Source organism: Streptomyces caeruleatus (genome assembly GCF_001514235.1).
Lineage (GTDB): Bacteria > Actinomycetota > Actinomycetes > Streptomycetales > Streptomycetaceae > Streptomyces > Streptomyces caeruleatus.
Genome location: NZ_KQ948936.1, coordinates 170002 through 227005, shown reverse-complemented (window position 1 = coordinate 227005; position 57004 = coordinate 170002). Strand labels below are relative to the sequence as shown.

Annotated in this window: 54 protein-coding genes and 1 pseudogene (2 of these 55 running past the window's edge); 42 read left to right on the top strand and 13 right to left on the bottom strand. The window is 70.7% G+C overall.

The window, feature by feature from the left end:
* Window positions 1-604, top strand: the 3' portion of a protein-coding gene (locus AQJ67_RS34060) for an HU family DNA-binding protein (protein ID WP_062723210.1). It extends 41 nt beyond the left edge of the window; 604 of the gene's 645 nt are visible here — the last part of the coding sequence; the start codon falls outside the window, past its left edge; its stop codon occupies window positions 602-604.
* Between the two features lie 72 nt (window positions 605-676).
* Here the strand turns inward: AQJ67_RS34060 and AQJ67_RS34055 are convergent, their stop codons facing one another.
* Window positions 677-880 carry a hypothetical protein gene (locus tag AQJ67_RS34055; protein ID WP_062723209.1) on the bottom strand — a complete coding sequence of 68 codons (204 nt, stop codon included), beginning with the start codon at window positions 878-880 and terminating at the stop codon, window positions 677-679.
* A gap of 112 nt (window positions 881-992) precedes the next feature.
* Window positions 993-1631: a 2-phospho-L-lactate guanylyltransferase gene (gene cofC, locus AQJ67_RS34050; protein ID WP_062723208.1), complete on the bottom strand. Its 639-nt coding sequence runs from the start codon at window positions 1629-1631 to the stop codon at window positions 993-995.
* A gap of 170 nt (window positions 1632-1801) precedes the next feature.
* On the opposite strand from cofC, the gene AQJ67_RS34045 reads away from it, so the two are divergent.
* The 3 genes from AQJ67_RS34045 (at window position 1802) to AQJ67_RS34035 (ending at window position 4849) form a co-directional block, all read left to right on the top strand.
* Window positions 1802-2602 (top strand): lysophospholipid acyltransferase family protein, encoded by an 801-nt coding sequence (locus AQJ67_RS34045; RefSeq protein ID WP_062723207.1) that lies wholly within the window; start codon window positions 1802-1804, stop codon window positions 2600-2602.
* Window positions 2599-3609 (top strand): NAD(P)H-dependent glycerol-3-phosphate dehydrogenase, encoded by a 1011-nt coding sequence (locus tag AQJ67_RS34040; RefSeq protein ID WP_062723206.1) that lies wholly within the window; start codon window positions 2599-2601, stop codon window positions 3607-3609. Before AQJ67_RS34045 ends, AQJ67_RS34040 begins: the two co-directional genes overlap by 4 nt.
* 82 nt (window positions 3610-3691) lie before the next feature.
* Entirely contained in the window at window positions 3692-4849 is a 1158-nt protein-coding gene (locus AQJ67_RS34035; protein WP_062723205.1) for a D-alanine--D-alanine ligase family protein, read from the top strand.
* A 24-nt stretch (window positions 4850-4873) separates the two neighbouring features.
* Here AQJ67_RS34035 and AQJ67_RS34030 read toward each other — a convergent pair whose 3' ends face one another.
* Together AQJ67_RS34030 and AQJ67_RS34025 are read right to left on the bottom strand one after the other, a co-directional pair.
* Window positions 4874-5407, bottom strand: coding sequence for a DUF3515 domain-containing protein (locus tag AQJ67_RS34030; protein ID WP_062723204.1), 534 nt, complete (start codon window positions 5405-5407; stop codon window positions 4874-4876).
* A 20-nt stretch (window positions 5408-5427) separates the two neighbouring features.
* Window positions 5428-5661 (bottom strand): Lrp/AsnC family transcriptional regulator, encoded by a 234-nt coding sequence (locus AQJ67_RS34025; RefSeq protein ID WP_003997603.1) that lies wholly within the window; start codon window positions 5659-5661, stop codon window positions 5428-5430.
* 206 nt (window positions 5662-5867) lie between these two features.
* Here AQJ67_RS34025 and AQJ67_RS34020 point away from each other — a divergent pair, with 206 nt between their 5' ends.
* Window positions 5868-6836, top strand: a complete 969-nt coding sequence (locus AQJ67_RS34020) for a thiamine-phosphate kinase (RefSeq protein WP_062723203.1) — start codon at window positions 5868-5870, stop codon at window positions 6834-6836.
* Entirely contained in the window at window positions 6833-7624 is a 792-nt protein-coding gene (gene thiD / locus AQJ67_RS34015) for a bifunctional hydroxymethylpyrimidine kinase/phosphomethylpyrimidine kinase (protein WP_062723202.1), read from the top strand. The genes AQJ67_RS34020 and thiD overlap by 4 nt, the downstream gene beginning before the upstream one ends.
* Before the next feature lie 90 nt (window positions 7625-7714).
* On the opposite strand, the gene rpmB is transcribed toward thiD, so the two are convergent.
* Window positions 7715-7900, bottom strand: a complete 186-nt coding sequence (rpmB, locus tag AQJ67_RS34010; RefSeq protein WP_003993230.1) for a 50S ribosomal protein L28 — start codon at window positions 7898-7900, stop codon at window positions 7715-7717.
* 255 nt (window positions 7901-8155) lie between these two features.
* Between rpmB and AQJ67_RS34005 the strand changes: the two genes are divergently transcribed.
* Window positions 8156-9817, top strand: coding sequence for a DAK2 domain-containing protein (locus AQJ67_RS34005; protein WP_062723201.1), 1662 nt, complete (start codon window positions 8156-8158; stop codon window positions 9815-9817).
* Between the two features lie 16 nt (window positions 9818-9833).
* Here the strand turns inward: AQJ67_RS34005 and AQJ67_RS34000 are convergent, their stop codons facing one another.
* Window positions 9834-12803, bottom strand: coding sequence for a hypothetical protein (locus AQJ67_RS34000; protein ID WP_062723200.1), 2970 nt, complete (start codon window positions 12801-12803; stop codon window positions 9834-9836).
* On the bottom strand, window positions 12800-14620 hold the full coding sequence (locus tag AQJ67_RS33995) for an HSP90 family protein (RefSeq protein WP_079056320.1): 1821 nt from the start codon (window positions 14618-14620) through the stop codon (window positions 12800-12802). The genes AQJ67_RS34000 and AQJ67_RS33995 overlap by 4 nt, the downstream gene beginning before the upstream one ends.
* Window positions 14621-14811: 191 nt before the next feature.
* On the opposite strand from AQJ67_RS33995, the gene recG reads away from it, so the two are divergent.
* The 8 genes from recG to mutM all read left to right on the top strand — a co-directional run bounded on the left by recG (window position 14812) and on the right by mutM (window position 22129).
* On the top strand, window positions 14812-17028 hold the full coding sequence (gene recG, locus AQJ67_RS33990) for an ATP-dependent DNA helicase RecG (protein WP_062723198.1): 2217 nt from the start codon (window positions 14812-14814) through the stop codon (window positions 17026-17028).
* Between the two features lie 99 nt (window positions 17029-17127).
* A complete protein-coding gene (gene rsmD, locus AQJ67_RS33985; protein ID WP_062723197.1) occupies window positions 17128-17715 on the top strand; it encodes a 16S rRNA (guanine(966)-N(2))-methyltransferase RsmD in 588 nt (195 codons plus the stop codon).
* Between the two features lie 26 nt (window positions 17716-17741).
* Window positions 17742-18221 (top strand): pantetheine-phosphate adenylyltransferase, encoded by a 480-nt coding sequence (gene coaD, locus AQJ67_RS33980; protein WP_062723196.1) that lies wholly within the window; start codon window positions 17742-17744, stop codon window positions 18219-18221.
* A gap of 58 nt (window positions 18222-18279) precedes the next feature.
* Window positions 18280-19362 (top strand): ATP synthase F0 subunit B, encoded by a 1083-nt coding sequence (locus AQJ67_RS33975; protein ID WP_062723195.1) that lies wholly within the window; start codon window positions 18280-18282, stop codon window positions 19360-19362.
* Window positions 19363-19500: 138 nt separating this feature from the next.
* Entirely contained in the window at window positions 19501-20148 is a 648-nt protein-coding gene (locus AQJ67_RS33970; protein WP_062723194.1) for a YceD family protein, read from the top strand.
* Window positions 20149-20150: 2 nt separating this feature from the next.
* Complete coding sequence (gene rpmF / locus AQJ67_RS33965) at window positions 20151-20324, top strand: 50S ribosomal protein L32 (RefSeq protein ID WP_007493396.1); 174 nt, start codon at window positions 20151-20153, stop codon at window positions 20322-20324.
* A 7-nt stretch (window positions 20325-20331) separates the two neighbouring features.
* Complete coding sequence (gene rnc, locus AQJ67_RS33960) at window positions 20332-21186, top strand: ribonuclease III (RefSeq protein ID WP_208615089.1); 855 nt, start codon at window positions 20332-20334, stop codon at window positions 21184-21186.
* 82 nt (window positions 21187-21268) lie between these two features.
* Window positions 21269-22129, top strand: a complete 861-nt coding sequence (gene mutM, locus AQJ67_RS33955) for a bifunctional DNA-formamidopyrimidine glycosylase/DNA-(apurinic or apyrimidinic site) lyase (protein WP_062723192.1) — start codon at window positions 21269-21271, stop codon at window positions 22127-22129.
* Here mutM and AQJ67_RS33950 read toward each other — a convergent pair.
* Window positions 22102-22503 (bottom strand): winged helix-turn-helix transcriptional regulator, encoded by a 402-nt coding sequence (locus AQJ67_RS33950; protein WP_062723191.1) that lies wholly within the window; start codon window positions 22501-22503, stop codon window positions 22102-22104. The genes mutM and AQJ67_RS33950 overlap by 28 nt on opposite strands.
* A 106-nt stretch (window positions 22504-22609) precedes the next feature.
* On the opposite strand from AQJ67_RS33950, the gene AQJ67_RS33945 reads away from it, so the two are divergent.
* Window positions 22610-23206: a flavodoxin family protein gene (locus AQJ67_RS33945; RefSeq protein ID WP_062723190.1), complete on the top strand. Its 597-nt coding sequence runs from the start codon at window positions 22610-22612 to the stop codon at window positions 23204-23206.
* Between the two features lie 67 nt (window positions 23207-23273).
* On the opposite strand, the gene AQJ67_RS33940 is transcribed toward AQJ67_RS33945, so the two are convergent.
* Entirely contained in the window at window positions 23274-24416 is a 1143-nt protein-coding gene (locus AQJ67_RS33940; RefSeq protein ID WP_062723189.1) for a CAP domain-containing protein, read from the bottom strand.
* Between the two features lie 152 nt (window positions 24417-24568).
* Between AQJ67_RS33940 and AQJ67_RS33935 the strand changes: the two genes are divergently transcribed.
* The 4 genes from AQJ67_RS33935 to AQJ67_RS33920 all read left to right on the top strand — a co-directional run bounded on the left by AQJ67_RS33935 (window position 24569) and on the right by AQJ67_RS33920 (window position 30971).
* Window positions 24569-24850 (top strand): acylphosphatase, encoded by a 282-nt coding sequence (locus tag AQJ67_RS33935; protein ID WP_062723188.1) that lies wholly within the window; start codon window positions 24569-24571, stop codon window positions 24848-24850.
* A 383-nt stretch (window positions 24851-25233) separates the two neighbouring features.
* A complete protein-coding gene (locus tag AQJ67_RS33930) occupies window positions 25234-25437 on the top strand; it encodes a hypothetical protein (protein ID WP_030048901.1) in 204 nt (67 codons plus the stop codon).
* A 253-nt stretch (window positions 25438-25690) separates the two neighbouring features.
* On the top strand, window positions 25691-29320 hold the full coding sequence (smc, locus tag AQJ67_RS33925; RefSeq protein WP_062723187.1) for a chromosome segregation protein SMC: 3630 nt from the start codon (window positions 25691-25693) through the stop codon (window positions 29318-29320).
* 235 nt (window positions 29321-29555) lie between these two features.
* Window positions 29556-30971, top strand: a complete 1416-nt coding sequence (locus tag AQJ67_RS33920) for a sugar porter family MFS transporter (protein WP_062723186.1) — start codon at window positions 29556-29558, stop codon at window positions 30969-30971.
* A 142-nt stretch (window positions 30972-31113) separates the two neighbouring features.
* Here the strand turns inward: AQJ67_RS33920 and AQJ67_RS33915 are convergent, their stop codons facing one another.
* Window positions 31114-32085: an LLM class flavin-dependent oxidoreductase gene (locus AQJ67_RS33915; protein ID WP_062723185.1), complete on the bottom strand. Its 972-nt coding sequence runs from the start codon at window positions 32083-32085 to the stop codon at window positions 31114-31116.
* A 105-nt stretch (window positions 32086-32190) separates the two neighbouring features.
* Here AQJ67_RS33915 and ftsY point away from each other — a divergent pair, with 105 nt between their 5' ends.
* A complete protein-coding gene (ftsY, locus tag AQJ67_RS33910; RefSeq protein ID WP_062723184.1) occupies window positions 32191-33402 on the top strand; it encodes a signal recognition particle-docking protein FtsY in 1212 nt (403 codons plus the stop codon).
* Window positions 33403-33508: 106 nt separating this feature from the next.
* Here ftsY and AQJ67_RS33905 read toward each other — a convergent pair whose 3' ends face one another.
* Window positions 33509-34165 (bottom strand): bifunctional DNA primase/polymerase, encoded by a 657-nt coding sequence (locus tag AQJ67_RS33905; RefSeq protein WP_062723183.1) that lies wholly within the window; start codon window positions 34163-34165, stop codon window positions 33509-33511.
* Window positions 34166-34623: 458 nt separating this feature from the next.
* Here AQJ67_RS33905 and nsdA point away from each other — a divergent pair, with 458 nt between their 5' ends.
* The 6 genes from nsdA to ftsH all read left to right on the top strand — a co-directional run bounded on the left by nsdA (window position 34624) and on the right by ftsH (window position 44369).
* A complete protein-coding gene (nsdA, locus tag AQJ67_RS33900; RefSeq protein WP_062723182.1) occupies window positions 34624-36117 on the top strand; it encodes a transcriptional repressor NsdA in 1494 nt (497 codons plus the stop codon).
* A gap of 336 nt (window positions 36118-36453) precedes the next feature.
* Window positions 36454-37809 (top strand): ammonium transporter, encoded by a 1356-nt coding sequence (locus AQJ67_RS33895; RefSeq protein WP_062723181.1) that lies wholly within the window; start codon window positions 36454-36456, stop codon window positions 37807-37809.
* A complete protein-coding gene (locus tag AQJ67_RS33890) occupies window positions 37806-38144 on the top strand; it encodes a P-II family nitrogen regulator (RefSeq protein ID WP_003997576.1) in 339 nt (112 codons plus the stop codon). Before AQJ67_RS33895 ends, AQJ67_RS33890 begins: the two co-directional genes overlap by 4 nt.
* Window positions 38145-38172: 28 nt before the next feature.
* The gene (locus AQJ67_RS33885; protein WP_062723180.1) at window positions 38173-40617 is read left to right on the top strand and encodes a [protein-PII] uridylyltransferase; all 2445 of its coding nucleotides are present in this window, start codon (window positions 38173-38175) and stop codon (window positions 40615-40617) included.
* 105 nt (window positions 40618-40722) lie between these two features.
* Window positions 40723-42276, top strand: coding sequence for a signal recognition particle protein (gene ffh / locus AQJ67_RS33880; RefSeq protein WP_062723179.1), 1554 nt, complete (start codon window positions 40723-40725; stop codon window positions 42274-42276).
* A 137-nt stretch (window positions 42277-42413) separates the two neighbouring features.
* Entirely contained in the window at window positions 42414-44369 is a 1956-nt protein-coding gene (ftsH, locus tag AQJ67_RS33875; protein WP_079056312.1) for an ATP-dependent zinc metalloprotease FtsH, read from the top strand.
* 31 nt (window positions 44370-44400) lie between these two features.
* Here the strand turns inward: ftsH and AQJ67_RS33870 are convergent, their stop codons facing one another.
* A complete protein-coding gene (locus tag AQJ67_RS33870; RefSeq protein ID WP_062723177.1) occupies window positions 44401-45258 on the bottom strand; it encodes a methyltransferase type 11 in 858 nt (285 codons plus the stop codon).
* Between the two features lie 197 nt (window positions 45259-45455).
* Between AQJ67_RS33870 and proS the strand changes: the two genes are divergently transcribed.
* The 15 genes and pseudogenes from proS to AQJ67_RS33795 all read left to right on the top strand — a co-directional run.
* Entirely contained in the window at window positions 45456-46871 is a 1416-nt protein-coding gene (proS, locus tag AQJ67_RS33865; RefSeq protein WP_062723176.1) for a proline--tRNA ligase, read from the top strand.
* 261 nt (window positions 46872-47132) lie between these two features.
* Window positions 47133-47729, top strand: a complete 597-nt coding sequence (locus tag AQJ67_RS33860; protein WP_003997568.1) for a hypothetical protein — start codon at window positions 47133-47135, stop codon at window positions 47727-47729.
* Window positions 47730-48060: 331 nt separating this feature from the next.
* Window positions 48061-48480, top strand: coding sequence for a 30S ribosomal protein S16 (gene rpsP / locus AQJ67_RS33855; protein ID WP_062723175.1), 420 nt, complete (start codon window positions 48061-48063; stop codon window positions 48478-48480).
* A gap of 2 nt (window positions 48481-48482) precedes the next feature.
* Window positions 48483-48722 carry an RNA-binding protein gene (locus tag AQJ67_RS33850; RefSeq protein ID WP_003973401.1) on the top strand — a complete coding sequence of 80 codons (240 nt, stop codon included), beginning with the start codon at window positions 48483-48485 and terminating at the stop codon, window positions 48720-48722.
* Between the two features lie 83 nt (window positions 48723-48805).
* On the top strand, window positions 48806-49357 hold the full coding sequence (gene rimM / locus AQJ67_RS33845) for a ribosome maturation factor RimM (protein WP_062723174.1): 552 nt from the start codon (window positions 48806-48808) through the stop codon (window positions 49355-49357).
* Window positions 49357-50190, top strand: a complete 834-nt coding sequence (gene trmD, locus AQJ67_RS33840) for a tRNA (guanosine(37)-N1)-methyltransferase TrmD (RefSeq protein ID WP_062723173.1) — start codon at window positions 49357-49359, stop codon at window positions 50188-50190. Before rimM ends, trmD begins: the two co-directional genes overlap by 1 nt.
* A 133-nt stretch (window positions 50191-50323) precedes the next feature.
* Window positions 50324-50674: a 50S ribosomal protein L19 gene (rplS, locus tag AQJ67_RS33835; RefSeq protein ID WP_062723172.1), complete on the top strand. Its 351-nt coding sequence runs from the start codon at window positions 50324-50326 to the stop codon at window positions 50672-50674.
* Between the two features lie 60 nt (window positions 50675-50734).
* Window positions 50735-51457, top strand: a complete 723-nt coding sequence (gene lepB / locus AQJ67_RS33830; protein ID WP_062723171.1) for a signal peptidase I — start codon at window positions 50735-50737, stop codon at window positions 51455-51457.
* Window positions 51450-52541 carry a signal peptidase I gene (gene lepB / locus AQJ67_RS33825; RefSeq protein WP_062723170.1) on the top strand — a complete coding sequence of 364 codons (1092 nt, stop codon included), beginning with the start codon at window positions 51450-51452 and terminating at the stop codon, window positions 52539-52541. Before lepB (AQJ67_RS33830) ends, lepB (AQJ67_RS33825) begins: the two co-directional genes overlap by 8 nt.
* Window positions 52429-53397, top strand: coding sequence for a signal peptidase I (gene lepB / locus AQJ67_RS33820; RefSeq protein WP_062723169.1), 969 nt, complete (start codon window positions 52429-52431; stop codon window positions 53395-53397). The genes lepB (AQJ67_RS33825) and lepB (AQJ67_RS33820) overlap by 113 nt, the downstream gene beginning before the upstream one ends.
* 142 nt (window positions 53398-53539) lie before the next feature.
* A complete protein-coding gene (lepB, locus tag AQJ67_RS33815; protein WP_062723168.1) occupies window positions 53540-54316 on the top strand; it encodes a signal peptidase I in 777 nt (258 codons plus the stop codon).
* 10 nt (window positions 54317-54326) lie between these two features.
* A complete protein-coding gene (locus AQJ67_RS33810) occupies window positions 54327-54842 on the top strand; it encodes an NUDIX hydrolase (protein WP_062723269.1) in 516 nt (171 codons plus the stop codon).
* A 56-nt stretch (window positions 54843-54898) separates the two neighbouring features.
* Window positions 54899-55207, top strand: coding sequence for a DUF2469 domain-containing protein (locus AQJ67_RS33805; protein WP_003965949.1), 309 nt, complete (start codon window positions 54899-54901; stop codon window positions 55205-55207).
* Window positions 55208-55324: 117 nt separating this feature from the next.
* On the top strand, window positions 55325-55687 hold the full coding sequence (locus AQJ67_RS33800) for a YraN family protein (protein ID WP_062723167.1): 363 nt from the start codon (window positions 55325-55327) through the stop codon (window positions 55685-55687).
* Between the two features lies 1 nt (window position 55688).
* A pseudogene (locus AQJ67_RS33795) lies at window positions 55689-56696 on the top strand (YifB family Mg chelatase-like AAA ATPase); the annotation flags it as partial.
* Between the two features lie 107 nt (window positions 56697-56803).
* Here AQJ67_RS33795 and AQJ67_RS33790 read toward each other — a convergent pair.
* A protein-coding gene (locus AQJ67_RS33790; protein ID WP_062028525.1) for an ASCH domain-containing protein crosses the window boundary here: on the bottom strand, window positions 56804-57004 show its 3' portion. Its footprint extends 156 nt past the window's final position; only the last 201 of its 357 coding nucleotides appear in the window; its start codon lies beyond the right edge, outside the window; the stop codon is at window positions 56804-56806.

Below are 57004 nucleotides of genomic sequence, written 5' to 3'. Positions count from 1 at the left end.
GGGCGGCCGCCAGCAGGCCGCCGATGCTGTCGACCATGTACTGGACGCCATCGTCCGCGCGGTCGTCGCGGGTGAGCGGGTCTCGGTCACCGGCTTCGGTTCGTTCGAGAAGGTCGACCGACCTGCTCGTTACGCCCGTAACCCCCAGACGGGCGAGCGGGTTCGGGTCAAGAAGACCTCTGTTCCGCGCTTCCGTGCCGGTCAGGGTTTCAAGGACCTGGTCAGCGGCTCGAAGAAGCTCCCGCGGGGCGGCGAGGTCGCCGTCAAGAAGGCGCCCAAGGGCAGCCTGACCGGTGGTGCCGCGGCGACGGTCAAGAAGGCCGCCGCGAAGAAGACCACCAAGGCCGCCGCGGCGAAGAAGACCACCGCGAAGAAGACGACGGCCAAGAAGACCACGGCCACCGCGAAGAAGACCACCGCGAAGAAGGCTCCGGCGAAGAAGACCACGACGGCCGCCAAGACGACCGCGGCGAAGAAGGCGACCGCCAAGAAGGCGACGGCCAAGAAGGCCCCGGCGAAGAAGGCGACGGCCAAGAAGGCGCCCGCCAAGAAGTCGACGGCTCGCAAGACCACCGCCAAGAAGGCGACCGCCCGCAAGAGGTAGGACCGCAGGGGCACTCACGCGCCGGGCCGGACTCCGTCTGGAGTCCGGCCCGCGGCGTGTTCCAGGTGCTGTTCAGAGCGTTTGCAGGGTCACCAGCGTGATGCGCAGGGCCTCGCCCTCGCCCTCCGTCTCGATGCGGACCCGTTGCCCGGGGCGCAGCAGTCGTAGGCCTCCGGCGTCGAAGGCGGGGGCGTCGAAGGGGACGGGGGTTCCGTCGTCCAGGAGGACGCTGCCGCAGCGGGTGTTCTCGTCGTAGGTGTATGCGGTGGCCTGCATAGCGGTAACCCTACGACGGGTTGTGTGTCGGGTGCGGGGCCGTGGGGGCTGGTCGCGCCCGCGCGGCGGAGCGCACATCGACTCAGTCCCGGGCCCCTTGGCGGGGTTCCCGTCACTGTTCCTTGATCAGTAGCCGTGCCGCTGCGGCCGCCGTTCGCGGGCCCACGCCCAAAGCCAGCGCGGCACGTAGATCCTGGCCCGTGTCCACGTCCTGGCGTACGGAGTCGACGTCTGCGAGGTCGAGTTCCACCGCACCCGAGGCGCGATGGCGGGCCCGGGAATCCTGGCCGAATGCCGGTAGTAATTCCCGGCCCGGGGTCGCGGTCAGCAGTGTTGTGCCGATCTCTGCGGCGTCCGGGAGAAAAGCGCGGGGGAATTCCGTTGCCGCATCCAGGGCGCGGGCCAATTCCAGGGAGCGCAGAGCCGGAAGATCGGCGTTCAGGGCCGCCACGGCGCTTTCGGGGCGGGAGGAGCGTACGACGGCCGTCGCGTGCGCCAGCGCCGCGTTCAGGCCGCCTCCGGGCTCGTCGGGGACGATATGCGCGCCAAGTGCGCCCAGCTCGCGGCCGGCCAGGGCGTCGTTCGTGACGACTGCCACATCCTTCACCGCCGGGCAGGCCAGCGCCGCCGCCACCGTGTCCTGCGCGAAAGCGAGGGCGAGGCCCGGGCGCAGCCTGTCCGACGCGGTGTCCGAGAGCCTGCTCTTCGCCCGCGCCAAGGGCTTCACGGGTATGACCAAGGTCCACTGCACGAGCGTTTCGCTCCCTCTCTAGTCGCGGCCATTGTCACTCAGCCGTCACCGGGGGCATCTGGCGGTGACGGTGGCGGGGCGTACGGTGTTCTCGACAGACCGGCGGCCTGGGGCGACACTTGTGCGGCCCCCCGGCCCGATGTCCTTGATTCCTAGAGGAAGGTGTCCGCGTGCCCCGCCGCAGAATCGGCTTCTGGTACCGCTTCGCCGCGGTGATCTGCAAACCGCCGCTGGTGGTTCTGATCAAGCGGGACTGGCGTGGAATGGAGCACATTCCGGCCGAGGGCGGATTTATCACCGCGGTGAACCACAATTCGCACATCGATCCCTTCGCGTACGCGCACTTTCAGTACAACACCGGGCGGGTTCCGCGATTCCTGGCGAAGAGCGGCCTTTTCAAGAAGGGATTCGTCGGCGCCGCCATGCGCGGAACCGGGCAGATCCCCGTCTACCGGGAGACCACGGACGCGCTGAGTGCCTTCCGGGCCGCTATCGGTGCCGTGGAGCGCGGTGAATGCGTCGCGTTCTACCCCGAGGGCACCATCACCCGCGACCCGGACCAGTGGCCCATGACCGGCAAGACCGGTGCCGCCCGCGTCGCCCTCCAGACCAAGTGCCCGGTGATCCCGGTCGCGCAGTGGGGCGCCAACGAACTGCTGCCGCCCTACGCCAAGAAGCTCAACCTCCTTCCGCGCAAGACGCACCAGGTGCTCGCGGGCCCGCCCGTGGACCTCGCGCGCTTCTACGACAAGGAGATGACCCCGGAATTGCTGAAGGAGGCGACCGAGGTCATCATGGCCGCCATCACGGCCCAGCTGGAGCAGATCCGCGGTGAGAAGGCGCCCGAGACGCCGTACGATCCGCGTCAGGAGCGCATCGAGCAGCGGCGCCGCACTGCCGCGCAGAACCGGCAGGCGCAGCCGAGGGCCGAGCAGGAAAAGGCCGAGCAGGAAGAGGGGCAGGGCACGTGAGCAAGCCCGTCAAGGCGGCAGTTCTGAGTGCTGGTTCGTGGGGGACCGCCTTCGGCATCGTCCTCGCCGACGCGGGGTGCGAGGTCACCCTGTGGGCGCGTCGCCCCGAGGTCGCCGACGCCATCAACTCGAGCCGTACGAACCCGGACTACTTCCCCGGCGTCGAGCTCCCGCAGGGCATGCGGGCCACCACCGACCCGGCTCGGGCCATGGCCGGCGCCGACTTCACGGTGCTGTCCGTCCCGTCCCAGACCCTGCGCGCCAACCTCGCCGAGTGGACGCCGATGCTGGCGCCGGGCACCGTCCTGGTGTCCCTGATGAAGGGCGTCGAACTCGGCACCGCCATGCGGATGAGCGAGGTCATCGACGACGTGGCCAAGGTCGGCCAGGACCGCATCGCCGTGGTCACCGGGCCCAACCTGGCCCGCGAGATCGCCGCGCGGATGCCGGCCGCCGCCGTGGTCGCCTGCACCGACGAATCCGTCGCGCAGCGCCTCCAGGGCGCCTGTCACACGCCGTACTTCAGGCCGTACACCGAGACCGACGTGGTGGGCTGCGAGCTGGGCGGTGCCGTGAAGAACGTCATCGGGCTCGCCGTCGGCATCGCGGACGGCATGGGCCTCGGCGACAACGCCAAGGGTTCGCTCATCACGCGCGGCCTCGCCGAGACCGCGCGGCTCGGGGTCGCGCTGGGCGCCGACCCGATGACGTTCGCCGGACTCGCGGGCCTCGGCGACCTGGTGGCGACCTGCTCCTCGCCGCTGTCCCGCAACCACACCTTCGGCACCAACCTCGGCAAGGGCATGACCCTCCAGGAGACCATCGCGGTCACCAAGCAGACCGCCGAGGGCGTCAAGTCCTGTGAGTCCGTGCTGGATCTGGCCCGTCGGCACGGCGTCGACATGCCCATCACGGAGACGGTCGTCGGCATCGTCCACGAGGGCAAGCCGCCGGTGGTCGCCCTCAAGGAGCTCATGTCACGCAGCGCGAAGCCCGAGCGCCGTTAGGCGCCGCGCCGCAGGTGCCGCGAACCGCCAGCGTCAACGGACGCTGACTCCGGCCCCTACCACCGGGTACCCTCAACCCGATATGAGCACCGAGAACCTCCCCCAGAGCCCTGACCAGCCGCCCCGCAAGCCGCGCGTGGCCGTCGTGTTCGGCGGTCGCAGCTCCGAGCACGGGATCTCCATGGTCACCGCCGGCGCCGTGCTGCGCGCGATCGACCGGACGCGGTACGACGTGCTGCCGATCGGCATCACGCGCGGCGGCCGCTGGGTGCTCACCGCCGACGATCCCGAACGCATGGCGATCACCGACCGCCGTACGCCCGAGGTCGACGACCTCGCGGAGTCCAGCGAGGGCGGCGTGGTCCTCCCCGTCGACCCCGCGAGCCGCGAAGTGGTCTACAGCGAGCCCGGATCGGTGCCCAAGGCCCTCGGTGACGTCGACGTGGTCTTCCCGGTGCTGCACGGCCCGTACGGCGAGGACGGCACCCTCCAGGGCCTCCTGGAGCTCTCCGGCACCCCGTACGTGGGCTCGGGCGTGCTCGCCTCGGCCGTCGGCCAGGACAAGGAGTACATGAAGCGGGTGTTCACCTCGTTCGGGCTCAAGGTGGGCCCGTACGTGGTGATCCGGCCGCGCGAGTGGGAGCGCGACGAGTCGGCAGCCCGCAAGAAGATCGTCGACCTGGCCGCCGAGCACGGCTGGCCGCTCTTCGTGAAGCCCGCGCGCGCGGGCTCGTCGATCGGCATCACCAAGGTCGAGGACCCGGCCGGCCTGGACGAGGCCATCGCCGAGGCCCAGCGGCACGACCCGAAGATCCTCGTCGAGGCGGCCCTGCGCGGCCGTGAGATCGAGTGCGGGGTGCTGGAGTACGAGGACGGCCCGCGCGCCTCCGTACCGGCCGAGATCCCGCCGCCGGACGCGCACGCGTACTACGACTTCGAGGCCAAGTACATCGACTCCACGCCCGGCATCGTGCCGGCCCCGCTGACGCCCGAGGAGACGGCCGAGGTCCAGCGGCTCGCGGTGGACGCCTTCGAGGCGGCCTCGTGCGAGGGCCTGGTGCGCGCGGACTTCTTCCTCACCGAGGACGGCGAGTTCGTGATCAACGAGATCAACACGATGCCCGGCTTCACGCCGATCTCGATGTACCCGCAGATGTGGCAGGCGAGCGGGGTCGGCTACGCGGACCTGGTGGACCGGCTGATCCAGGCGGCGCTGAGGCGGTCCACCGGGCTCAGGTAGGACCGGGCTCAGGTAGGACCGGGCTCAGGTAGGGTCCGCCACGGTCAGGTCGGCGATCCCCGAGGGGATCGCCTTCTTGATGGCCGGAGCCAGGTCGATCAGCGCACCCGAGCTGTCCAGCCCTTCGGGCACGGTGACCTCGACGTACGCGCGACGGCTCGCGGAGGTGAATCGGTACCCCCCGTCGTCCTGCTCCTCCATCAGCCACTTGACGCCTTCCACCCCCCCGGCCACCGCGTCCGGATCCCGGCCCTCGGCCACCTTGGGGTCGATCATCTTCGGCGGCCGTACGACACCGCAGCGCAGTATGATCGCCGGGTCGTCCCCCCAGCCCGCGGTCAGCGGGGACGCGGGCGAGGGATCCGCACGGCGCTCACCGGCGACCTTGGCCGGCAGTGCTTTGTCGAGGTTCTGACACAGCTTCGCCGCCGAGGTGCCGGGACTGGGAACCGCCGCCGACGCGCTGCCGTCTGCTGAGGAGCAGCCCGCCGCGGTGATCAGCAGGACGAGCGCGGGCAGCCCGAGAACAGAAATGTGCCGGTGACGGAAAGAGTTCACCGGCCAAGGGTAGACGGGGGCTACAGATGTACGACCGGGCAGGTCAGGGTGCGGGTGATGCCGTCCACTTGCTGGACCTTCGCGACCACCATGCGACCCAGGTCGTCGACCGTGTCGGCCTGGGCGCGCACGATGACGTCGTACGGTCCTGTCACGTCCTCGGCCTGGATGACTCCAGGGATCTTGCTGATCGTCTCGGCGACGGTCGACGCCTTGCCGACCTCCGTCTGGATCAGGATGTACGCCTGTACCACGGAACCTCCAGGGCGGCCACGAGGATCATGTGGGGAAAAGGAACGCCACGGTATCGCGTCGCCGCTCGCCGCGGGGAGACCTGCGATGGCCGGGGCTTGCGCGCCGGGGTGCCGGCACGACAGAAGTTGACGTACACCTCGACCGTAGCGAGGACCGAAGTGACGCGCGACCGGGTGCGGACAGGGACAGAAGGGGCGTAAGGGCAATGAAGGGCACTGTTGGTGAGCTCGGCGAGTTCGGGCTCATCAGGGAGCTCACCTCCCGTCTCACCACCACCCCGGCGGTCCGGGTCGGCCCCGGCGACGACGCCGCGGTGGTGGCCGCGCCCGACCGCAGGGTGGTCGCCAGCACCGACATCCTGCTGGAGGGGCGGCACTTCCGCCGCGACTGGTCCACGGCCTACGACGTCGGCCGCAAGGCCGCCGCGCAGAACCTCGCGGACATCGCCGCCATGGGCGCCGTACCGACCGCGCTGCTGCTCGGCCTGGTCGTGCCGGCCGAACTCCCGGTGACCTGGCCGACCGAGCTGATGGACGGCCTGCGCGACGAGTGCCAGGTCGCGGGTGCCTCCGTGGTCGGCGGTGACGTCGTACGGGGTGACTCGATCATGGTGTCGATCACCGCGCTCGGCGATCTGCGCAACCAGGAGCCCGTGACGCGGGCCGGCGCGCAGCCCGGTGACCTCGTGGCGGTGACCGGCTGGCTGGGCTGGTCCGCCGCCGGATACGCCGTGCTGGCCCGCGGTTTCCGCTCGCCGCGCGCCTTCGTGGAGGCCCATCGGCGCCCCGAGCCGCCGTATCACGCGGGTCCGGCCGCCGCGGGGCTCGGCGCGACCGCGATGTGCGACGTCAGCGACGGGTTGATCGCCGACCTCGGGCACATCGCGGAGGCCAGCAAGGTCCGGATCGACATCCGCTCCGGCGCGATCGACATCCCGACCCAGATGAACGACATCGGGCAGGCCGTCGGCGTCGACCCCATGCAGTGGGTGCTGACCGGGGGCGAGGACCACGCGATCGTGGCGACCTTCCCGCCGGACGTGAAGCTCCCGGCCCGCTGGAAGGTCATCGGCGAGGTCCTCAACCCCTCCGCGCTGCCCCACGTGACGGTGGACGGGGCCCCGTGGACCAAGAAGGGTGGCTGGGACCACTTCGGCGGGGACATCGAGTCATGATCCCGAACGTCCTCACGGTGGCGGGCTCCGACTCGGGCGGCGGGGCGGGCATCCAGGCCGACCTGAAGACGATGCTGGCGCTCGGGGTGCACGGCATGAGCGTGATCACCGCGGTCACCGCGCAGAACTCCCTCGGCGTGCAGGGCGCTTGGGAACTGCCCGTGGAGGCCGTACGCGCCCAGTACCGCAGCGTCGTCGACGACATCGGCGTCCAGGCGATCAAGACGGGGATGCTGGCGTCCGCCGAACTCGTCGAGACGGTGGCCGAGTTGATCGGGGGCACGGACGCGCCGGCGGTCGTCGACCCGGTCGGCGTCTCCAAGCACGGGGACCCGCTGCTCGCGGCCTCGGCGCTGGACTCCGTACGCACGAAACTGCTGCCGGTGGCGACCGTGGCGACGCCCAACCTCGACGAGGTGGCGCAGCTCACCGGCGTCCGGGTCGAGGGGGAGGAGCAGCTGCGTCAGGCCGCGGCGGCCGTGCTGGCGTACGGGCCGCGCTGGGTGCTGATCAAGGGCGGCCATCTGTCCGGGGACGCCGTGGACCTGCTGACCGACGGCTCCGCGGAGCACTGGCTGCGGGCGCCCCGATACGACAACCGGCACACCCACGGCACGGGCTGCACGCTCGCCTCGGCCATCGCCTCGGGACTCGCCAAGGGGCTGTCCGTGCCGGAGGCGGTGGCAGCGGCCAAGGAGTACGTCACCGGGGCGATCAAGGCGGGGTTCGCGCTCGGCGGGGGGATCGGGCCGGTGGACCACGGGTGGCGGTTCCGCGAGCGCTCCTAGCGACTTTCGGGCACAGCAAAAAGCCGGTCCACCGAGGTGGACCGGCTTACTGCAGCGAACCAGCAGTGGCCGCGCGCTCAGCTGTGGGCGTCAGCGCGAGACCTTGCCGGCCTTGATGCACGAGGTGCAGGCGTTCACGCGCTTCGGCGTCCCGCCGACCACGGTACGGACGCGCTGGATGTTCGGGTTCCAGCGACGGGACGTACGGCGGTGCGAGTGCGAGATGTTGTTGCCGAAGCCCGGCCCCTTGCCGCAGACGTCGCAGTTGGCAGCCACGGGTCACTCCAAAGACTTCAGATGCTCTTACGGATAATCCCGGCATGCCGGGATCGGATCTACGATCAGAGATCTGAGTGGCGCTGCCAGGGGAACGGCCCGATTTTCATCGGGCAACCGGAGCAGCATACAACGACTGCGCCAGTCCAACGAAACTACCATGCCTGCTCAGGGGCCCGCCCCCGGCCCGCTTCCGGCGCGCACCCGCCCTGGGTCTACGCTGCGTGCCACGGTCGGCAGCTCAAGGAGGCGCAGGTGGCGCAGGTGCCGCAGACATTCTTCGATGCTCTCGCGGTGCGCACCTGGTGCGGCCTCGCGCTGGAGTCACTCGGTCGGGCGCGTGAGGAGATCGACGCGATCAACGTCTATCCCGTGGCCGACGGGGACACGGGGACGAACCTGTACCTGACCGTGGAATCGGCGGTCGCCGCCGTGGAGGCCGTGTTCACCGCGTACGACGTGGGCAGGCCCACCCTCGCGGACGCGGCCCGCGCGATGGCGCACGGGGCCCTCATCGGCGCCCGGGGGAACTCCGGGACGATCCTCGCCCAACTGCTGCGGGGTATGGCCCAGGTGCTCGCCGCCGACGGTGAGACGGCTCACACCGACGGCTCCGGTCTGCGACTCGCCCTGCGGCACGCGGCCGACTCCGCTCGCCAGGCCGTGGCCCACCCGGTCGAGGGCACGGTCCTCACGGTCGCCTCGGCCGCCGCCGACGCGGCCGACGCGGCCGACGGGGCCGAGGGCGACGACTGCGGGGCGGTCGCGCGGGTGGCCTACGAGGGGGCTCGTGCGGCGCTGGCGGCCACGCCCGGGCAACTGGCGGTCCTGGAGCGCGCGGGGGTCGTCGACGCCGGAGGACGAGGGCTGGTGGCGGTGCTGGGGGCGCTGGTGGAGACGTTCACGGGGGAGGCGGCCCCCGTGGTGGTGTCCGGGGCGCACACGCGCGTGGAGCCCGACGCCGAGGAATGCGCCGACGCCCCGGACGTGAGCGGCCCCGCCTTCGAGGTGATCTACCTGCTGGAGGCCGAGGACGCCGCCGTGGACCGGCTCCGGGAGCGGCTCGACGGTCTTGGGGACTCGCTCGTGATCGTCGGCGGTGACGGGCTGTGGAACGTCCATGTGCACGTCGACGACGCGGGGGCCGCCGTGGAGGCCGGCGTCGAGGCCGGGCGGCCGTACCGGATCCGGATCACCCACTTCGGTGCCGGTGATGTGCACACCACCGGCGCCGAGCGGCCGCCCAGGGAACGGGCCCAGCGGGCCGTCGTCGCCGTCGTGCCGGGTGAGGGACTGGCCGGGCTGTACGGCGAGGCCGGCGCGACCACCGTCCTCGCGCGCCCCGGGGAGCCGCCCGCGAGCGGGGAACTCGTGCAGGCCCTACGGCGTGCCCACGCGCGCGAGGTCGTACTGCTGCCCAATGACGCCGAACTGCGCCACACGGCGGCCGCGGCGGCCGAGCAGGCCCGCGCGGAGGGCATCCGGGTGGCGCTGATCCCGACCCGGTCCGCGGTCCAGGGCATCGCGGCGCTCGCCGTGCACGAGCCGGACCGCCGCTTCGACGAGGACGTCGTGTCGATGACCTCGGCGGCCGGCGCGACCCGTTACGCCGAGGTCGCCGTCGCCGAACGCCAGTCCTGGACCATGGCCGGCATCTGCCAGGCCGGCGACGTCCTCGGCCTCGTCGACGGCGATGTCGCCGTGATCGGGACGGACGTCACCACCACCGCCGAGACCGTCCTCGACCGGATGCTCTCGGCAGGCGGCGAACTCGTCACCCTCGTCCTCGGCGACGAGGCACCCGAGACGATCGCCGAGCACCTCGAAGCACGCGTGCGTGAGGCCTATCTCGCCGTCGACACCGTGGTGTACCGGGGCGGGCGGCAAGGGGCGCTGCTGCTCATCGGCGTGGAGTGACGGGCGGCCCCTCCCGCTACTCGGTGTCCTGTTCCTCCACCACCTGAAGCATCTGCTCGGCCTCGGCCCGCCGCTCCCGCGCCGCCTCGTCGGCCTCGTCGTGACCCTCGTACGCGGTCAGCACCGCACGCGCGCGTGCGGCGGCCCGCGCCGGGCGGCTCAGGTCGGCCTCCAGCCAGCCCGCGGCGAGTTCGGCGCCGGTGCGGCTGTGCAGCGCGTCGTCGCCGAGAGCGGCGAACACCGCGACGGCCTGGGTCACCTGGGCCAGGGCCGCCTCCAGCGCGGCCCGGATCGACTCGTCCTCGGCGTCCTCCGTGGCCGAACGGGCGAGCAGGTCGCTGAACTGCCGGTGCGTGTGGCCGAGTTCGCCGACCAGCCGACGGCGTGCCTCCTCGTCGTCCGCCGAGTCCAGCGCAGCCGTGCACTCGCTGATCGCGCTCGCCATCAACGCGGACGCCGTGTCCTGCCCGCCGTCCCGGCCGCCCGCCGTGTCCGCCGGCCGCAACGCCAGCCACGCGCGGGCGCGCAGGGAGCGGACGAGGCCGTGCACGTTGCCGAGCTCGCGCCACAGGGCGTCCGCGCGCGCGTACGCCTGGTCGGCCTCGGTGTGCAGGCCGGCGTGGCCGAGGGATTCGGCGGCGAGGTGGGCGAGCGTGGCGTGGTCGTGCTGTTCGGGCCAGTGCCGGGCGATCTCGGCGGCCTGAAGGCGGCGTTCGGCGGCCTCACGGTGTTCGCCGAGCTCGCTCAGACAGTCGCCGAGCCACCACTGGGTCTGGACGACCGCGCCGTCGCCGTGCATCTCGGCGGTCAGGTCGGGCAGCGCCGACTCCAGGACCTCGGCGGCCTCGGCGAACCGCCCCTGCTGCAACAGGAACCCGCCGAGCTGCTGTCGCGCCCAGGCGCCCAGCGTCCGGCTCTCGCCCGCCTCGTCGGCCCAGTGCGCGGCCTCCAGGGCGTGCTCCGCCGCCTCCTCGGCCAGCCCCCGGCCGCCGAGCACCTCGGCCAGCTGGAGGTGCAGCTGGGCCCGTCCAGGCGCCTCCAGGTGCGGCCCGCCGTGCTCCAGGGCCGCCCGAAGCGCCCGTTCGGCCTCCGCCGTGTCGCCCAGATGGTGCGCGAGACCCGCCAGCCGGGCCTCGTACTCCACCGCGAACCACGGCAGCCCCGCCCCGACGAACGCCTCCGAAGCCCGCGCGAACAGCTCCGCGGCCCGCCCCACGTCCCCGGCGAGCGCGGCCAGCTCCGCGAGCATGGCCTGCGCCTCCGCCGCCCGTGCGGCCAGCCGTACGTCGTCCCCGGCCTGTCCGTCCACGAGCGCGAGCACCTCGCCGACGGCGGCCTTGGCGTCGGCCAGGGCGGCCTCCTGCGTCGCGCCCTCCGCCTCGTGCACCCGCCGCATCAGGATCCGCGCCCGGCTCATCAGCACGGCCGCCGTCTGCCGTACGCCGGTGCCGTCCTCGGCGTACAGCGCGAGGACCCGGTCGTACAGGTCGGCGATCACCGCGAGGGCCTCGGGCACAGCGCCGGTCAGAGCGCGTACGTACGCTCCACGCGCGCGTGCCGCCAGCGCCTCCCCGGGGTCGCCGGCCTCCGCGTACAGCCCGGCGGCTTCCTCGAACAGGGCGATGCCCTCCGGGCCCAGGTCCATCGCCTGGTGATCGGCGATCTCCGCGCGGTCGCGGGCGGCCAGCTCGACGTCCTCGGCGGCCCGCGAGACCGCCGCCCAGGCCTCGATGGCGTGGGGCTGCAAGGTGTCCGACAGCCGGCGTGCCTCGATGAGGAGCGCGGAGAGGTCGGGTTCCGCCGCGCCCTCGGAACCGCCGGACACGGTGGCCGCCGCCGGCACGGGCGCCGCCGCCCCCGCCGACCGTGTCGCCGTCGTACGCACCCCGAGCGGCAGCCGTTCCACCAGCGGCGGCTGGTCCATCCGCGCGCGTGCCCGCTCGCTGACGTGTGCCGTGCCGTTGCGCCGGTCGAATCCCGCCGCCAGCGCGAGGGCCTCCCCACGCGCGTGTACGGCGAGTTCACGGGCGGTCCAGTCACGTCCGGCCGGGCCGGGAACCCGCTGACCGCCCAGTCCCAGCTCACTCAGGCGGTCCATGAGCAGGGCCACGACCGCCATGAACTCCAGCTTGCTGCGCGGATGCCCGTCGTCCGTGAAGTACGTCGGCCGCTCGGCGAGCAGCTCCAGGCCGCGTGCCTCGTTGCCGCTGAGCGCGCAGAACTCCACGTGGTCCGCGTAGGCGCCGCGCATGCTCTCCATGGCCCGTACGAGCCGGAAACCCCGCAGATGGTGGGCGCGGGCCTCGTCCAGGCGGCCCAGGCGCAGCAGCGGCACCAGGGAGGACGCGAGGACGGTGTGCGGTTCGTGGGCGCAGGTGAACTCGCCCGCCAGGACCGGCCCCCACAGCCGGATCGCCTCGGCGTCCCGGCCCCGCTCGGCCTGCCACCAGCCCTGCCCGTGCAGCTCGCACGCGTGGCAGTCGGCCATGCTGTCCCGGTCGGCCGCCAGCCAGGCCGCGTAGGCCCGCTCGGCCCGGGCCACGTCCCCGACATGCGCGGCCACACTGAACTCGGCGCTGCGCACGGCCCGTTCGGAGTGTCCGGCGAGGCGGTAGCGGTGCTCCATCTCGCCGAGCCACTTCTCGATCGAGGCCAGCGGGATGTGCGGCTGGTCGAGCATGCCGGACGACATCCACTTGAAGACCCAGTGCAGCGAATGCGTCTCGTACTCGTCGAAGTCCTCGGGCCGCTCGTCCCACATGCGCAGCAGACGCGCGAAGGGGACGAACATCTTGTCCTTTTCGGAGCTGTAGTTGTAGACCTTCAGCTGGTGTCCGAGCGCCTCGATCACGGCGAGCGGGATGGTCAGCTTCTCGGCCTCGGCCAGCAGCTGCTCCGCGCGCGCGTTGCGGGCGGGGCCCTCCGGCTCCTCGGAGTTGTCCGCCATCGCCCGGCGCAGCGAGTCGAAGTCCGTGACGTCGCTCATCGGCGGCCCTCCTCGCCGTTCGTGGCCCACTCCAGCAGGCCGATGAAGGCCCGGTTCAGCAGCGCGGAGTCCGCGGGCCTGAGCGGGCGCTGCGCCATCAGCAGGGCCTGCCCGTACAGGGACTCGGTGGCGGTGCCGATCAGTTCCGGGTCGCCCAGCGAACTGATCCGCCGGATCAGCGGGTTGAGGTGGTTGAGCACCAGACGCGCGCGTGGCGCGCTGCCGCGCAGCGAGCCGAGGATGCCGGCCCACAGGTCGTCGGCCTGCTCCTCCGCCTCCGCGCGGGCCTGCTCGTGCCGGGCCGCCCGGTCGTCGAGGTGCAGCGCGGGCACGGACAGTGGATGGAAGGCGCGCAGCACGACGTCACAGCCCAGCGGGTCGAGCTTCGCCCGCGCGGCCGCCAGGAAGCCCGACAGGGCCAGCTCCTCGGCCGGGTCGACGGAGTCCAGGTGCGCGGTCACGGTGTCGGCGTCCAGCTCGGCGACGACCGTGCCCGGCCGCACCGACGGCAGCGCCTCGACCAGCTCGCTGTCGTACGTGTAACCGCCGTTGATCACCCCGACGCCCTGCGCGGACGCGATCGGCGCGACCTGCCGGTACTCCTCGACGGTCCGCGTGAAGTGCACGACCGGGTGCCGCTGCGCGAACTCCTCCAGGGACAGCCGTCCGTCGGTCGTCTCGAACGGCAGCCACGGCAGCATCGTCCGCAGCATCTCCTTGTCGTGCCGCGCGAGCGATTTCACGCCCAGGTGGTGCACGGCCAGGAACGCCGCCAGCCGTTCCGGATCACCGGCCGCGAGCCCCGTCAGCCAGGACCGAATCCTTTCGCCGAGCGCCTCCCGTACGGCCGCCAGCGTCTCGTCCTCGTACAGCGACTCGCGCGAGGCGGTGGGCCGCAGGCTGTCCGTGTCGAGGACACAGCGCACGAAGAACGCCCAGTCGGGCAGCAGCTGTTCGGCGCGCTCGGTCAGCAGCATGCCCTTGAGGTGGACGCGATGACCCGCCCGCTGGGCCGGGCTGACCGACGAGGGAAGGACGTACGCCACGCCACGGATCCCCGCGAGCGGCACGTCCAGGTCGATCGAGTCCAGCGGGGTGAAGCCGAACAGGTCGTGGCAGTGCCGGGCCAGGGCCACCCTGCGGTTGGCGGGGGAGGGGTAGGGCCGGTCCCAGGGCGCGGGCAGGTCGGTGACCGCCTCGTCGCCGACCCGGACGTCGTAGGGCAGCAGCGAGCCGAAGTCCCGGGCCAGTGCCAGCACCCGGTCCTCGGCCAGCCACTCGGCGGCCCCGGCCCGCGCCACCAGGTGCACGGTGGTGCCCGGTTCGGTGCGGGCGCCGTCCGGCAGCGTCCGCACGGTGTACGAACCGTCGTCCGTGGCCGTCCACTCCACGGGCGGCGCGTCCGGAGTACGGGCGCTGCGGCTGACCACCCGGATCCGCTCGGCGACCACGAAACAGGCCAGCAGACCGATGCCGAACTGCCCCAGGAAGTCGGACCGCGCCTCCTGCAGCCCCTCGGCACGCTTGGAGCTGCGCCCGATGGTCGCGAGGAGGCTGTGCACGTCCGCCTCGGTGAGCCCGACCCCGGAGTCCTCGACCCGCAGGGTGCCCGCCTCGGCGTACAACCGCACCTTGGCCGGCGCGTTTGGCTCCTCGGCGCGTCTGGCGGTGATGGCGTCGACGGCGTTCTGCAACAGCTCGCGCAGGTAGACCTTCGGGCTGGAGTAGAGATGGTGGGAGAGCAGGTCCACCAGACCACGCAGGTCGACCTGGAACGTATGAGGTGTCTGGGATGACTGTGAGGTCTGGGAGTCCATCGTCACGGCGCCGTTGGGGGGGGCTTGGCGACGGCGCGGGGTCGGGCGGTCCCGGTGAGGCGGTGACCGCGAAAGGATGGCCGGAGCGCGCCATCCTAGAGCCGAAACCAAACGTCTGACCAGGGGTTTCCGGGACGTTTACCGGGGCGGGCGCCGTGACCTCTACGGCATTGTCAGTGCCGTGGTGTGGAATGGATCTCGTGCCCGCACTGGAAGAACCACTGAAGAAGGTGCTCGGCCCTCCCACCGCCAAGGTGATGGCCGAGCACCTCGGCCTGCACACCGTCGGCGACCTTCTGCACCACTACCCGCGCAGATACGAGGAGCGCGGCCAGCTCACACACCTGGCCGACCTCCCCATGGACGAGCACGTCACGGTGGTCGCCATGGTCGCCGACGCCCGCCTGCACTCCTTCGCCTCCGCCAAGGCCCCCCGCGGCAAGGGCCAGCGTCTCGAAGTCACGATCACCGACGGCAGCGGCCGCCTCCAACTGGTCTTCTTCGGTGCCGGCGTTCACAAGCCCCACAAGGAGCTCCTGCCGGGCACCCGGGCGATGTTCGCGGGCAAGGTCTCCGTCTTCAACCGCCGCCTCCAACTGGCCCACCCGGCGTACGAGTTGCTGCGCGGCGCCGACGACGAGGCAGTGGAGACGGTCGAGACCTGGGCCGGCGCCCTGATCCCCATCTACCCCGCCACGGCCAAACTGGAGTCATGGAAGATCGGCAAGGCGGTCCAGACGGTCCTGCCCAGCGCCCAGGAAGCGATCGACCCCCTCCCGGACACCCTGCGCGAGGGCCGCGGCCTGGTGACCCTCCCCGAGGCCCTCCTCAAGATCCACCGCCCGCACACCAAGGCCGACATCGAGGACGCCCGCTCCCGCCTCAAGTGGGACGAGGCCTTCGTCCTCCAGGTGGCGCTGGCCCGCCGCCGCCACGCCGACGCCCAACTCCCGGCGGTGGCCCGCAAACCCAAGCCGGACGGCCTCCTGACGTCCTTCGACGACCGCCTTCCGTTCACCCTCACCGAGGGCCAGCAGAAGGTCTCGAAGGAGATCTTCGACGACCTGGCCACCGAGCACCCGATGCACCGCCTGCTCCAGGGCGAAGTCGGATCGGGCAAGACGATGGTGGCCCTGCGCGCCATGCTCGCCGTCGTCGACGCCGGCGGTCAGGCCGCCATGCTCGCGCCCACCGAGGTCCTCGCCCAGCAGCATCACCGCTCGATCGTCGAGATGATGGGCGAGCTGGCCGAAGGCGGCATGCTGGGCGGGGCCGAGCAGGCCACCAAGGTGGCGCTGCTGACCGGCTCGATGGGCGCGGCAGCCCGCCGCCAGGCCCTGCTCGACCTGGTCACCGGCGAGGCCGGGATCGTGATCGGCACACACGCGCTGATCGAGGACAAGGTGCAGTTCCACGACCTCGGGCTGGTCGTCGTCGACGAACAGCACCGCTTCGGCGTCGAACAGCGCGACGCCCTGCGCGGCAAGGGCAAACAGCCGCCCCACCTGCTCGTCATGACGGCCACGCCCATCCCGCGCACCGTCGCCATGACCGTCTTCGGCGACCTGGAGACCTCGGTCCTCGACCAGCTCCCGGCCGGCCGCTCACCCATCGCCTCCCACGTCGTCCCGGCCGCCGACAAACCCCACTTCCTGGCCCGCGCCTGGGAGCGCGTGCGCGAGGAGGTCGGCAACGGCCATCAGGCGTACGTCGTCTGCCCCCGCATCGGCGACGAGGAGGACGACCCGAAGAAGTCCGGCAAGAAGAAGTCCCCGGAGGACGAGGCCGAGAAGCGCCCGCCCCTCGCCGTCCTCGAGGTGGCGGACCAGCTGGCCAAGGGCCCCCTCCAGGGCCTGCGCGTCGAGGTGCTGCACGGCCGTATGCACCCCGACGACAAGGACGCGGTCATGCGCCGCTTCGCCGCGGGGGACACCGACGTCCTGGTCGCCACGACCGTCATCGAGGTCGGTGTGAACGTCCCCAACGCCACCGCGATGGTCATCATGGACGCCGACCGCTTCGGCGTCTCCCAGCTCCACCAGCTCCGCGGCCGCGTCGGCCGGGGCTCGGCACCCGGCCTCTGCCTCCTGGTCACCGAGATGCCGGAGGCCAGCGCAGCCCGCCAACGCCTCACCGCGGTCGCCTCCACCCTCGACGGCTTCGAACTCTCCCGCATCGACCTGGAGCAGCGCCGCGAGGGCGACGTCCTCGGCCAGGCCCAGTCCGGAGCCCGTACCTCCTTGAGGGTCCTCGCCGTCATCGAGGACGAGGAGATCATCGCGGAGGCGAGGGACGAGGCGGCGGCGCTGGTGGCGGCGGACCCGGAGCTGACGCAGCTTCCAGGCCTGCGGACGGCCCTGGACGCCCTTTTGGACGAGGAGAGGGAGCAGTACCTGGAAAAGGGCTGAGGAGGAGCGCCCCGCCAGGGGCGCGGGGAACTGCGCGAGCAACCACGGCGGACCTGCTGCCACACTGATTTCGTAACCACCCCCGAACAAGGACCAGAGATGACCCGCGTGATCGCCGGCGCAGCCGGCGGACGTCGCCTCGCAGTGCCCCCAGGCACCGGCACCCGCCCCACCTCCGACCGCGCACGCGAAGGTCTCTTCTCCACCTGGCAGTCCCTCCTGGGCGGCCCCCTGGAGGGAGAGAGGGTCCTCGACCTGTACGCCGGTTCAGGGGCCGTGGGCCTGGAGGCGCTCTCCCGAGGCGCCGGCCACACCCTCCTCGTGGAGGCGGACGCAAGAGCCGCCCGCACCATCCGCGAGAACGTCGGAAACCTCGGCCTCCCCGGCGCCGAGGTGAGGTCGGGCAAAGCGGAACAGATCATCCAGACCCCGGCGCCGACCGAGCCGTACGACCTCGTCTTCCTGGACCCCCCGTACCGAGTCACAGATCACGATCTTCGCGAGATTCTGCTCACACTCCGCTCAGGGGGCTGGCTCGCGCCGGACGCACTCGTCACCGTGGAGCGCAGCACCAGAGGTGGCGAATTCCGGTGGCCGGACGGTTTCGAAGCGATCCGGGCCCGTCGTTACGGCGAGGGAACGTTTTGGTACGGTCGCGCCGCCTCCACGTGCGAAGACGCACGATGACCGGACCCGAGAGCGAGGGATCAGCAGTGCGCCGCGCCGTCTGTCCCGGGTCGTTCGACCCGATCACCAACGGACACCTCGACATCATTTCCCGCGCCTCCAGGCTGTATGACGAGGTCTACGTCGCCGTCATGATCAACAAGGCCAAGAAGGGCCTGTTCGAGGTCGACGAGCGACTCGACCTCATCCGCCAGGTCACGGCGGAGTACGGGAACGTCCGGGTCGAGGCCTTCCACGGCCTCCTCGTGGACTTCTGCAAGCAGCGCGACATCCCGGCCATCGTGAAGGGCCTGCGCGCGGTCAGCGACTTCGACTACGAGCTGCAGATGGCCCAGATGAACATCGGTCTGTCGGGCGTGGAGACGCTGTTCGTCCCGACCAACCCCACCTACAGCTTCCTGTCCTCCTCCCTGGTCAAGGAGGTCGCGACCTGGGGCGGCGACATCTCCCACCTGGTCCCCCCGCTGGTTCTGGACGCCCTCAACAAGCGCCTGCGCAAGGACTGATGGGGCTACAGTCGTCCCGTCCGTCTCCATCACAGCTGTAGAGAGTGGCGAGCACACGGTGGACGTGCAGAAGAAGCTCGACGAGATCGTCGCGTCGGTCTCAGGCGCCCGGTCGATGCCCATGTCGGCCTCGTGCGTGGTCAACCGCGCCGAACTGCTCTCGTTGCTGGAAGAGGTCCGTGCGGCCCTGCCCGGCTCTCTCGCCCAGGCCCAGGAGCTCATCGGCGGCCGCGAGCAGATGGTCGAACAGGCCCGTCAGGAGGCCGAGCGGATCATCCAGGGCGCGCACGCCGAGCGCGGCTCCCTGATCTCCGACACCGAGGTCGCCCGCCGCTCCCAGGCCGAGGCCGACCGTATCCTCGCCGAGGCCCGCAAGGAGGCCGAGGACGTCCGCGCGGAGGCCGACGACTACGTCGACTCCAAGCTCGCCAACTTCGAGGTCGTCCTCACCAAGACCCTCGGCTCCGTGGGCCGAGGGCGCGAGAAGCTGCTCGGCACCGGCCCCGGCACCGACGAGAACGGCTACGAGGACGAGGACGCCCCCGAGCGCAGCCACGACCCGGAGACCCTGCGCCGCAGCGCCGACGAATACGTCGACGTGAAGCTCGGCGCCTTCGAGGCGGTCCTCGCCAAGACCCTGGAGGCCGTCGGCCGCGGCCGGCAGAAGCTGCACGGCCGGATCGCCACCGACGACCTCGGCGCCCTCGCCGACGACACCGGCACCGTGCAGCACTCCAGCGACGCCGACTACCTCGCCGACCTCGCCGCCCTCGCGCAGCAGGACGCCCCCGCGGCCCCCGCCGAGCAGCCCGCGGCAGTCGTACCGCCACAGCCGCAGTACGACCCGCAGACCGCGCAGCCGGCGTACGGCTACCAGCAGCAGCCCGCGGATCCCTACGGCTACCAGCAGCAGTACGGCGGCCAGCAGGACCCGTACGGCTACCAGCAGGCCGACCCCTACGCCTACCAGGGCTACGCCCCCCAGCAGGCCGCCTACGAGCCCGGCCAGGATCAGCACCAGGTCCCGCAGCAGACCACGCAGGGCAACCAGGGGTACGCGCTCGACGAGACCAGCCTCTTCGACACCAGCATGATCAGCGCGGAGCAGCTGCGGGCCTACGAGCAGGGGCGAGGGCAGTAAGAGACAGCCGGATTGGGCCGTGAGGGAAAGGTCCAGTATCCTGGCTCTTCGGTCGCGTGTACGTCCGCGATCAACGCTGCCCGGGTAACACCGAAGGGCAGTAACCCCTGAGCTCAGCAGATCGAAAGCAGGAATGGCGTGACAGCCCGCCTCGACCACCGCAACCCTCTCGTGTTCGACACACACGAGCTGGGTCGGCGGCCCGGTGCGCTGCAGCGCCTGACCCGTACGATCGACGCCCCCAAGGACTTCGGTATCCAGGGGGTCGTCGGAGTGCCGGAAGGCGCCCCGGTGGAGCTCGAACTCCGACTCGAGTCGGTCATGGAGGGGGTGCTCGTCACAGGCACCGCCCGTGCACAGGCCGAGGGGGAGTGCGTAAGGTGTCTGGAGCCGCTTCAGCTCGATGTCGAAGCGGAATTCCAGGAGATGTTCTCGTACCCTGACGCCGACGACCGGGGCCGCCATCACAGCGCGGAACCGGGCGACGACGCCGAGGACGACGAGGACAGGCTCTTTCTCGAGGACGGCTTGTTCGACCTCGAACCCGTGCTGCGTGACGCGGCGGTGCTCGCACTGCCGATGCAGCCGGTGTGCCAGGAAGACTGCCCGGGACTGTGCGCCGAATGCGGTGCACGCCTTGCGGACGACCCGGACCACCACCATGACGCCGTCGACATCCGTTGGGCGGCATTGCAGGGACTCGCCGGTTCACTCGAAGACGGCGAGAAGGACGAGATGAGCGGCGCTGACGCGGAAGCGGGCGTCGACGAGAAGCAGGAGAAGTAGCCGTGGCTGTTCCGAAGCGGAAGATGTCGCGCAGCAACACGCGCCACCGCCGGTCGCAGTGGAAGGCTGCGGTCCCCACCCTGGTTGCGTGCGAGCGCTGCCACGAGCCCAAGCTGCAGCACATCGCGTGCCCGTCTTGCGGCACCTACAACAAGCGCCAGGTCCTCGAGGTCTGAGCGGCTGGTGAGAGGCACTGTGTCCACTGCCAAGAAGGCGGAAGACGCCATGGCGGACCCACACGCCCGTAAGAAGGCGGACAACCAGGCCTCGTCCCACACGCTGTTGGAAGGGCGGCTCGGGTACAAGCTCGAGTCCGCCCTTCTGGTGCGTGCGCTGACCCACCGGTCGTACGCGTACGAGAACGGCGGCCTGCCCACCAACGAGCGCCTGGAGTTCCTCGGGGACTCCGTTCTCGGCCTCGTTGTCACGGACACGCTGTACCGCACCCACCCCGACCTGCCCGAAGGCCAGCTGGCCAAGTTGCGGGCCGCGGTGGTCAACTCGCGTGCGCTGGCGGAGGTCGGCCGTGGGCTCGACCTGGGCTCCTTCATCCGGCTCGGCCGGGGCGAAGAGGGCACGGGCGGCCGGGACAAGGCATCGATCCTCGCCGACACCCTGGAAGCGGTGATCGGCGCGGTCTATCTCGACCAGGGCCTGGACTCGGCGGCGGAGCTGGTGCACCGCCTGTTCGACCCGCTGATCGAGAAGTCCTCGAACCTCGGAGCCGGCCTGGACTGGAAGACCAGCCTCCAGGAGCTCACCGCGACCGAAGGCCTCGGCGTCCCCGAGTACCTGGTCACGGAGACCGGTCCCGACCACGAGAAGACCTTCACTGCTGCCGCCCGCGTCGGAGGCGTCTCGTACGGCACCGGCACCGGCCGCAGCAAGAAGGAGGCGGAGCAGCAGGCCGCTGAATCCGCGTGGCGGTCCATCCGGGCCGCGGCGGACGAGCGCGCCGAGAAGGCGAAGGCGGCAGCGGATGCCGCCGAGCCGGACATCGCTGAGCCCGACGCCGACGCGTCGTCGGCCTCCGCCTGACCGAACAGAGAGATCCGAGCGCCCGTACCCCGCCGTGGGGCGGGCGCTCGGTCCATTCAGACGCAGGTGGACGGGGGATCCCATGCCCGAGTTGCCCGAGGTCGAGGTCGTACGACGCGGCCTGGAGCGATGGGTCGCCCATCGCACGGTCGCCGACGCCGAGGTGCTGCACCCGCGTGCCGTACGGCGGCACATCGCCGGCGCCGACGACTTCGCGCATCGCCTCAAGGGGCACCGGATCGGCACCCCGAGCCGCCGGGGCAAGTACCTCTGGCTGCCGCTGGAGGACACGCACCAGTCGATCCTGGCGCACCTCGGGATGAGCGGTCAGTTGCTCGTCCAGCCGCAGAGCGCCCCCGACGAGAAGCACCTCAGGATCCGGGTCCGGTTCGCGGATGCCCTCGGCACCGAACTGCGGTTCGTCGACCAACGCACCTTCGGCGGCCTGTCGTTGCACGAGAACACCGCCGACGGACTGCCCGACGTCATCGCGCACATCGCCCGCGACCCCCTGGACCCGCTCTTCGACGACGAGGCCTTCCACCAGGCCCTGCGCCGCAAGCGCACCACCATCAAACGGGCCCTGCTCGACCAGTCGTTGATCAGCGGCGTCGGCAACATCTACGCCGACGAGGCCCTGTGGCGCACCCGCCTGCACTACGACCGCCCGACCGGGACCTTCACACGCCCGCGCAGCCTCGAACTCCTGGGCCACGTAAGGGACGTCATGAACGCCGCCCTCGCGGTCGGCGGCACGAGCTTCGACAGCCTCTACGTCAACGTCAACGGGGAGTCGGGGTACTTCGACCGGTCACTGGACGCGTACGGCCGTGAGGGACTGCCGTGCAAGCGGTGCGGTACGCCAATGCGCAGGCGGCCCTGGATGAACCGGTCCAGCTACTTCTGCCCGAGGTGTCAGAGGGTGCCGCGCGTCTCGTCGTAGCGCTGACGCGCTTCGAGCACGTCGTCCATCTGCCCCTCGACGAAGTGGATGAGGGTCAGGAGCCGCTCGGTGACGCCGCGCCCCAGCGGCGTCAGCTCGTAGTCGACGCGTGGTGGATTGGTCGGCTGCGCCTCGCGGTGCACCAGGCCGTCCCGCTCCAGGGCGTGCAGCGTCTGGGACAGCATCTTCTCGCTGACGCCGTCGACCCGGCGGCGCAGCTCGTTGAAGCGCAGCGCGCCCTCGTACAGGGCGCCGAGCGTGAGTCCGCCCCAGCGGCCTGTCACATGCTCCAGCGTGCCGCGCGAGGGACAGGCCTTGGCGAACACGTTGTACGGGAGGTCCTGCGCCTCCGTGTGCTCCTGCTTGGTGTCCATCTCTGCAGCGTACTCGAACACAGCGCTAACCGGCAGGTTGCACTAACCGAAAGTTAGTGCTTTCCTTTCGTTGCCGCCAGTGAGCTGCCTATCCAGGAATACGCACGTGACCACCCCTGTCATCTCCATCGCCTACCACTCCGGCTACGGCCACACCGCCGTCATCGCCGAGGCCGTCCGCTCCGGCGCCGTCGAGGCCGGTGCCGAGGTGCACCTGATCAAGGTGGACGAGATCACCGAGGAGCAGTGGGCGACCCTCGACGGCTCGGACGCCATCGTGTTCGGTTCGCCGACCTACATGGGCACCGCGTCCGGTGCCTTCCACGTCTTCGCGGAGGCCACCTCCAAGCGCTGGGCCGAGCAGACCTGGACGGACAAGCTGGCCGCCGGCTTCACCAACTCCGCCTCCAAGAGCGGCGACAAGCTGCACACCCTGCAGTTCTTCCAGATCCTTGCCGCCCAGCTCGGCATGCACTGGATCAACCTCGGCCTGCTCCCCGGCTGGAACCACAGCGCCGGCTCCGAGAACGACCTCAACCGCCTCGGCGTCTTCACCGGCGCCGCCGCCCAGACCAACGCCGACCAGGGTCCGGAGGCCGTCCACAAGGCCGACATCGCGACGGCCGAGCACCTGGGGCGCCGGGTGGCCGAGACCGCGAAGGTGTTCGCGCAGGGACGCGCCGCGGTCGCCGCGTATCACTGACGCGCGAGGGGCTCCTCTCCGGTCACCGTGGACCGGAGAGGAGCCCCTCGTCGTACGGGCTGTGCTCCTAGTACCCGAAGTCCTGCGTCCACCAGGGCCCGCCGGCGCCGAAGTGCACGCCGACTCCCAGGGTCTTGAAGTCGCAGTTCAGGATGTTGGCCTTGTGGCCCGGGCTGTTCATCCAGGCGTCCATCACCGCCGCCGCGTCGGCCTGGCCGCGGGCTATGTTCTCGCCGCCGAGGTCCGTTATGCCGGCCTTCGCGGCCCGGTCCCACGGGGACGCCCCGCTCGGGTCGGTGTGGTCGAAGAAGCCCCGCGCGGCCATGTCCTCGCTGAAGTTCTCGGCCAGGGCTGTGAGCGAGCTGTTGGCGGACACGGCGCTGCAGCCGACCTGGGCGCGCTCCTGGTTGACGAGCTGGAGCACCTCGGCCGCGGCGGCGGCCTGGGCGGACATCTCCACAGGGGCGCCGGTCTGCTCGCGCTCGGGCTCCTTCTTCTTCTCCGGCGCCTTCGTGGCCGTACGGGAAGGAGTCTCCTTCGGCTTCTGGCTGGGCGTGGCCGACGGCTTCTTCGACGGGGTCTTCGTCGGTGCGGCCGACGACGTCGACGGGGCCGGCGAGGTGGGCCGCTCGGCGTCCCGGTCGGCCGGGGAGCCGCTGTCCTGGCTGTCGGCGTCGCCGGACGTGCCGCCCTGCTCGGTGGGGGCGTTGCTCGGGGTGTCGGCGGCCTGCACCTTGTCCGCGCCGCTGCCGCCGCCGAGCTGGTAGTTGTCGATGCCGGGCACCACGCCCGCGGCGACCGCGACCGTGCCCAGTGCGACCGCCGCGGAGACGCCGAGCAGCCCGGTCTTCACCGGCGCAACGGCCTTCTTCTTGCGCCGACGGTGCGAGCCGCCCCCGGGGCGCCGGGAGCCGCCGCTGGGCGTGAAGCCGTCACTGCGGAACACGGCCGTCTCGGTGTCCGGGAAGGTGGTGGTGCCGGTGATCCGGTCGTAGTCGTCGTCCGAGGCGAACAGGTAGGCGTCGCTCTTCGCGTAGGCCTCGGCGTACGCCTCCGGGTTCAGATAGGGCGCGATGCCAATCGTCGGACGGTCGCCGCCGTACGAGTCCAGTGGGTCGTTGCCCTCCGTGAAGGAGCCGTCCGTATGTGTGACCCCCGTGGCGCGGCCCGTGGCGGCGCGGCCGGCGGCGGAGCGTCGGTGGCGTCCCATGTCCTGGCCTTCCTCGTCCCTGCGGTCTCAAGATCCACACAGAACTCACTCGATCGTGTGAGTTTCATATGGGATTCATTGGGTGGGGACGGTACCCCATGGCGCCCGGGGAGGAAGTGCCCGGAGAGACATTGGCCCGTTAGGTTGCAGTCATGAGCGAGGATGTACGGCTGGTCGCCTGGGTACGTGGACGCGTCCAAGGTGTGGGTTTCCGCTGGTTCACGCGGGCCAAGGCCCTCGAGATCGGCGGCCTGAGTGGTTTTGCTCTCAATTTGGCCGACGGCCGGGTCCAGGTGGTCGCGGAGGGCTCACGAGAAGGCTGTGAAGGACTCCTCGGTTGGCTCGCGGGCGACGACACGCCCGGGCGGGTGGACGGTGTCACCGAGATCTGGGACACACCTCGTGGGGGTTACGACGGCTTCGCCATCCGCTGAGCCGTTTCTGTAAATCGGCCCTGGCGCAAGCGGAGGGACCTGCCACCGGCAACTGCCCCGAGCAGAAATGAGCAGGTGGTTGCCAAGAAGCGCGTGTGGTGGCAGGCTCCGCACTCAAGGATGATCGCCACGCCCCGAGGGCCCCGCAGACGTCGCCGCGCAGCCGCTTTCCGGCCGTGTGCCACCGGGTTCGCCCACCAATACGGGGCGTGATCGTGTTGACCGTCAAACTTTTTGGTGAGACGCTGAAAGCCCCGCGCACCTTCGCTGTTTGGCGTGGCTGAACGGCAGCACAACTCCAGGCCTGCCAAGCAACCGCGGGTGCGAATCCCTCACGACCCACACCGCTTCGGTCGGTCACTCATTGTGGAGGACCATCCATCATGGCAAAGGCGCTTCTCGGTTACGTCGGCGGCTCCGACCCTCGACTCCTCGCCGAGATGCGACGGCTCCAGCAGCGCGTACAGGACCTGGAATCCGAGCTCGGTCGGATCCAGGCGGAGAACGACGCGCTGACGGCTGCCGCTTCTCACGACAGGATCATGGAGAGCATCGACGCACACCAGGCGGAGCCTGCGCTCACCTGATCACTGCATCGCTCCACGACAGCACAGGCAGTGGTTGGGCAGCCCGTATCCCACCGCTAAGTAGTTGTCAGACGACTGGAAAGTCAGCCGTCAGAGTTTGCAAGGGACGCTTCGGCGTCCCTTCTTTCTTGCTCCCGGCTTACTGCCCCGCGCATCCTTTCACCCTCTTTAACGTCTGGTGTGCCCTGCACGTTCATCGGTGAAACCGTGGGTTCATGGAGTGACATCCGGGCGGAAGGTAGAGTCCAGCGGCGTGCACCTCAAGGCCCTGACCCTCCGCGGGTTCAAGTCGTTCGCCTCGGCGACCACACTCCGGTTCGAGCCGGGAATCACGTGTGTCGTCGGACCGAACGGCTCGGGCAAGTCCAATGTCGTGGACGCCCTCAGCTGGGTCATGGGCGAGCAGGGCGCCAAGTCGCTGCGCGGCGGCAAGATGGAGGACGTCATCTTCGCCGGCACGACCGGCCGTCCGCCACTCGGCCGAGCCGAGGTTTCGCTGACCATCGACAACTCGGACGGCGCACTGCCCATCGAGTACGCCGAGGTCACCATCACGCGGATCATGTTCCGCAACGGCGGCAGCGAGTACCAGATCAACGGCGACACCTGCCGTCTCCTCGATATCCAGGAACTGCTCTCCGACTCCGGCATCGGCCGCGAGATGCACGTCATCGTCGGCCAGGGCCAGCTCGACTCCGTGCTGCACGCCGACCCCATGGGCCGCCGCGCCTTCATCGAGGAGGCCGCGGGCGTCCTCAAGCACCGCAAGCGCAAGGAGAAGGCGCTGCGGAAGCTGGACGCGATGCAGGCCAACCTCGCGCGCGTGCAGGACCTGACGGACGAGTTGCGCCGGCAGCTCAAGCCGCTCGGCCGGCAGGCGGCGGTGGCGCGCCGGGCCGCCGTCATCCAGGCCGACCTGCGCGACGCCCGCCTCCGTCTCCTCGCCGACGATCTCGTAGGGCTCCGTCAGGCGCTCCAGGCCGAGGTCGCCGACGAGGCCGCGCTGAAGGAGCGCAAGGAGGCCGCCGAGCAGGAGCTGAAGAAGGCGCTCCAGCGCGAGGCCCTCCTGGAGGACGAGGTACGACAGCTCACGCCGCGCCTCCAGCGCGCCCAGCAGACCTGGTACGAGCTGTCCCAGCTCGCCGAGCGGGTGCGCGGCACGATCTCGCTGGCCGACGCGCGCGTGAAGAGCGCCACGTCCGCGCCGCCGGAGGAACGCCGGGGCCGCGACCCCGAGGACATGGAGCGCGAGGCCGCCCGCATCCGCGAGCAGGAGGCCGAACTCGAAGCGGCCCTGGAGGCGGCCGAGCGCGCCCTGGAGGACACGGTCGCCCACCGCGCCGAACTGGAACGCGAGCTCACGCAGGAGGAGCGGCGCCTCAAGGACGTCGCCCGCGCCATCGCCGACCGCCGCGAGGGCCTCGCCCGGCTGAACGGGCAGGTCAACGCGGCCCGTTCACGCGCGGCCTCCGCCCAGGCCGAGATCGACCGCCTGGCCGCCGCACGGGACGAGGCCCAGGAGCGGGCGTTCGCCGCGCAGGAGGAGTACGAGGCCCTCAAGGTCGAGGTCGACGGCCTGGACGCCGGCGACGCGGAACTCGGCGAGCAGCACGACGCGGCGAAGGGGCGCCTGAGGGAGGCGGAGGCGGCCCTGACGGCGGCCCGGGAGGCGGCCACGGCGGCCGAACGAGCGCGCGCCGCGACCGAGGCCCGCCGTGATGCGCTGGCGCTCGGCCTGCGCCGCAAGGACGGCACAGGGATACTGCTCGGTGCCCGTGACCGACTGACCGGTCTCCTCGGCCCGGCGGCGGAGATGCTGACGGTGACACCCGGCTACGAGGTCGCCCTGGCGGCTGCCTTCGGCGCGGCTGCGGACGCGCTCGCGGTGACGTCACCGTCCGCCGCGGCGGAGGCGATCCGTCTGCTCCGTAAGCAGGATGGCGGACGCGCGTCCTTGCTGCTGGCGGGAACGCCGGAGGATTCAGCGCCCCCAAGGGGCGCGGGGAACTGCGCGACCAGCCACAACGATCCCGCAGGCGCCCGACAGCATGACGCGGCGCTTCCTGCCGCGGCACAACCCGCGGAGCGTCTCGTGGCAGATTTCGTCCGTGGCCCTTCCGAACTCATGCCCGCGGTACGACGCCTCCTCCACGGCATCGTCGTCGTCCCCACCCTGGAAGACGCCGAGGAGCTCGTCTACGCCCACCCCCACCTCACCGCCGTAACCGCCGAAGGCGACCTCCTCGGCGCCCACTTCGCCCACGGCGGCTCCGCAGGCGCACCCAGCCTCCTCGAAGTACAGGCCTCCGTGGACGAGGCCGTCGCCGAGCTGGAAGAGCTGGCAGTGCGCTGCGAGGAACTGGCCGAGGCCCAGCACGCGGCGACCGAGCGCCGCAAGGCATCCGCCGCGCTCGTCGAGGAGCTGGGGGAGCGGCGCCGGGCGGCCGACCGGGAGAAGTCCGCGGTCGCCCAGCAGCTCGGCCGGCTCGCGGGCCAGGCAAGGGGCGCGGCCGGCGAAGCGGAGCGCTCCGTGGCCGCCGCCGCACGGGCCCAGGACGCCCTCGACAAGGCACTCCAGGAGGTCGAGGAACTCGCCGAACGACTCGCCGTGGCCGAGGAGATGCTGGTCGAGGAGGAACCCGACACATCGGTACGGGACCGTCTCGCCGCCGACGGCGCCAACGCCCGCCAGACCGAGATGGAGGCCCGCCTCCAGGTCCGTACCCACGAAGAACGGGTCAAGGGACTCGCCGGCCGCGCCGACTCGCTCGACCGCGCCGCCCGAGCGGAGCGGGACGCACGCGCGCGTGCCGAGCAGCGCAGGGCCCGGCTGCGGCACGAGGCGGCCGTCGCCGAGGCCGTCGCCTCCGGCACCCGGCAGCTGCTCGCCCATGTCGAGGTCTCCCTGGCCCGCGCCGACGAGGAACGCACCGCCGCCGAGGCCGCCAAGGCGCGGCGCGAGCAGGAACTCACCGTCGCCCGCGGTCAGGGCCGTGACCTCAAGGCCGAACTCGACAAGCTGACCGACTCCGTGCACCGCGGCGAGGTCCTCGGCGCCGAGAAGCGGATGCGGATCGAGCAGCTGGAGACCAAGGCGCTGGAGGAGCTGGGCGTGGAGCCCGCCGGGCTCGTCTCCGAGTACGGCCCCCACCAGCTCGTACCGCCCTCCCTGGCCGCGGAGGGCGAGCAGCTCCCCGAGGACCCCGAGCACCCCCGCAACCAGCCCAAGCCGTTCTTCCGGGCCGAGCAGGAGAAGCGGCTCAAGACGGCCGAGCGTGCCTACCAGCAGCTCGGCAAGGTCAACCCGCTCGCCCTTGAGGAGTTCGCGGCGCTGGAGGAACGGCACAAGTTCCTCAGCGAGCAGCTCGAAGACCTGAAGAAGACCCGGGCTGACCTGCTCCAGGTCGTCAAGGAGGTCGACGAACGCGTCGAGCAGGTCTTCACCGAGGCCTACTGGGACACGGCCCGGGAGTTCGAGGGTGTGTTCAGCCGACTGTTCCCCGGGGGCGAGGGACGGCTGATCCTGACCGATCCCGACAACATGCTCACCACGGGTGTCGACGTCGAGGCACGCCCTCCGGGCAAGAAGGTCAAGCGGCTGAGCCTGCTCTCCGGTGGCGAGCGGTCGCTGACCGCCGTAGCGCTGCTGGTGTCGATCTTCAAGGCCCGCCCCAGCCCGTTCTACGTCATGGACGAGGTCGAGGCCGCCCTCGACGACACCAACCTCCAGCGGCTGATCCGCATCATGCAGGAGCTGCAGGAGGCCTCGCAGCTGATCGTGATCACGCACCAGAAGCGCACGATGGAGGTCGCCGACGCGCTGTACGGCGTCTCCATGCAGGGCGACGGTGTGTCGAAGGTCATCAGCCAACGGCTTCGCTGACATCAGCCCCGGGCGATGAGCCCGGCGGCACCCCAGCCATGCCCTGCGACTTTCACGATTACTTCAAGAAGTGAACGCGCGTCACCTGTTCGCGTCTCGAAACTTACAGCCACTCGCCTATTGACTTCGAAACTTGAAGGCATAGTCTCTGCAACGTTGCTTTTACCTTCAGGTATCACTACTTGGAGCGGCTGACCCCCACCCGGCAGCGTTGCCGGTGGCCCGAGGAGTACACGTGACCAGCACAGCGCAGGCACCCACGTCAGGAGCCAGGACGGCTCATCCCGAACATCTCGGGCACGTCGTCTTCATCGCCGCGGCGGCCGCCATGGGCGGCTTCCTGTTCGGTTACGACAGTTCCGTGATCAACGGAGCCAACGGCGGCATCCAGGCCCGGTTCGACCTCAGCTCCGGCGTCACCGGGACCGTCGCCGCCAGCGCCCTGCTCGGCAGTGCCGTGGGCGCCGCCATCGCCGGCCGCATAGCCGACCGCATCGGCCGGATCCGCGTCATGCAGATCGCGGCGGTGCTGTTCGCCGTGAGCGCCGTCGGTTCCGGCCTCCCGTTCGCCGCCTGGGACCTCGCCGCCTGGCGTGTGCTCGGCGGTATCGCCATCGGTATGGCCTCGGTGATCGGCCCGGCCTACATCGCCGAGGTCGCCCCGCCCGCGTACCGGGGCAGGCTCGCCTCGTTCCAGCAGGCCGCCATCGTCATCGGCATCGCCGTCTCCCAGCTCGTCAACTGGGCCATCCTCAACATGGCCGACGGCGAGGAGCGCGGGACGGTCGCGGGCCTGGAGGCCTGGCAGTGGATGCTCGGCGTGATGCTCGTGCCCGCCCTCGTCTACGGCCTGCTGTCCTTCGCGATCCCCGAGTCCCCGCGCTATCTGATCAGCGTCGGCCGCGTCGAGGACGCCAAGAAGGTGCTCGGCGACGTCGAGGGCGGCGTGGACCTGGACGCCCGGGTCGCCGAGATCGACCAGGCCATGCGCAGCGACCACAAGTCCACGTTCAAGGATCTGCTGGGCGGCCGCTTCGGTCTCCTGCCGATCGTCTGGATCGGTATCGGCCTCTCCGTCTTCCAGCAGCTGGTCGGCATCAACGTCATCTTCTACTACTCGAACCTGCTGTGGCAGTCCGTCGGTGTCGACCCGTCGAGCTCGTTCTTCTACTCGTTCGAGACCTCGATCATCAACATCATCGGCACCGTGATCGCGATGATCTTCGTCGACCGCCTCGGCCGCAAGCCGCTCGCCCTCATTGGCTCCGTCGGCATGGGCATCTCGCTCGCGGCGGCCGCCTGGGCCTTCTCCTTCCAGAACGGCAACGACCCGCTGCCGACCGCGCAGGGCTACGTCGCGCTGATCGCCGCCAACGCCTTCGTCCTCTTCTTCGCCATGTCGTGGGGCGTGGTCGTCTGGGTCATGCTCGGCGAGGTCTTCCCCAACAAGATCCGCGCCGCCGCCCTGGGCGTGGCCGCCTCGGCCCAGTGGATCGCCAACTGGGTGATCACGATCACCTTCCCGGACCTGTCGGACTGGAACCTGTCGCTCACCTACGTCATGTACGCGGTGTTCGCCTTCCTCTCCATCCCCTTCATCCTCAAGTTCGTGCCCGAGACCAAGGGCAAGAAGCTGGAGGAGATGGGCTGACCGGCCCCCGAACTCGGGGGGAAGGGCCAAGTCCCCGCTGCCCCTCCTCCCGTAACCCCGCCGCCGCCCGCGGTCCGGCCACTGCCCGGACCGGGGGCGGCGGTGCGTCCGTAGGCCATCGGACATCCGCTCTGCGCGCGGCTCATCCGCCCAAGGCCGGAAGCACCTCCTGCGCGAACAGCCGCAGGCTCCGCCACCCCTCCTCCACCGGCATCCCGCCCGACAGGGGGTGCAGCACGTAGTTGTCGAACCCCAGCGCCACACACTCCTGCGGCGTCACGATCCGGTACACGCCCTCGGCGCGCAGCTCCGCCACCGTCGTGGCCGCCGACTTCACCGCCGAGCGGACGTCGCCGGACTGCCAGGAGGCGTACGTCCGTGCCTCGTGCAGGAAGTGCCCGCCGTACCGGGCCCACGCCCGGTCGGGATCCTCGGCGACGTGCAGCAGCGGCGTCTCCGCGGCCGGCATCATCGTCCAGCCCTCGGTGCCGTACTCGACGAGCCGCTCCTTGTAGTACGCCTCCAGCTCCGGCAGATGCGCGCTGGGGAAGAACGGCAGGCCGAACCGGGCGGCCCGGCGGGCGGCGGCCTTCGAGGAGCCGCCGACCAGCAGCAGCGGGTGCGGATCGGTGAACGGGCGCGGAGTGACCCGCACCGTACGGCCCCGGTACTCGAACTCCTCGCCGGTCCACGCCTTCAGCAGCGTCTCCAGCAGCTCGTCCTGGAGTTCGCCGCGCCGCTTCCACTCCACGTCGAAGTGGGCGTACTCCTCGGGCCGGTACCCGATCCCGGCGACCGTCACCAGCCGGCCGCCGCTCAGCAGGTCCAGGACCGCGATCTCCTCGGCGAGCCGCAGCGGGTCGTGCAGCGGGCCGATGATCGCCGAGACGGTGACCGCGAGGCGCCTGGTCGCGCCGAAGACCGCGGCAGCGAAGCCGAAGGGCGAGGGCAGCCAGTTGTTCTCGGCGCCGTGGTGCTCCTCGGTCTGCACGGTGGTGACGCCGTGCTCGTCGGCGTACGCGGCCATCTCCAGGGCCGCCCGGTAGCGGGCGGCGAGGGAGGCGGGGGTCGCGTCGGGCTCGACGAGGTTGAAACGGACGACCGTGACGGGCATGGGGGTCCCCCTTCACCGGGCGGGTGTGAAGGCGGACGTTAGCTGACGGTGTGTCAGACATCCAGAGGGGTGTCGCGGGACTCCATGGCCGATACTGGACGGGTTATGGACATCGTCATCCTTGCTGTAGTCATCGCCGTGGTCGTGCTCGGCGCGCTCGGCGGGCTCATCGTCGGCAGCCGTCGCAAGAAGCAGCTGCCCCCGCCGCCGCCCGCCGCCCCCGACATCACCGCCCCACCGGCCGAGCCGCACGTCGGCGACGAGGCCGAGACACCGCGCGACGAAGAGCGCCGGACCATAGAGGAGGTGGACCTTCCCGACGGCTCGACCGGGGTCGCCGTCGAGGAACCGCCCGTCGTCGAAGAGCTCCCGCCGACCGAGATCGAGGTCCCGGAGCCCACCGCCGGCCGCCTGATCCGGCTGCGCGCCCGGCTCTCCCGCTCGCAGAACGCCCTCGGCAAGGGGCTGCTCACGCTCCTGTCGCGCGAGCACCTCGACGACGACACCTGGGAGGAGATCGAGGACACGCTGCTCACCGCCGACGTCGGGGTGGCCCCCACCCAGGAACTCGTCGACGGCCTGCGCGAGCGCGTGAAGGTGCTCGGCACCCGCACCCCCGCCGAGCTGCGCGGCCTGCTGCGCGAGGAACTCCTCAAGCTGGTCGGCACCGACTTCGACCGCACGGTCCGCACCGAGCCGGAGACCAGCAAGCCCGGCATCGTGATGGTCGTCGGCGTCAACGGCACCGGCAAGACCACCACCACCGGCAAGCTCGCCCGCGTCCTCGTGGCCGACGGCCGCAGCGTGGTCCTCGGCGCCGCCGACACCTTCCGAGCCGCCGCCGCCGACCAGCTCCAGACCTGGGGCGAGCGCGTCGGCGCCTACACCGTGCGCGGTCCTGAGGGCGGCGACCCCGCCTCCGTCGCGTTCGACGCGGTGAAGGAGGGCAAGGAGATGGGCTCCGACGTCGTCCTCATCGACACCGCCGGGCGCCTGCACACCAAGACCGGCCTCATGGACGAGCTCGGCAAGGTCAAGCGGGTCGTCGAGAAGCACGCGCCGCTGGACGAGGTCCTGCTGGTGCTGGACGCGACGACCGGACAGAACGGCCTGGTCCAGGCCCGCGTCTTCGCCGAGGTCGTCGACATCACCGGCATCGTGCTCACCAAGCTCGACGGCACGGCCAAGGGCGGCATCGTGGTCGCGGTCCAGCGCGAGCTGGGCGTCCCGGTGAAGCTGATCGGGCTGGGCGAGGGCGCCGACGACCTGGCGCCGTTCGAGCCGGAGGCGTTCGTTGACGCCCTTATCGGGGAGTGACCCCACCTACGAATCTGGTATCTGGTTCGAAGAAGCGCCCGCCCCCCAAGGTGCAGTTGGGGGACGGGCGCTTCGCTGTGTACGACTGCGACAGGCGGGCCCTGTGCTACGCCCGCGACCGATGTGCCACGTACGCCAATGTCCCCAGCAGTAACCGTGCCGCCGGCGGCTTCGAGGCCGTGTCCAGTTCCGGTGGCCTCAGCCAGCGCACCGGTCCCAGGCCGCCCCGGTCGGAGGGCGGGGCCGTGATGGACGTGCCCGGGCCGAGGCCGCGCAGGTCGAGATGGGTGGGGTCGTCCCAGCCCAGGCGGTAGAGGAGCTCGGGGAGCTCGGCGGCGGCGCCCGGGGCGACGAAGAAGTGGGCGCGGCCCTCGGGGGTGGCGATGACCGGACCGAGGGGGAGTCCCATGCGTTCGAGCCGGGCCAGCGCGCGGCGTCCGGCGGGCTCGGCCACCTCGATCACGTCGAACGCCTGGCCCACCGGCAGCATCACCGAGGCGCCCGGGAACTCCGACCACGCCTTGCTGACGTCGTCGAGCGTGGCCCCGGCCGGGACGGGGGGCGCGAAGTCGAGAGGGTGCGCGCCGGGGGCGCCGCAGTCGGAGTCGCCGCACGAACAGGCGCCCCCCGCGGCCCGCGCGCCGGGCACCACGTCCCAGCCCCACAGTCCGGTGAACTCGGCGACGGCGGTGCACTCCGAGGAGCGGCCGCGTCGACGCGCGCCGGATCGAATCTCCCGGATGCCGCCGATCGTGAAGCCCATGCCCCCTCCAACGGGTCCAGCGCGCGGGTGGTTACGGCGCGGATGCGGAACGTGACCCTCTGTGTTCTCGGGTGGCCGGTTACCCTCTGACGCCGCTCGGCTCACGCGGCGCCTGGAAGCGCCCAGGGTGGTGGGCTCGACGACACGCGCCTCCTGATGCTTCGCTCCGCCCAGTTCCGGCCGTCCTATGTCAAGTGAATCGTGTGGAGGCGGCCGTTAGTTCATTCGAAGGGGTGGCGAATGGTGGCGTTTCCGGGATCGCCATGGCAGGAGGCGTGATCGTAGGATTACCGTGTGTGCACGAACCCTCGGGGCACATGCGCTCGTGGGTATGCCGGGGGCAAGTCGGCTTTCCGTTCGAAGGGTGACAAGTGCCGGACGGACGACCGAATTTACCGGCATTCTGATAGGGCTTGGCGCACTCGATGACAAGTGGTCCAAGGGATGGGGGCGTTCCAGTGAGCGGCAACAGCGGAAGCGGTACGAGTGCTGGTGGCGCATCGCACGCTGACAAGCGCCCGAACGAGCTGCTCGCGTCCTGGTTCGTGCGCAGCGGCTGGTCGAAGGGCGAACTCGCCCGCCAAGTCAACCGCCGTGCCCGCCAGTTGGGTGCCAACCACATCTCGACCGACACCTCCCGGGTGCGCCGCTGGCTGGACGGCGAGAACCCCCGCGAGCCGATCCCGCGGATCCTGTCCGAGCTGTTCTCCGAGCGGTTCGGCTGCGTCGTCTCCGTCGAGGACCTCGGTCTGCGCGTCGCCCGGCAGTCACCCTCCGTGTCCGGTATCGACCTGCCCTGGACGGGCCCGCAGGCGGTGGCCCTGCTCAGCGAGTTCTCGCGCAGCGACCTGATGCTGGCGCGGCGCGGCTTCCTCGGGAGCTCGCTGGCCCTGTCCGCGGGCCCGGCCCTCATCGAGCCGATGCAGCGCTGGCTGGTCCCCGCGCCGCCCGTCCCGTACCAGGAGCCCCGGCCCGTCCCGTCCTCGCGCGCGCGTGGCCGGCTGTCCAAGCCCGAGCTGGACCTGCTGGAGTCCACCACCGTGATGTTCCGGCAGTGGGACGCGCAGTGCGGCGGCGGGCTGCGCCGCAAGGCCGTCGTGGGTCAGCTGCACGAGGTGACCGATCTGCTCCAGGAACCCCACCCCGAGGCCACCGCCAGGAAGCTGTTCAAGGTCGCCGCCGAGCTGGCGGAACTGGCCGGCTGGATGTCGTACGACGTGGGGCTCCAGCCGACCGCCCAGAAGTACTTCGTCCTCGCGCTGCACGCCGCCAAAGAGGCGGGCGACCGGCCGCTCGGCTCGTACATCCTGTCCAGCATGAGCCGCCAGATGATCCACCTCGGCCGGCCCGACGACGCGCTGGAGCTGATCCACCTCGCACAGTACGGCAGCCGGGACTGCGCCAGCCCGCGGACCCAGTCGATGCTGTATGCGATGGAGGCCCGCGCCTACGCCAACATGGGCCAGCCCGGCAAGTGCAAGCGGGCCGTCCGGATGGCCGAGGACACCTTCGCCGAGGCCGTGGACTGGGACGAGCCCGACCCCGACTGGATCCGCTTCTTCTCCGAGGCCGAGCTCTACGGCGAGAACTCCCACTCCTACCGTGACCTCGCCTATGTCGCCGGCCGCAGCCCCACGTACGCCTCGCTCGCCGAGCCGCTGATGCAGCAGGCCGTCGACCTGTTCGCGAAGGACGCCGAGCACCAGCGGTCGTACGCACTGAACCTCATCGGCATGGCCACGGTGCATCTGCTCCGGCAGGAGCCCGAGCAGAGCGCGGTCTACGCGGAGCAGGCCATGCGCATCGCCAAGAAGGTGCGCTCCGAGCGCGTCAACACTCGTATTCGAAAGACGGTCGACACCGCGGCACGCGACTTCGGGGAGCTCGCCGAGGTCGTGGACCTGACGGACAAGCTCGCCGTCGAGCTGCCGGAGACCGCGGAGGCGGTCTGAGCCCCGCGCGCTCGCGCGGGGCAACCCCTGAACCCCGGCCGCGGCCGGCCCTCCCGAACTGCCCGACTCGGCTCCCCCATGCCAGGTCATCGGAAGGCCGACCGCGGCCGGATCCTTTCCTTCAAATGAAGGTTGCGCCACGATAACGATCGCGCAGCCGAACATCTCGCAGTTCATCAAGGCGTAACACACAGGGTGCCTTCGTCACGGCGGCGAAACAACGAGGGGCTTTCACCGAAACGGCGCTGCGTCAATCTCTTGGCGCATAACCGGCCCACCCCTCAATCCGCTCAGGCTTCGCCCGCACGGGGCCGTACCAATGACGAGGAGACGCCGATGGCACCAGCCATCATGATGGCGGCAGACAAGGTAGAGCTGTCGCCCGCCAACACAGGCTTCATGCTCATCTGTTCCGCCCTGGTGATGCTCATGACCCCGGGACTGGCCTTCTTCTACGGAGGCATGGTCCGCGTCAAGAGCACCCTGAACATGCTGATGATGAGCTTCATCAGTCTGGGGATCGTCACCATCCTGTGGGTGCTGTACGGCTTCTCCATGGCGTTCGGTACCGACTCCGGCAGCCTCATCGGCTGGAACTCCGACTGGATCGGCCTCAGCAACGTCGACAAGGGCGAGCTCTGGAGCTCGGCGGGCACGACGTACAACATTCCGCTGCTGGTCTTCTTCGTCTTCCAGCTGATGTTCGCGATCATCACGCCCGCCCTGATCAGCGGTGCTCTCGCGGACCGTGTGAAGTTCTCGGCCTGGGCGCTGTTCATCGCCCTGTGGGCCACGGTCGTGTACTTCCCGGTCGCCCACTGGGTCTGGGGCGCGGGCGGCTGGGCCTTCGACATGGGCGTGATTGACTTCGCCGGTGGTACGGCGGTCCACATCAACGCCGGTGCCGCGGCGCTCGGCGTGATCCTCGTCATCGGCAAGCGCGTCGGTTTCAAGAAGGACCCGATGCGTCCGCACAGCCTCCCGCTGGTCATGCTCGGCGCGGGCCTGCTGTGGTTCGGCTGGTTCGGCTTCAACGCCGGTTCCTGGCTCGGCAACGACGACGGCGTCGGCTCGCTGATGTTCGTCAACACCCAGGTGGCCACCGCCGCCGCCATGCTCGCCTGGCTCATCTACGAGAAGATCCGCCACGGCGCGTTCACCACGCTGGGCGCCGCCTCCGGTGCGGTCGCGGGTCTGGTCGCCATCACCCCGGCCGGTGGCGCGGTCACCCCGATCGGCGCGATCGCCGTCGGCGCCATCGCCGGTCTCCTGTGCGCCATGGCCGTCGGTCTGAAGTACAAGTTCGGCTACGACGACTCGCTCGACGTCGTCGGTGTCCACCTGGTCGGCGGTATCGCCGGCTCGATCCTGATCGGCTTCTTCGCCAGCGGCAAGGGCCAGTCCGAGGCCACCGGCGTCTTCTACGGCGACCACAGCTTCGACCAGCTGTGGAAGCAGCTCGCCGGTGTCGGCGGTGTCCTCGTCTACTCCCTGGTCGTCTCCGCGATCCTCGCCCTGGTCCTCGACAAGACGATCGGGATGCGGGTCACGGAGGACGAGGAGGTGGCCGGTATCGACCAGGCCGAGCACGCCGAGACCGCATACGACTTCAGTGGTGCCGGCGGCGGTGCCGTCCGGAGCGCCGCTCCGGCCCCGGTCGCCGCGGCCGCGAGCAAGAAGGTGGACGCATGAAGCTCATCACCGCAGTCGTCAAGCCCCACCGGCTCGACGAGATCAAGGAAGCCCTCCAGGCCTTCGGGGTCCACGGCCTGACGGTCACCGAGGCGAGCGGCTACGGTCGTCAGCGGGGCCACACCGAGGTCTACCGCGGTGCCGAGTACACCGTCGACCTGGTCCCGAAGATCCGCATCGAGGTCCTGGCCGAGGACGACGACGCCGAGCAGCTGATCGACGTCATCGTCAAGGCCGCCCGCACCGGCAAGATCGGTGACGGCAAGGTCTGGTCCCTGCCGGTCGAGACGGCCGTACGGGTCCGCACCGGCGAGCGCGGGCCCGACGCGCTCTGAGGCAGGAAAACAGAACAGGAGTCGCTGGGTGACGAGCACGGACGTTTCCAAGGATGCAGAGGACTCGGGACCCAGCGGCTACGCGGCGGCCCGGCTGCGTCTCCTCACGGAGGAGGCGCGGTCCGGGCCGCCGCGCCGTTCCGCCCTCGCCGAACTGACCGACGAGTGGCTGACCGGCCTGTTCGCCGCCGGCGCCGAGGGGTTGCGGGGGGTGTCCCTCGTCGCCGTCGGCGGCTACGGCCGTGGCGAGCTGTCCCCGCGCAGCGACCTGGACCTGCTCCTGCTGCACGACGGCGCCGACTCCGGCGCGGTGGCCGCCCTGGCCGACCGCATCTGGTACCCGGTCTGGGACCTCGGCCTCGCCCTCGACCACTCCGTGCGTACGCCCGCCGAAGCCCGCAAGACGGCCGGTGAGGACCTCAAGGTCCAGCTGGGTCTGCTGGACGCCCGGCACATCGCCGGTGACCTGGGGCTCACGGCAGGACTGCGGACGGCGGTCCTGGCCGACTGGCGCAACCAGGCGCCCAAGCGGCTGCCGGAACTCCAGGAGCTGTCCGCCGAACGCGCCGAGCGCCAGGGCGAGCTCCAGTACCTCCTGGAACCCGACCTCAAGGAAGCGCGCGGCGGCCTGCGCGACGCCACCATCCTGCGCGCCGTCGCCGCCTCCTGGCTGGCCGACGCCCCGCGCGAGGGCCTCGCCGACGCCCGGCGCCGACTGCTCGACGTACGCGACGCCCTGCATCTGACCACCGGGCGCGCGACCGACCGGCTCTCGCTCCAGGAGCAGGACCAGGTCGCCGCCGAGCTCGGCCTGCTCGACGCGGACACGCTGCTGCGGCAGGTGTACGAGGCGGCGCGGGTCATCTCGTACGCCAGCGATGTCACCTGGCGTGAAGTGGGGCGCGTGCTGCGCTCGCGCGCCGTGCGGCCGAGGCTGCGCGCCATGCTGGGCGGCGGGAAGCCGACGGCGGAGAGGTCCCCCCTCGCCGAGGGCGTGGTCGAACAGGACGGCGAGGTGGTGCTCGCCCGCGCCGCGCGCCCCGAACGCGACCCCGTGCTCCCCTTGCGCGCCGCGGCCGCCGCCGCGCAGGCCGGGCTCCCGCTCTCCCTGCACGCCGTACGGCGTATGGCGGCCACCGTGCGTCCGCTGCCCACGCCCTGGCCCGCCGAGGCGCGAGAGCAGCTCGTGACCCTGCTCGGCTCCGGCCGCCCCACGATCGACGTGTGGGAGGCACTGGAGGCCGAGGGCCTGATCACCCGGCTTCTCCCCGACTGGGAGCGGGTGCGCTGCCGCCCGCAGCGCAACGCCGTGCACATCTGGACCGTCGACCGGCACCTGATCGAGACGGCCGTGCGGGCCTCCGAGTTCACCCGCCGCGTCCACCGCCCCGACCTCCTCCTGGTCGCCGCGCTGCTGCACGACATCGGCAAGGGCTGGCCCGGCGACCACTCGGTGGCCGGCGAGATCATCGCCAAGGACGTCGCCGCGCGGATCGGCTTCGACCGCGACGACGTGGCCGTGCTCTCCGCCCTCGTACGCCATCACCTGCTGCTCGTCGACACGGCCACCCGGCGCGACCTGGAGGACCCGGCCACCGTGCGCTCGGTCGCCGAGGCGGTCGGCTCGCAGGGCACGCTGGAGCTGCTGCACGCCCTGACCGAGGCCGACGCGCTGGCCACCGGCCCGGCAGCCTGGTCGTCCTGGCGGGGGTCCCTCGTCGCCGACCTGGTGAAACGGGTCGCCGCCGTGCTCGCGGGGGACGACCTGGACGAGCCCGAGGCCGCCGCGCCCACCGCCGAGCAGGAGCGCCTCGCCATCGAGGCCATGGCGACCGGCAGCCCGGTGCTGTCCCTGCGCGCGCAGACCGAGCCACCGTCGGAGGAGCCCTCGGGCGATCCCGAGCCGCTCGGCGTGGAACTCCTCATCGCCGTACCGGACCAGCCGGGCGTGCTGCCCGCGGTGGCCGGCGTCCTCGCGATGCACCGCCTCACCGTGCGCACGGCCGAGCTGCGCGCCCTGGACCTGCCCGACGGTGTCGAGGGCGCAGTCCTGCTGCTGAACTGGCGGGTCGCCGCCGAGTACGGCTCCCTGCCGCAGGCCACCCGGCTGCGCGCCGACCTCGTGCGCGCGCTGGACGGCACCCTGGACATCGCGGGCCGCCTCGCCGAGCGGGACGCGGCCTATCCGCGCCGCCGGGGTGTCGTGCCCCCGCCGCCGAGGGTGTCGGTCCATCCGGCCGCGTCCCGGCTGGCCACGGTGATCGAGGTGCGGGCCCAGGACGCCCCGGGGCTGCTGTTCCGGATCGGCCGGGCCCTGGAGGACGCGGCGGTGCGGATGCGCAGTGCGCATGTCAGCACGCTGGGTGCCAACGCCGTCGACGCGTTCTATGTCACAGGGCCCGAGGGAGCGCCGCTGCCCAGCGAGGAGGCGGCCGCCGTGGCACGCAAGGTGGAGGAGACGCTGCGGGGCTGAGACCCTGTGCCAAGGCTCTGAACCGAGGGATCCCGGCAACCTGCGTGGCCGGGATACCCTGGAGGGCGATTCCAGCTGCCACCGACCCCGAGGACCGCGAGCGCCGTGTTCGATACTCTCTCCGATCGCCTCTCAGCGACTTTCAAGAACCTGCGCGGCAAGGGACGGCTCTCCGAGGCGGACATCGACGCCACCGCGCGCGAGATCCGCATCGCGCTCCTCGAAGCGGACGTGGCGCTGCCTGTCGTCCGGACGTTCATCAAGAACGTCAAGGAGCGCGCGCTCGGCGTCGAGGTCTCCAAGGCGCTGAACCCGGCCCAGCAGGTCCTGAAGATCGTCAACGACGAGCTCGTCACGATCCTCGGCGGCGAGACCCGGCGTCTGCGGTTCGCCAAGCAGCCGCCGACCGTGATCATGCTGGCGGGTCTGCAGGGTGCCGGTAAGACGACCCTCGCGGGCAAGCTCGCCCGCTGGCTGAAGGAGCAGGGCCACTCGCCGCTGCTGGTCGCCTGTGACCTCCAGCGCCCCAACGCCGTGAACCAGCTGAGCGTCGTCGCCGAGCGCGCGGGCGTCGCGGTCTACGCGCCCGAGCCGGGCAACGGCGTCGGCGACCCGGTCAAGGTCGCCAAGGACTCCATCGAGCACGCCAGGGCCAAGGTCCACGACATCGTGATCGTGGACACCGCCGGCCGCCTGGGCATCGACCAGGAGATGATGCAGCAGGCCGCGGACATCCGGGACGCGGTCTCGCCGGACGAGATCCTCTTCGTCGTCGACGCGATGATCGGTCAGGACGCGGTCAACACCGCGGAGGCCTTCCGCGACGGCGTCGGCTTCGACGGCGTGGTGCTCTCCAAGCTCGACGGTGACGCCCGCGGTGGTGCCGCCCTGTCGATCCGGCAGATCACCGGCAAGCCGATCATGTTCGCGTCGAACGGCGAGAAGCTCGACGAGTTCGACGCCTTCCACCCGGACCGGATGGCCTCCCGCATCCTCGACATGGGTGACCTGCTCACCCTGATCGAGCAGGCGGAGAAGACCTTCGACCAGGCCGAGGCCGAGAAGATGGCCTCCAAGCTGGCGTCGAAGAAGGGCCAGGACTTCACCCTGGACGACTTCCTGTCCCAGATGGAGCAGGTCAGGAAGATGGGCAGCATCAGCAAGCTGCTCGGCATGCTCCCGGGCATGGGGCAGATCAAGGACCAGATCAACAACCTCGACGAGCGTGACGTCGACCGCACGGCCGCCATCATCAAGTCGATGACCCCGGCCGAGCGCCAGGAGCCGACGATCATCAACGGCTCGCGGCGCGCCCGTATCGCCCGCGGTTCCGGTGTCGAGGTCAGCGCGGTCAAGAACCTCGTCGAGCGGTTCTTCGAGGCCCGCAAGATGATGTCCCGCATGGCCCAGGGCGGCGGCATGCCCGGTATGCCGGGGATGCCTGGCATGGGCGGCGGTCCCGGCCGTGCGAAGAAGCAGCCGAAGAAGGCCAAGGGCAAGCAGCGCTCCGGCAACCCGATGAAGCGCAAGCAGCAGGAGCAGGAGGAGGCCGCCCGCAGGGCCGCCGCCGCTCAGGCCGGGGGCGCGCTCGGGCTGCCTGGCCAGCAGGCCGGGCAGGACTTCGAGCTGCCGGACGAGTTCAAGAAGTTCATGGGCTGACCCAAGAGCTCAGGGACTCAGGAGTCCGAGAGCACAAAGGCCTGACAGCCGATCGCGTACGTCATCGAGGGCGCCCTTCCGCAGGAGGGGCGCCCTCAGCGCATGCCGGGGCCCGGCATCTGCCGTAACGTCCAGATATGAGCAATGCCGCGCCACCACGCAAGGCCCCTGACCAGCCGTGGCGCACCGAGGGCACACCGGACGAGCCGCCCGGGCGGCCCCGTGGCCGACGGATGCGCGGTCGCTGGTGGAGCCTGCTCCTCACCGCGGTGGTCGTGTTCCTGCTCGCCTATGTCGGGCTGACGTACCTCGACCAGGGCAACGAGCCGACGATCTCCTACACGGAGTTCAGCAGACAGGTCGACGCCGACAATGTCGACACGATCTACTCCAAGGGCGACGCGATCCAGGGCGAGCTCAAGAAGGCCCGGGACAACCCCGACGGCGACGGCGACTACACCCGGTTCAAGACCCAGCGGCCGGCCTTCGCGGACGACGACCTCTGGCGGCAACTGGAGAGCCACGACGTGACGGTGACGGCACAACCGGTCGTGAAGGAACGCGGCGTCGTCTCCAACCTGCTGTTCTCCCTGATCCCGATCGTCCTCCTGCTCGCCGTCTGGATCTTCGTGGCCCGGCGGATGAGTTCCGGGCTCGGCGGCGCGGGCGGCATGCTCGGCCGCAAGGCACCGCCCAAGCCGGTGGAGCTCCAGCCCGGCAAGGAGCGCACCACCTTCGCCGACGTGGCCGGCATCGACGAGGTCAAGGGCGAGCTGGACGACGTCGTCGACTTCCTGGAGAACCCTGACGCCTACCGCAGGATGGGCGCCAAGATGCCGCGCGGCGTGCTGCTCGCCGGTTCGCCCGGCACCGGCAAGACCCTGCTGGCGCGCGCGGTCGCGGGCGAGGCGGACGTGCCGTTCTTCTCCGCCTCCGCCTCCGAGTTCATCGAGATGATCGTCGGCGTCGGCGCTTCCCGGGTCCGCGAACTGTTCGCCGAGGCACGCAAAGTGGCACCTTCGATCATCTTCATCGACGAGATCGACACCATTGGACGGGCGCGCGGCGGCGGCGCCTCGGTGAGCGGCCACGACGAGCGCGAGCAGACGCTCAACCAGATCCTCACCGAGATGGACGGCTTCTCCGGCTCCGAGGGCGTGATCGTCATCGCCGCCACCAACCGTGCCGACATCCTGGACCCGGCCCTGACCCGCCCCGGCCGCTTCGACCGGGTCGTCAACGTCTCCCCGCCGGACCGCGGCGGCCGCGAGGCCATCCTGCGCATCCACACCCGCGCGATCCCGCTCGCCGAGGACGTGGACCTCACCCAGGTGGCCCGCACCACCCCGGGCATGACAGGTGCGGATCTGGCCAATCTCGCCAACGAGGCCGCCCTGCTCGCGGTCAAGCGCAAACAGGACCAGGTGACCGGCGCGGACCTCTCCGAAGCCCTGGAGAAGGTGCAGCTCGGCGCCGAGCGCACCCTGGTCATGCCCGAGGAGGACCGCCGGCGCACCGCGTACCACGAGAGCGGACACGCCCTCCTCGGCATGCTCCAGCCGGGCGCCGACCCCGTACGAAAGATCACCATCGTGCCGCGCGGACGCGCCCTCGGCGTGACGATGTCGACCCCCGAGGTCGAGCGGTACGCGCACTCCGAGGGCTATCTGCGCGGCCGCATCATCGGCGCCCTGGGCGGCATGGCCGCGGAACAGGTGGTCTACGGCGTCGTCACCACGGGCGCCGAGAACGACCTCGAACAGGTCAGCAACATCGCGCGCGCCATGGTGGCCCGCTGGGGCATGAGCGAGCGGGTCGGCCGGCTGTCCGCCCTGCCGAGCGACCCCCAGCAGGCGTACGGGCTCGCGGCCGCCCCGCAGACCCTCGACGTGATCGACGCCGAGATGCGCCGGATCGTCGACGAGTGCTACGAGGAGGCCTGCCGCAAACTCCAGGACCACCGGGGGCAGTTGAACGCCCTGGCCGAGGCGCTGCTGGAGAACGAGACGCTGGAGGAGGCGGACGCGTACCGGATCGCGGGGATCACGAGGCTGACGAAGGACGACGCCCAGGGCCCCGCGACGCCGACATGACCCGAACGGCAGGCCCTGGCCCTCCCCGGGCTCAGGGCACCCGGGCGATCAGGTACCGGAACACGTTCGGCATCCACACCGTCCCGTCCGGCCGCAGATGCGGATGCAGGGCCTCCGCCACCTCCTTGTCGACCTGGGCCCGATCGGTTGCCGTGATCGCCGCGTCGAACAACCCCGTCGACAGCAGCCCCCGTACGGCACTGTCCACGTCCGCGTACCCGAACGGACAGGCCACCCGCCCCGAGCCGTCCGGCCTGAGCCCCGCGCGCTGGGCGACCTCCTCCAAATCGTCGCGCAGGGCGGGCCGCCAACTGCCCGTACTGCGCAGGGGATCGGCCAGCTTGGTCGCGACCCGCAGCACGGACGAGGTGGCGCAGCGCTCCGGTGGACCCCAGCCGGCCAGCACCACGGGCGCCCCCCGCTCGGCGAGCGGTGTCGCGGCCGCGAGTGCCTCGCCGAGCCCCTCCGAGTCACCCGCGAGGCACCCGATGGGCTCGAACGCGGTCACCAGCGTGTACGCGGGCGCTTCGGCATCGGCCGCGTCGCCGGGCGAGCCGTCGACGAGCCGCGTGTCGGCACGCGCGCGCGTGTCCCACCCCTCGGGCAGCAGCCGCCGCCGGGCCAGGGCCAGTCGTTCGGGGGAGGAGGACTCGACGCCGGTGACGGTCGCGCCTCTGGACGCCGCCATCAGCAGGGCGAGCCCGCTGCCGCAGCCGAGCCCCAGCAGCCGGGTGCCCGGGCCGGCCTCCACTCGCTCGTAGACGGCCTCGTAGAGCGGAACCAGCATCCGCTCCTGGATCTCGGACCAGTCACGCGCGCGTGCACACAGGTCCACGCGGGCCGCAGCTCCCGCGTGAGGCAGGTGCTGCCGCACGAGCGTAGGTGTCATCTAAAGCGCCCCAATCCGCAGAGAGTTGCCTCTGGCTCCGATTCCGTGGCCCCCGTGACATGCGCTCACATCCCCACGTATGCCAGGAAACTCCGCACCCGACGTCGCGTCCAGGGGTCGCGGAGCCCTGCTTGAGGCTTCCCTGTGTACGTGGCCAAAATTCACATTCCGGCAACGTGGGCCCGTACCATCGCGCCATGGCAAAGGCACCCGTTCTGACGCCGCAGGCGGAGGACTTCCCACGCTGGTACCAGGATCTGATCGCCAAGGCGGAGCTGGCCGACAACGGTCCGGTGCGCGGCACCATGGTCATCCGACCGTACGGGTACGGGCTGTGGGAGCGGATGCAGGCCGAGATGGACGCCCGGATCAAGGAGACGGGCACGCAGAACGCGTACTTCCCGCTCCTGATCCCGCAGTCGTACCTCACCCGTGAGGCCGACCACGTCGAGGGCTTCGCGCCGGAACTCGCGGTCGTCACGCACGGCGGTGGCAAGGAGCTGGAGGAGCCGGCGGTCGTCCGCCCCACCTCCGAGATGATCATCAACGACTACTTCTCGAAGTGGGTGCAGAGCTACCGCGACCTGCCCCTGCTGATCAACCAGTGGGCGAACGTGGTCCGTTGGGAACTCAGGCCCCGCCTCTTCCTGCGTACGACCGAGTTCCTCTGGCAGGAGGGCCACACCGCGCACGCCACCTACGAGGACGCCCGGGACTTCGCCGCGCACATCCACCGCGAGGTCTACGAGGACTTCATGGTGAACGTCCTCGCCATGGACGTCGTCGCCGGCCGCAAGACCGTCAAGGAGCGCTTCGCCGGCGCCGTCAACACCCTGACGCTCGAAGGCATGATGGGCGACGGCAAGGCCCTCCAGATGGCGACCAGCCATGAGCTGGGCCAGAACTTCGCCAGGGCCTTCAACACCTCGTACCTGTCGAAGGACGGCACCCAGGAACTGGTCTGGCAGACCTCCTGGGGTTCGACCACCCGCATGATCGGCGCCCTCGTGATGATGCACGGCGACGACAACGGCCTCAGGGTCCCGCCGCGCCTCGCGGGGATCCAGGCCGTCGTCCTCGCCATCAAGGGCGACGAAGCGGTTCTGGCCAAGGTCCGCGAGATCGGCGATCAGCTGACGGCGGCAGGCGTCCGCGTCCATGTCGACGACCGCACCGACACCCCCTTCGGCCGCCGCGCGGTCGACTGGGAGCTCAAGGGCGTGCCCGTCCGCATCGAGGTCGGCCCCCGTGACCTGGAGAACGGCACCGCGATGCTGGCCCGCCGCATCCCGGGCGGCAAGGAGCCGGTGGCCATCGAGTCTTTGGTACGACTGCTCCCCACGGTCCTCGAAGAGGACCAGGCGCTGCTGCTGACCCAGGCCCGCGAGCGCCGAGAATCCCGCACCACCGACGTGACGACGGTCGACGAGGCCGTCGAGGCGGCCGTCGCCGGCGGCTGGGCGCGCGTCCCGTGGGCGACGCTCGGCGAAGAAGGCGAGGCCAGGCTGGCCGAGCACGCGGTGACCGTACGGTGTCTGGTCACCGAGGACGGGGCGGTGCCGGACGCCGACGACGCGCCCGGTAACGTCGCGGTCGTGGCGCGCGCTTACTGAGCTGACGCCGGTGGGGAGCGAGAGCGGCCGAATCGCCTCTTGTGCATGCGCGAACCACAACCACACCGGCGCGTGGACAGGGCGTACGCGCCGGGGCGTACGTCAGACTACGCACCACCTTGGTATGAGCTGTGAGGCTTCTCCGCAGATCGGCGCACCCGCCCTCGTCGTGGCGCATCATTCGCAACTGACGGGTACGTGCAAATTATTTGGGATGGCCCGGAATCGGAACACAGCGGCACTCCGGCTCGTTGTCATTACGTGAGCACGACACAGACACCACCTGTTCTCGCCGCAGAGCTGGCGCAGGCGTGGGCCGACATTCAGCGGTACCACCCCGAGCTGCCGGATCTCGCCGCGCCAGAGTCACTGATCGGGGAGTCGTCGTCCGCCTGCGGTCACGAGCTCTCCTTCGAGCGACTGCTTCATGAGGCAGTCCATGGCATCGCCGCCGCGCGCGGCGTCCGCGACACCTCCCGGGCCGGCCGCTACCACAACCGCAGATTCCTCGCCATCGCCGAGGAGCTGGGCCTGGACCACCCCGAGGAACCGCACCCGAGCAGCGGTTTCTCCCTGGTCACGCTCAACCCCGAGGCCAAGCGCCGCTACCGCCCGACCATCGAACGCCTCCAGCGCGCCCTGAAGGCCCACACCGCGGCGACCTCCGCCGACACCAGCAGGACCTTCCGGGGCCCGGCCGCCCGCCACGGCTCCTCCGGCGGCGGCGTCCGCGTCAAGGCGGTCTGCGACTGCGGCCGTAACGTCCGGGTCGTTCCGTCGGTGCTGGCGCAGGCGCCGATCGTGTGCGGCGGCTGCGGGAAGCCGTTCCGGATTCCCGAGGTGGTCGGAGCGGCGTAGCGCCTCGTCGCGCACCGGCATCTCGTGGCTGCCGGTCGGGACGTACGGCGTCGATACGCACGTGTGCGTCGGGTGCCGCTGTGGCCGGTACCGCGGCCGACCTTCGCGGCACCCGGGGCGCCGGGTGCCTGTCAAGCGTGCCCGCACAGCCTCGCCGCCCCCTCCGCCGGAGGTGACCCGCAGTGTGTGGCACAATGGCTAGCTGTACTCGACAGTCGCACAGGACCCCTCTCTCCTCCGGCTGACGCGTCCATCGGGCACTCGGGTACCGCAACCCCACGCGGCATTCTCGCCGTGCCCAACCACGTCAAATCCAGGAGAACCCACTCCCGTGGCAGTCAAGATCAAGCTGAAGCGTCTGGGCAAGATCCGTTCGCCTCACTACCGCATCGTCGTCGCCGACTCCCGTACCCGTCGTGACGGTCGTGCGATCGAGGAGATCGGCAAGTACCACCCGACGTACAACCCGTCGGTCATCGAGGTCGACGCGGACCGTGTCGCCTACTGGCTGGGTGTCGGCGCGCAGCCGACCGAGCCCGTCATGGCGATCCTCAAGAAGACCGGCGACTGGCAGAAGTTCAAGGGCGAGCCCGCCCCGGCGCCGCTGCTCGTCGCCGAGCCGAAGAAGGCTCGCCCCTCGTTCGAGGCCCTCGGTGGCGACGACGAGGGCAAGGGTGAGGCGATCACCCAGAAGAAGAAGGCTGACAAGAAGGACGAGGCCGCGGCCGAGTCCGAGTCGACCGAGGCCTGAGCATGCTCGAGGAGGCTCTCGAGCACCTCGTGAAGGGCATCGTCGACAACCCGGACGATGTGCAGGTCGCCTCGCGCAACCTGCGCCGCGGACGCGTGCTGGAGGTCCGGGTCCACCCCGACGACCTCGGCAAGGTGATCGGCCGTAACGGCCGCACCGCACGCGCTCTGCGCACCGTCGTGGGCGCCATCGGCGGCCGCGGTGTCCGCGTCGACCTCGTCGACGTGGACCACGTCCGCTGACGCCGAACGCAGCACCGGCTCGGGCCGGGGAAGGCCACTGGGCCGTCCCCGGCCCGTAGTCGTACGACAGGAGATCTGAACTCGTGCAGCTGGTAGTCGCACGGATCGGCCGCGCCCACGGCATCAAGGGCGAGGTCACCGTCGAGGTCCGTACCGACGAGCCGGAACTGCGGCTCGCCCCCGGCGCCGTCCTGGCCACCGACCCGGCCGCCACCGGGCCGCTCACCATCGAGACCGGCCGGGTCCACAGCGGCCGGCTCCTCCTGCGCTTCGAGGGGGTCAAGGACCGCACCGGCGCCGAGGCGCTGCGCAACACCCTCCTCATCGCCGAGATCGACCCGGACGAGCTGCCCGAGGAAGAGGACGAGTACTACGACCACCAGCTCATGGACCTGGACGTGGTGACCGCGGACGGGGTCGAGGTCGGTCGTATCACCGAGATCTCGCACCTGCCCTCCCAGGACCTCTTCATCGTCGAGCGGCCCGACGGGAGCGAGGTGATGATCCCCTTCGTCTCGGAGATCGTCACCGAGATCGACCTGGAGGAGCAGCGGGCCGTCATCACGCCGCCGCCCGGCCTGATCGACGACCAGGCCGATGTGGCCTCGTCGCGCGACGCGGAGGCCGAGGGCTGATGCGGCTCGACGTCGTCACGATCTTCCCCGAGTACCTGGAGCCCCTGAACGTCTCCCTCGTCGGCAAGGCACGCGCGCGTGGACAGCTGAACGTCCATGTGCACGACCTCCGCGGCTGGACGTACGACCGCCACAACACGGTCGACGACACGCCGTACGGCGGCGGACCCGGCATGGTCATGAAGACCGACCCCTGGGGCGACGCGCTGGACTCCGTGCTGGCGGACGGCTACGAGACGGGCTCCGGCGGGCCCGCCCTGATCGTGCCCACGCCCAGCGGGCGCCCCTTCACCCAGGAACTCGCCGTCGAGCTTTCCGAGCAACCCTGGCTGATCTTCACGCCGGCCCGCTACGAGGGCATCGACCGCCGGGTCATCGACGAGTACGCGACCCGGATGCCGGTCCACGAGGTGTCCATCGGCGACTACGTCCTCGCCGGCGGCGAGGCGGCCGTCCTGGTCATCACGGAGGCGGTGGCCCGCCTGTTGCCCGGCGTCCTCGGGAACGCCGAGTCCCACCGGGACGACTCCTTCGCGCCCGGCGCGATGGCCAACCTTCTTGAAGGCCCCGTCTACACCAAGCCGCCCGAGTGGCGCGGCCGGGACATCCCCGACGTGCTGCTCAGCGGCCACCACGGCAAGATCGCCCGCTGGCGCCGGGACGAGGCCCTGCGGCGTACGACGGCCAACCGGCCCGACCTGATCGAGCGCTGCGACCCCAAGGCCTTCGACAAGAAGGACCGCGAGATGCTCTCCATCCTGGGCTGGATGCCCGACCCGGAGGGGGAGCGCTTCGGTCGATTTTGGCGCAGGACCGAGGGCGTGGAAGAATAGGTCGCTGTTGTGCGTCGTCCGGCGTGCGCCCCTGCCACAGGGGGACACGACGCCCGCCCCGGCACGGACAGCATCCTTCGAAACACCTAGCTACCGCCTATGACCTGTGGCATGGGCGAAGAAAGCAGACGAAATGTCTCACCTGCTCGACACCGTCGACGCCGCGTCGCTGCGCAGCGACGTCCCGGCCTTCCGCCCGGGCGACACGGTCAACGTCCACGTCCGCGTCATCGAGGGCAACCGCTCCCGTGTGCAGCAGTTCAAGGGCGTTGTGATCCGCCGCCAGGGCGCCGGTGTCCGCGAGACCTTCACGGTCCGCAAGGTCTCGTTCTCCGTCGGCGTCGAGCGCACCTTCCCGGTGCACACCCCGATCGTCGAGAAGATCGAGCTCGTCACCCGCGGTGACGTGCGTCGCGCCAAGCTGTACTACCTGCGTGACCTGCGCGGCAAGGCGGCGAAGATCAAGGAGAAGCGCGACAACTGAGCGCTTTCGGGGGCTCGCCCCCGCGGGGTCCAAAGCGGGGCCGGATAACATCTGGCTCCGATGGACACCGAAGCACAGCAGACGGAGCGCGACCGCTCCTCCCGCCCTTCCGACTCCGAGGAGATCTCGGACACCGAGGGGCAGGAGGGACGGTCGCGTTTCGCGTTGGTGTCGCGGTTCACCGAGTGGCTCCCGGGCGGGCGGATCAGCCTGACCCTGCTCGTCTTCCTGGTCCTTCTGCTGCTGCTCAACACGTTCGTGCTACGGCCGTTCGAGATTCCCAGCGGATCCATGGAGTCCGGATTGAGGATCGGCGACCGCGTTCTCGTAAATAAGTTGGCGTACCGTTTCGGTGCCGAACCGCGGCGCGGTGATGTTGTCGTGTTCGATGGAACTGGGTATTTCGGGGATGCCGACTACATCAAACGCGTTGTGGGTGTGGGGGGAGACCACGTGGTCTGCTGTGACAAGGAGGGGAGGATCCAGGTGAACGGCCGGTCGGTCGACGAGTCGACGTTCCTGTTCCCCGGAGACACCCCCTCCACGGTGCGTTTCGACCTCCTCGTGCCCGACGGCAGGCTGTTCGTCCTCGGCGACCACCGCAGCACGTCCAGCGACTCCCGTGACCATCTGGGCTCGCCCGGCGGCGGGATGGTCCCGGTCGACGACGTCATCGGCCGCGCCGACTGGATCGTGTGGCCGGCCGCCCACTGGACCCGACTGCACCGTCCGGACGCCTACGCGCGCGTGCCCGCAGCCGCAGCGGAGGGCATGCATGGGTAATCGTGGCAAGCCGCGTGGCGTACCCAGCAGTGCCGCCGACAATCTGCTGCCCACCGGTTCCCGGCGTGCCGCCAGCCCCGCGGGCGGTCGTACACGCGCGGAGCGGCGCAAGCTCCAGCGCAAGGTCAAGCGGCGCCGCAGGCGCTCCGCGATGAAGGAGATACCCCTCCTCGTCGGCGTCGCCGTCCTCATAGCGCTCGTCCTGAAGACCTTCCTCGTGCAGGCCTTCGTGATCCCGTCCGGCTCCATGGAGCAGACGATCCAGATCGGCGACCGCGTCCTGGTCGACAAGCTCACCCCCTGGTTCGGCTCCAAGCCGCAGCGCGGGGACGTCGTTGTCTTCAAGGACCCCGGCGGCTGGCTCCAGGACGAGCAGACGACGGTGAAGAAGGAGGACCCCGTCGTCGTCAAGCAGGTCAAGGAGGCACTCACCTTCATCGGCCTGCTGCCGTCCGACGACGAGAAGGACCTCATCAAGCGCGTCGTCGGCGTCGGCGGAGACCGCGTCAAGTGCTGTGACTCACAGGGCCGGGTCACCGTCAACGGCGTACCCCTGAACGAGGACTATCTGTACCCCGGCAACGCGCCCTCCAACGCGCAGTTCGACATCACGGTCCCGCAGGGCCGACTCTGGGTGATGGGCGACCACCGGGCCAACTCCGCGGACTCCCGGGCACATCAGGACCAGGACTACGGCGGCACGGTCTCCGAGGACGAGGTGGTCGGCCGCGCCATGTGGATCGCCTGGCCCTTCGGCCACTGGAGCACCCTGGACGAGCCGAATACCTACGCTTCCGTGTCCGACTCGGCGACCGGGTCGACCGCCTCCGACCCGCTGTCGCATAGGGTTGCCTCCGACGATTCGAACGGAACGATCCAACTCCCGACCCCTGCGGAACTCCCGCTCGTTATGGGAGTGGTGGGCCTGCGCCGCGCATGGGGCAGGCAGCGGCACAGAGTAAGGAGTTGGCGTGGGGGATGTGGCGGTTGGCGCACGGTCCGGGCACGACGGCGAGGAGCACCGCGGACGTCCCGTGGGCGCCGCCGACCCGGCCGCGGACGGCGCCGTGACCTCCGGGAATGACTCCGGAGGGGACGGCGAGGCAGGAGGGTCGGGTGGGCAGCCCCCGACCGGCGGTGAGGGGTCGGGAGCGGTCCCCAAGCCGAAGAAGCAGCGTTCCTTCTGGAAGGAGCTGCCCATTCTCATCGGCATCGCGCTTGTCCTCGCGCTGCTGATCAAGACGTTCCTGGTGCAGGCGTTCTCTATCCCGTCCGACTCGATGCAGAACACCCTCCAGCAGGGTGACCGCGTCCTGGTGGACAAGCTCACCCCCTGGTTCGGCTCGGAGCCCGAGCGCGGCGAGGTCGTCGTGTTCCACGACCCCGACAACTGGCTGGCCGGCGAGCCCACTCCCGACCCGAACGCCCTGCAGACCTTCCTCAGCTGGATCGGCCTGATGCCGTCGGCGGAGGAGAAGGACCTCATCAAGCGTGTCATCGGCGTCGGCGGCGACACGATCGAGTGCGAGGGCACCGGCCCGCTGAAGGTCAACGGCAAGGCACTGAGCGAGGCGTCCTACGTCTACCCCGGGAACACGCCGTGCAGCCAGGACGACCAGGGCGGCCAGTTCAAGGTCAAGGTGCCCGAGGGCTTCATCTGGGTCATGGGCGACCACCGGCAGAACTCCCGGGACTCCCGCTACAACCAGGCCGACAAGAACCACGGCATGGTCCCCGTCGACGAGGTCGTCGGCCGCGCCATCGTGATCGCCTGGCCGATCAACCGCTGGGACAACCTGCCGGTTCCGGACACCTTCGAGCAGAACCTGAGCGCCCGGTCCGCGGCCCTGACGGTCGCGCCGCAGGGGCTCGCCCTGGCCGGCGCGGTGCCGCTGGTGGTGTGGCGTCGGCGCCGGATCAAGGCGGCCGAGACCCGCTGACGGGCTGAGCACCTTCCGGGAGCGGCGCGGGCCTCGCGCCCCGCCCGGTGCCGGGAGCTTGGAAAAGCTTTGCCGAGCCTGTGACCCAGGGGTCTCGGGAGGGGCTGCCCGGTGTCGGTACCGCCGGGTAGGGTGCGGACCCATGGGTGGCGAGAGCACGACACGTACGGCGCCGCGTAGCGGTGGCGCGAGCAGTGGCCCGGCGGGCAGCCGGACCGGACAGCGGTTGTCCGGGCTGGCCGTGGCGCTGGGCCTGGTGCTGTTCCTGGGCGGATTCGTCTGGGGAGCGGTGATCTACCGGCCGTACACCGTGCCCACCAGTTCGATGGCGCCGACGATCGGTGCGGGCGACCGGGTGCTGGCCCAGCGCGTCGACGGCGGCGAGATACGCCGGGGCGATGTCGTCGTCTTCACCGACAAGACCTGGGTGAGCAACGCGCCCGTCGTCAAGCGCGTGGTCGCGATCGGCGGCGACACGGTGGCCTGCTGCACGGACGGCAAGCTGACCGTCAACGGCAAGCAGATCGACGAGCCGTACCTGGCCAAGGACGGCCTGGAAGACCTCCAGAACTTCCCCACGGTGACGGTCCCCAAGGGCAGGCTCTTCCTGCTCGGCGACGAGCGCAGCGGCTCCCTGGACTCCACGGCCCACCTCACGGACGCCGCCCGCGGCACCGTCGCGCGCGGCGCGGTGTCGGCCCGGGTGGACGCCGTCGTCTGGCCCATGGACGGCATGCTGGAGCGCCCCACGAGCTTCGAACAGCTCGGCGCGCTGTCGTCGCCGGGTCCGCTGCGGACGATGGTCGTGCTGATCGTCGTGGGCGGGGTACTCGTCCTGGGCGGCGGTGCGTACGGCCCGATCGCGAACCGGCGGAGCAAGCGGGCCCGGCCGGGCCCGGAGGCCGCGAGTGTCCGCTGAGCCGACGGACATGGGCACGAACCCTTACGGCGACTCCTACGAGGGTGGGCTGCGCAAGGTGGCCCGGGTCGTCCTCCTGGACCCGCGGGACCGCATCCTGCTGCTGCACGGCCATGAGCCGGAGGATCCCGCCGACGACTGGTGGTTCACCCCGGGCGGCGGCGTCGAGGGCGACGAGAGCCGTGCGCAGGCCGCGCTGCGGGAACTCGCCGAGGAGACCGGTATCACGGAGGTCGAGCTCGGCCCCGTGCTGTGGCGGCGGATTTGTTCGTTCCCGTTCGCGGGGCGGCGCTGGGACCAGGACGAGTGGTACTACCTGGCCCGTACGACGCAGACGGAGACCCGGGCCGTGGCGCTCACCGAACTGGAGCGGCGCAGCGTCGCCGGAGCGCGCTGGTGGACGTGTGAGGAACTTGCCCAGGCACATGAGACGGTGTATCCGACCAGACTCGCCGAGTTGCTGCGGACACTGCTCGACGAAGGTCCCCCTGCCCGGTCCGTCACCCTTGACCCCGAAATTGTCTAGGTGCTGACGGGACTGGCGCACAATGGTGGGATCGCACGGCTGAAGGGGAACATGCCATGAGCGCCGAGGACCTCGAAAAGTACGAGACCGAGATGGAGCTCAAGCTCTATCGGGAGTACCGCGATGTCGTCGGTCTGTTCAAGTATGTGATCGAGACCGAGCGCCGCTTCTACCTGACCAACGACTACGAGATGCAGGTGCACTCGGTTCAGGGCGAGGTGTTCTTCGAGGTGTCCATGGCGGACGCCTGGGTGTGGGACATGTACCGGCCGGCGCGGTTCGTGAAGCAGGTTCGTGTGCTCACCTTCAAGGACGTGAACATCGAGGAGCTGAACAAGAGCGACCTCGAGCTTCCGGGTGGATGACGCCCGGTGACCTTCACCCGCAGGGGTGAGGGAGATATCCACAGTCGCGGACTTGTCCACCAAGATCCAATAGCTCGCTGAGCTGCCCTCATCGTTGGCGCCGGAGGTGGTGCCGACATGAACGCACGCAGTGCACTCGGCAGGTACGGCGAGGATCTGGCCGCGCGGCGGTTGGCCGAGGCCGGAATGACGGTTCTGGAGCGCAACTGGCGCTGTGGCAGGACCGGAGAGATCGACATCGTCGCCAGGGACGGCGACACGCTGGTCGTGTGCGAGGTGAAGACCCGCAGGACCAGCGGCTACGAGCATCCGATGGCCGCGGTGACCCCCGAGAAGGCGCAGCGCCTGCGGGGCCTCGCGGAGCACTGGATCCACGCGCACGGCGGTGCCCCACCCGGAGGCGTCCGCATCGACCTGGTCGGCATCGTCCTGCCCGACCGCGGCGCGCCCGTGGTCGAGCACGCGCGGGGGGTGGCCTGACATGGGGTTCGCACGGACATGCTCGGTGGCCCTCGTGGGAGTCGAAGGCGTCGTGGTCGAGGTCCAGGCCGACCTGGAGCCGGGGGTCGCGGCGTTCACGCTGGTGGGGCTGCCGGACAAGAGCCTTACGGAGAGCCGGGACCGGGTGCGGGCGGCCGTCGTCAACTCGGGCGGCGAGTGGCCGCAGAAGAAGCTCACCGTCGGACTCAGCCCGGCATCGGTGCCCAAGGCCGGCAGCGGCTTCGACCTGGCCGTCGCGTGCGCCGTCCTCGGCGCCTCCGAGCGGATCGATCCCAAGGTCCTCGCCGACATCGTGATGATCGGCGAGCTGGGCCTGGACGGACGGGTGCGCCCCGTACGGGGCATCCTGCCCGCGGTGCTGGCGGCTGCGGACGCCGGTTACGAGCAGGTCGTCGTGCCGGAGTGCGCCGCGGCCGAGGCCTCGCTGGTCCCGGGCGTCTCCGTCCTGGGCGTGCGCAGCCTGCGCCAGCTCATCGCCGTCCTCGCGGACGAACCCGTACCCGACGAGGAACCCGACGACCAGGGCCGCCCCGATCCGCTGCTCGCGGGACTGCGCGTGCCGGGGACGGGCGCGGCCACGGGCATCCACAGCATGGGCGCCGCCCAGCCCGACCACGGGCACGACCTGGCCGACGTGGTGGGCCAGATGTCGGCGCGCACGGCCGTGGAGGTCGCCGCGGCCGGCGGGCACCACCTGTTCCTGGAAGGGCCGCCAGGCGCCGGCAAGACGATGCTCGCGGAGCGACTGCCGGCCATCCTGCCCCGGCTCGCCAGAGAGGAGTCACTGGAGGTCACGGCGGTGCACTCGGTGGCGGGACTGCTGCCCCCGGGCAAGCCCCTGATCGACGTCGCGCCCTACTGCGCCCCGCACCACTCGGCGACCATGCAGGCGCTCGTCGGCGGCGGGCAGGGCATCGCGCGGCCCGGCGCGGTGTCCCTGTCCCACCGGGGCGTCCTCTTCCTGGACGAGACGTGTAAAGCAAGTGGGCCGCGAGGAGACAGGCGACGGCCCCGGTACCTCTTTCGGAGGAACCGGGGCCGTCGTGTGCTCAGGGGACCGCGCCGCCCCCGCGGGGGACAGGGGCGGCGCGGCCGTCAGGGGGCGAGTAGTTCGATCTTGATTGCCAGAGCGCCGAGCGCTTCCTTTTCGGGCGGGTAGATGGTGCGGATGTTGGCGAGCTGTTCCTCGCGGGTCGCTGTCGGGTTGACGTTCGCCGGTCCCTCGCCGTCGAGCAGGGCCTCGAAATCGGGGTACTCGGTGACCTGCCGTACGCGCACGTCGCATGTCTCGTCGGT

Excerpts from the sequence above, each read along its gene's own strand:
- AQJ67_RS34055 (WP_062723209.1), bottom strand. The coding sequence starts at position 880 with ATGCAGGCCACCGCATACACCTACGACGAGAACACCCGCTGCGGCAGC.
- AQJ67_RS34035 (WP_062723205.1), top strand. The coding sequence starts at position 3,692 with ATGAGCACCGAGAACCTCCCCCAGAGCCCTGACCAGCCGCCCCGCAAG.
- AQJ67_RS34020 (WP_062723203.1), top strand. The coding sequence starts at position 5,868 with ATGAAGGGCACTGTTGGTGAGCTCGGCGAGTTCGGGCTCATCAGGGAG.
- thiD (WP_062723202.1), top strand. The coding sequence starts at position 6,833 with ATGATCCCGAACGTCCTCACGGTGGCGGGCTCCGACTCGGGCGGCGGG.
- AQJ67_RS34000 (WP_062723200.1), bottom strand. The coding sequence starts at position 12,803 with ATGAGCGACGTCACGGACTTCGACTCGCTGCGCCGGGCGATGGCGGAC.
- AQJ67_RS33995 (WP_079056320.1), bottom strand. The coding sequence starts at position 14,620 with ATGGACTCCCAGACCTCACAGTCATCCCAGACACCTCATACGTTCCAG.
- recG (WP_062723198.1), top strand. The coding sequence starts at position 14,812 with ATGGATCTCGTGCCCGCACTGGAAGAACCACTGAAGAAGGTGCTCGGC.
- rsmD (WP_062723197.1), top strand. The coding sequence starts at position 17,128 with ATGACCCGCGTGATCGCCGGCGCAGCCGGCGGACGTCGCCTCGCAGTG.
- mutM (WP_062723192.1), top strand. The coding sequence starts at position 21,269 with ATGCCCGAGTTGCCCGAGGTCGAGGTCGTACGACGCGGCCTGGAGCGA.
- AQJ67_RS33950 (WP_062723191.1), bottom strand. The coding sequence starts at position 22,503 with ATGGACACCAAGCAGGAGCACACGGAGGCGCAGGACCTCCCGTACAAC.
- AQJ67_RS33940 (WP_062723189.1), bottom strand. The coding sequence starts at position 24,416 with ATGGGACGCCACCGACGCTCCGCCGCCGGCCGCGCCGCCACGGGCCGC.
- AQJ67_RS33935 (WP_062723188.1), top strand. The coding sequence starts at position 24,569 with ATGAGCGAGGATGTACGGCTGGTCGCCTGGGTACGTGGACGCGTCCAA.
- AQJ67_RS33930 (WP_030048901.1), top strand. The coding sequence starts at position 25,234 with ATGGCAAAGGCGCTTCTCGGTTACGTCGGCGGCTCCGACCCTCGACTC.
- AQJ67_RS33915 (WP_062723185.1), bottom strand. The coding sequence starts at position 32,085 with ATGCCCGTCACGGTCGTCCGTTTCAACCTCGTCGAGCCCGACGCGACC.
- ftsY (WP_062723184.1), top strand. The coding sequence starts at position 32,191 with ATGGACATCGTCATCCTTGCTGTAGTCATCGCCGTGGTCGTGCTCGGC.
- AQJ67_RS33905 (WP_062723183.1), bottom strand. The coding sequence starts at position 34,165 with ATGGGCTTCACGATCGGCGGCATCCGGGAGATTCGATCCGGCGCGCGT.
- AQJ67_RS33895 (WP_062723181.1), top strand. The coding sequence starts at position 36,454 with ATGGCACCAGCCATCATGATGGCGGCAGACAAGGTAGAGCTGTCGCCC.
- AQJ67_RS33890 (WP_003997576.1), top strand. The coding sequence starts at position 37,806 with ATGAAGCTCATCACCGCAGTCGTCAAGCCCCACCGGCTCGACGAGATC.
- ftsH (WP_079056312.1), top strand. The coding sequence starts at position 42,414 with ATGAGCAATGCCGCGCCACCACGCAAGGCCCCTGACCAGCCGTGGCGC.
- AQJ67_RS33870 (WP_062723177.1), bottom strand. The coding sequence starts at position 45,258 with ATGACACCTACGCTCGTGCGGCAGCACCTGCCTCACGCGGGAGCTGCG.
- proS (WP_062723176.1), top strand. The coding sequence starts at position 45,456 with ATGGCAAAGGCACCCGTTCTGACGCCGCAGGCGGAGGACTTCCCACGC.
- AQJ67_RS33850 (WP_003973401.1), top strand. The coding sequence starts at position 48,483 with ATGCTCGAGGAGGCTCTCGAGCACCTCGTGAAGGGCATCGTCGACAAC.
- trmD (WP_062723173.1), top strand. The coding sequence starts at position 49,357 with ATGCGGCTCGACGTCGTCACGATCTTCCCCGAGTACCTGGAGCCCCTG.
- rplS (WP_062723172.1), top strand. The coding sequence starts at position 50,324 with ATGTCTCACCTGCTCGACACCGTCGACGCCGCGTCGCTGCGCAGCGAC.
- lepB (WP_062723171.1), top strand. The coding sequence starts at position 50,735 with ATGGACACCGAAGCACAGCAGACGGAGCGCGACCGCTCCTCCCGCCCT.
- lepB (WP_062723170.1), top strand. The coding sequence starts at position 51,450 with ATGGGTAATCGTGGCAAGCCGCGTGGCGTACCCAGCAGTGCCGCCGAC.
- lepB (WP_062723168.1), top strand. The coding sequence starts at position 53,540 with ATGGGTGGCGAGAGCACGACACGTACGGCGCCGCGTAGCGGTGGCGCG.
- AQJ67_RS33810 (WP_062723269.1), top strand. The coding sequence starts at position 54,327 with ATGGGCACGAACCCTTACGGCGACTCCTACGAGGGTGGGCTGCGCAAG.
- AQJ67_RS33805 (WP_003965949.1), top strand. The coding sequence starts at position 54,899 with ATGAGCGCCGAGGACCTCGAAAAGTACGAGACCGAGATGGAGCTCAAG.
- AQJ67_RS33800 (WP_062723167.1), top strand. The coding sequence starts at position 55,325 with ATGAACGCACGCAGTGCACTCGGCAGGTACGGCGAGGATCTGGCCGCG.